This window comes from Sphingomonas aurantiaca (assembly GCF_003050705.1).
Lineage (GTDB): Bacteria > Pseudomonadota > Alphaproteobacteria > Sphingomonadales > Sphingomonadaceae > Sphingomonas > Sphingomonas aurantiaca.
In genome coordinates this window covers 1-57671 of record NZ_QAOG01000006.1, presented here as the reverse complement: position 1 = coordinate 57671, position 57671 = coordinate 1, and the positions used below count along the sequence as shown (strand labels likewise).

General features: G+C 65.4%; 41 protein-coding genes, 1 tRNA gene and 2 pseudogenes (1 of these 44 running past the window's edge). 27 read left to right on the top strand and 17 right to left on the bottom strand.

The features are described from left to right. The 4 genes in view from C8J26_RS15915 to C8J26_RS15900 are tightly spaced (at most 52 nt apart) and all read left to right on the top strand, a layout consistent with a single transcriptional unit that may run on beyond the window. Window positions 1-124, top strand: partial view of a CsbD family protein gene (locus tag C8J26_RS15915; RefSeq protein ID WP_056414630.1) — the 3' end only. The gene continues 242 nt to the left of window position 1, outside the view; the window shows 124 of its 366 coding nt (coding positions 243-366); its start codon lies beyond the left edge, outside the window; its stop codon occupies window positions 122-124. A 52-nt stretch (window positions 125-176) separates the two neighbouring features. Then, the gene (locus C8J26_RS15910) at window positions 177-1649 is read left to right on the top strand and encodes a PAS domain S-box protein (RefSeq protein WP_107959231.1); all 1473 of its coding nucleotides are present in this window, start codon (window positions 177-179) and stop codon (window positions 1647-1649) included. Next, entirely contained in the window at window positions 1646-1870 is a 225-nt protein-coding gene (locus C8J26_RS20685) for a hypothetical protein (RefSeq protein ID WP_208631426.1), read from the top strand. Before C8J26_RS15910 ends, C8J26_RS20685 begins: the two co-directional genes overlap by 4 nt. Before the next feature lie 37 nt (window positions 1871-1907). Beyond that, window positions 1908-2786: a hypothetical protein gene (locus C8J26_RS15900; RefSeq protein WP_107959230.1), complete on the top strand. Its 879-nt coding sequence runs from the start codon at window positions 1908-1910 to the stop codon at window positions 2784-2786. 138 nt (window positions 2787-2924) lie between these two features. Here C8J26_RS15900 and mqo read toward each other — a convergent pair whose 3' ends face one another. The 4 genes from mqo to C8J26_RS15880 form a co-directional block, all read right to left on the bottom strand. Beyond that, complete coding sequence (gene mqo / locus C8J26_RS15895) at window positions 2925-4652, bottom strand: malate dehydrogenase (quinone) (RefSeq protein WP_208631425.1); 1728 nt, start codon at window positions 4650-4652, stop codon at window positions 2925-2927. Between the two features lie 376 nt (window positions 4653-5028). Further along, the gene (locus C8J26_RS15890) at window positions 5029-6681 is read right to left on the bottom strand and encodes a DUF5597 domain-containing protein (RefSeq protein ID WP_208631436.1); all 1653 of its coding nucleotides are present in this window, start codon (window positions 6679-6681) and stop codon (window positions 5029-5031) included. Between the two features lie 86 nt (window positions 6682-6767). Then, the gene (galA, locus tag C8J26_RS15885; RefSeq protein WP_244185353.1) at window positions 6768-9695 is read right to left on the bottom strand and encodes a beta-galactosidase GalA; all 2928 of its coding nucleotides are present in this window, start codon (window positions 9693-9695) and stop codon (window positions 6768-6770) included. Between the two features lie 123 nt (window positions 9696-9818). Further along, window positions 9819-12572 carry a TonB-dependent receptor gene (locus C8J26_RS15880; RefSeq protein ID WP_208631435.1) on the bottom strand — a complete coding sequence of 918 codons (2754 nt, stop codon included), beginning with the start codon at window positions 12570-12572 and terminating at the stop codon, window positions 9819-9821. Window positions 12573-13033: 461 nt separating this feature from the next. On the opposite strand from C8J26_RS15880, the gene C8J26_RS15875 reads away from it, so the two are divergent. From C8J26_RS15875 to C8J26_RS15855, 5 genes are all read left to right on the top strand, one after another. Further along, window positions 13034-14590 (top strand): alpha-L-fucosidase, encoded by a 1557-nt coding sequence (locus C8J26_RS15875; protein WP_244185352.1) that lies wholly within the window; start codon window positions 13034-13036, stop codon window positions 14588-14590. Between the two features lie 25 nt (window positions 14591-14615). Beyond that, window positions 14616-16691, top strand: coding sequence for a beta-galactosidase (locus C8J26_RS15870; protein WP_244185351.1), 2076 nt, complete (start codon window positions 14616-14618; stop codon window positions 16689-16691). Window positions 16692-16904: 213 nt separating this feature from the next. Next, window positions 16905-19304 carry a glycoside hydrolase family 31 protein gene (locus tag C8J26_RS15865; protein ID WP_107959226.1) on the top strand — a complete coding sequence of 800 codons (2400 nt, stop codon included), beginning with the start codon at window positions 16905-16907 and terminating at the stop codon, window positions 19302-19304. 8 nt (window positions 19305-19312) lie between these two features. After that, window positions 19313-20101: an SGNH/GDSL hydrolase family protein gene (locus C8J26_RS15860; protein WP_107959394.1), complete on the top strand. Its 789-nt coding sequence runs from the start codon at window positions 19313-19315 to the stop codon at window positions 20099-20101. 80 nt (window positions 20102-20181) lie between these two features. Next, complete coding sequence (locus C8J26_RS15855; protein ID WP_107959393.1) at window positions 20182-21735, top strand: alpha-L-fucosidase; 1554 nt, start codon at window positions 20182-20184, stop codon at window positions 21733-21735. Between the two features lie 9 nt (window positions 21736-21744). Here C8J26_RS15855 and C8J26_RS15850 read toward each other — a convergent pair whose 3' ends face one another. After that, on the bottom strand, window positions 21745-22503 hold the full coding sequence (locus C8J26_RS15850) for a FadR/GntR family transcriptional regulator (protein WP_208631424.1): 759 nt from the start codon (window positions 22501-22503) through the stop codon (window positions 21745-21747). A gap of 171 nt (window positions 22504-22674) precedes the next feature. Here C8J26_RS15850 and C8J26_RS15845 point away from each other — a divergent pair, with 171 nt between their 5' ends. The 3 genes from C8J26_RS15845 (at window position 22675) to C8J26_RS15835 (ending at window position 24132) form a co-directional block, all read left to right on the top strand. Then, window positions 22675-23238, top strand: a complete 564-nt coding sequence (locus tag C8J26_RS15845) for a GNAT family N-acetyltransferase (protein WP_244185350.1) — start codon at window positions 22675-22677, stop codon at window positions 23236-23238. 91 nt (window positions 23239-23329) lie between these two features. Next, entirely contained in the window at window positions 23330-23812 is a 483-nt protein-coding gene (locus tag C8J26_RS15840; RefSeq protein WP_208631423.1) for a peptide-methionine (S)-S-oxide reductase, read from the top strand. Window positions 23813-23910: 98 nt separating this feature from the next. Next, window positions 23911-24132, top strand: a complete 222-nt coding sequence (locus C8J26_RS15835) for a hypothetical protein (RefSeq protein ID WP_130325346.1) — start codon at window positions 23911-23913, stop codon at window positions 24130-24132. A gap of 25 nt (window positions 24133-24157) precedes the next feature. Here the strand turns inward: C8J26_RS15835 and C8J26_RS15830 are convergent, their stop codons facing one another. Further along, the gene (locus C8J26_RS15830) at window positions 24158-24958 is read right to left on the bottom strand and encodes a transglutaminase family protein (RefSeq protein WP_107959224.1); all 801 of its coding nucleotides are present in this window, start codon (window positions 24956-24958) and stop codon (window positions 24158-24160) included. 173 nt (window positions 24959-25131) lie between these two features. Between C8J26_RS15830 and C8J26_RS15825 the strand changes: the two genes are divergently transcribed. The 3 genes from C8J26_RS15825 to C8J26_RS15815 all read left to right on the top strand — a co-directional run bounded on the left by C8J26_RS15825 (window position 25132) and on the right by C8J26_RS15815 (window position 31338). Continuing rightward, window positions 25132-26685, top strand: coding sequence for an aldehyde dehydrogenase (NADP(+)) (locus tag C8J26_RS15825; protein WP_107959223.1), 1554 nt, complete (start codon window positions 25132-25134; stop codon window positions 26683-26685). Window positions 26686-26795: 110 nt separating this feature from the next. Continuing rightward, window positions 26796-29915, top strand: coding sequence for a PAS domain-containing protein (locus C8J26_RS15820; protein WP_107959222.1), 3120 nt, complete (start codon window positions 26796-26798; stop codon window positions 29913-29915). A gap of 82 nt (window positions 29916-29997) precedes the next feature. Then, window positions 29998-31338 carry an ABC1 kinase family protein gene (locus C8J26_RS15815; protein ID WP_107959390.1) on the top strand — a complete coding sequence of 447 codons (1341 nt, stop codon included), beginning with the start codon at window positions 29998-30000 and terminating at the stop codon, window positions 31336-31338. Here the strand turns inward: C8J26_RS15815 and C8J26_RS15810 are convergent. Further along, window positions 31335-33476, bottom strand: a complete 2142-nt coding sequence (locus C8J26_RS15810; RefSeq protein WP_244185349.1) for a hybrid sensor histidine kinase/response regulator — start codon at window positions 33474-33476, stop codon at window positions 31335-31337. The two genes, C8J26_RS15815 and C8J26_RS15810, sit on opposite strands and share 4 nt — an antisense overlap. A gap of 369 nt (window positions 33477-33845) precedes the next feature. Here C8J26_RS15810 and C8J26_RS15805 point away from each other — a divergent pair, with 369 nt between their 5' ends. The 3 genes from C8J26_RS15805 (at window position 33846) to C8J26_RS15795 (ending at window position 39377) form a co-directional block, all read left to right on the top strand. After that, on the top strand, window positions 33846-34754 hold the full coding sequence (locus C8J26_RS15805) for an ABC transporter ATP-binding protein (RefSeq protein ID WP_107959221.1): 909 nt from the start codon (window positions 33846-33848) through the stop codon (window positions 34752-34754). Next, window positions 34754-38344, top strand: coding sequence for an ABC transporter permease/M1 family aminopeptidase (locus C8J26_RS15800; RefSeq protein ID WP_107959220.1), 3591 nt, complete (start codon window positions 34754-34756; stop codon window positions 38342-38344). Before C8J26_RS15805 ends, C8J26_RS15800 begins: the two co-directional genes overlap by 1 nt. A 94-nt stretch (window positions 38345-38438) precedes the next feature. Next, complete coding sequence (locus C8J26_RS15795) at window positions 38439-39377, top strand: D-2-hydroxyacid dehydrogenase (RefSeq protein WP_107959219.1); 939 nt, start codon at window positions 38439-38441, stop codon at window positions 39375-39377. Here the strand turns inward: C8J26_RS15795 and C8J26_RS15790 are convergent. After that, window positions 39371-39556 (bottom strand): hypothetical protein, encoded by a 186-nt coding sequence (locus C8J26_RS15790; protein ID WP_107959218.1) that lies wholly within the window; start codon window positions 39554-39556, stop codon window positions 39371-39373. The two genes, C8J26_RS15795 and C8J26_RS15790, sit on opposite strands and share 7 nt — an antisense overlap. 214 nt (window positions 39557-39770) lie before the next feature. Between C8J26_RS15790 and C8J26_RS15785 the strand changes: the two genes are divergently transcribed. Continuing rightward, window positions 39771-41144 carry a class II 3-deoxy-7-phosphoheptulonate synthase gene (locus tag C8J26_RS15785; protein ID WP_056414574.1) on the top strand — a complete coding sequence of 458 codons (1374 nt, stop codon included), beginning with the start codon at window positions 39771-39773 and terminating at the stop codon, window positions 41142-41144. Between the two features lie 83 nt (window positions 41145-41227). Then, window positions 41228-41302: transfer RNA gene (locus C8J26_RS15780), tRNA-Glu, on the top strand. A gap of 196 nt (window positions 41303-41498) precedes the next feature. Here the strand turns inward: C8J26_RS15780 and C8J26_RS15770 are convergent. Further along, the gene (locus tag C8J26_RS15770) at window positions 41499-41750 is read right to left on the bottom strand and encodes a hypothetical protein (protein ID WP_107959216.1); all 252 of its coding nucleotides are present in this window, start codon (window positions 41748-41750) and stop codon (window positions 41499-41501) included. An 855-nt stretch (window positions 41751-42605) separates the two neighbouring features. On the opposite strand from C8J26_RS15770, the gene C8J26_RS15765 reads away from it, so the two are divergent. The 4 genes from C8J26_RS15765 to C8J26_RS15750 all read left to right on the top strand — a co-directional run bounded on the left by C8J26_RS15765 (window position 42606) and on the right by C8J26_RS15750 (window position 47362). Continuing rightward, window positions 42606-44162, top strand: coding sequence for a L,D-transpeptidase family protein (locus tag C8J26_RS15765; RefSeq protein ID WP_244185348.1), 1557 nt, complete (start codon window positions 42606-42608; stop codon window positions 44160-44162). Between the two features lie 104 nt (window positions 44163-44266). Continuing rightward, window positions 44267-44419 (top strand): hypothetical protein, encoded by a 153-nt coding sequence (locus C8J26_RS15760; protein WP_333999517.1) that lies wholly within the window; start codon window positions 44267-44269, stop codon window positions 44417-44419. Between the two features lie 81 nt (window positions 44420-44500). Continuing rightward, window positions 44501-45061 (top strand): DUF1993 domain-containing protein, encoded by a 561-nt coding sequence (locus C8J26_RS15755; RefSeq protein ID WP_107959215.1) that lies wholly within the window; start codon window positions 44501-44503, stop codon window positions 45059-45061. Window positions 45062-45271: 210 nt separating this feature from the next. Then, the gene (locus tag C8J26_RS15750) at window positions 45272-47362 is read left to right on the top strand and encodes an alpha/beta fold hydrolase (RefSeq protein WP_107959214.1); all 2091 of its coding nucleotides are present in this window, start codon (window positions 45272-45274) and stop codon (window positions 47360-47362) included. Window positions 47363-47466: 104 nt separating this feature from the next. On the opposite strand, the pseudogene C8J26_RS15745 reads toward C8J26_RS15750, so the two are convergent. The 4 genes and pseudogenes from C8J26_RS15745 to C8J26_RS15730 form a co-directional block, all read right to left on the bottom strand. Beyond that, window positions 47467-48189, bottom strand: a pseudogene (locus C8J26_RS15745) (SDR family NAD(P)-dependent oxidoreductase). Between the two features lie 98 nt (window positions 48190-48287). Continuing rightward, the gene (budC, locus tag C8J26_RS15740; protein ID WP_107959213.1) at window positions 48288-49049 is read right to left on the bottom strand and encodes a meso-2,3-butanediol dehydrogenase; all 762 of its coding nucleotides are present in this window, start codon (window positions 49047-49049) and stop codon (window positions 48288-48290) included. Next, on the bottom strand, window positions 49049-49618 hold the full coding sequence (locus tag C8J26_RS15735) for a type 1 glutamine amidotransferase domain-containing protein (protein WP_107959212.1): 570 nt from the start codon (window positions 49616-49618) through the stop codon (window positions 49049-49051). Before C8J26_RS15735 ends, budC begins: the two co-directional genes overlap by 1 nt. 89 nt (window positions 49619-49707) lie before the next feature. After that, a complete protein-coding gene (locus tag C8J26_RS15730; protein ID WP_208631422.1) occupies window positions 49708-50739 on the bottom strand; it encodes a catalase family protein in 1032 nt (343 codons plus the stop codon). A 548-nt stretch (window positions 50740-51287) separates the two neighbouring features. Between C8J26_RS15730 and C8J26_RS15725 the strand changes: the two genes are divergently transcribed. Further along, window positions 51288-52847 carry a serine hydrolase domain-containing protein gene (locus C8J26_RS15725; protein WP_167398870.1) on the top strand — a complete coding sequence of 520 codons (1560 nt, stop codon included), beginning with the start codon at window positions 51288-51290 and terminating at the stop codon, window positions 52845-52847. Between the two features lie 164 nt (window positions 52848-53011). On the opposite strand, the gene C8J26_RS21095 is transcribed toward C8J26_RS15725, so the two are convergent. Next, on the bottom strand, window positions 53012-53359 hold the full coding sequence (locus C8J26_RS21095) for a helix-turn-helix transcriptional regulator (protein WP_267904503.1): 348 nt from the start codon (window positions 53357-53359) through the stop codon (window positions 53012-53014). Continuing rightward, a pseudogene (locus C8J26_RS15715) lies at window positions 53344-54228 on the bottom strand (metallophosphoesterase family protein). Before C8J26_RS15715 ends, C8J26_RS21095 begins: the two are co-directional and overlap by 16 nt. Window positions 54229-54724: 496 nt before the next feature. On the opposite strand from C8J26_RS15715, the gene C8J26_RS15710 reads away from it, so the two are divergent. Next, the gene (locus tag C8J26_RS15710) at window positions 54725-55552 is read left to right on the top strand and encodes an alpha/beta fold hydrolase (protein WP_107959210.1); all 828 of its coding nucleotides are present in this window, start codon (window positions 54725-54727) and stop codon (window positions 55550-55552) included. A 52-nt stretch (window positions 55553-55604) separates the two neighbouring features. On the opposite strand, the gene C8J26_RS21200 is transcribed toward C8J26_RS15710, so the two are convergent. Beyond that, window positions 55605-56015, bottom strand: a complete 411-nt coding sequence (locus C8J26_RS21200) for a hypothetical protein (protein WP_244185347.1) — start codon at window positions 56013-56015, stop codon at window positions 55605-55607. A 618-nt stretch (window positions 56016-56633) separates the two neighbouring features. Between C8J26_RS21200 and C8J26_RS15700 the strand changes: the two genes are divergently transcribed. Then, a complete protein-coding gene (locus tag C8J26_RS15700; protein WP_056414547.1) occupies window positions 56634-57110 on the top strand; it encodes a YcxB family protein in 477 nt (158 codons plus the stop codon). A gap of 58 nt (window positions 57111-57168) precedes the next feature. Here C8J26_RS15700 and C8J26_RS15695 read toward each other — a convergent pair whose 3' ends face one another. Next, window positions 57169-57408 (bottom strand): hypothetical protein, encoded by a 240-nt coding sequence (locus C8J26_RS15695; RefSeq protein WP_107959209.1) that lies wholly within the window; start codon window positions 57406-57408, stop codon window positions 57169-57171. Between the last annotated feature and the right edge of the window lie 263 nt (window positions 57409-57671).

The window sequence follows — 57671 nt, the reverse complement described above, 5'->3', positions numbered from 1 at the left end:
CGCAGCACGCCGCGGCGCGAAGACCGCGCAGGACTCCGCCAAGGATGCCCCTCTGCTCTGGGCACTCGGTGCCGCCGCGATCGGCTACGGCCTGGCCTGGCTCGTCCACGGGTCGCGCGACTAATCCCTTGGCGACGCGGACCGCCCTGAAATCGCTACGGGACTCGGCTGATCTGATGCACCTGCGTCAGATCATCGCCGGGCTCGATGAAGGCGTCATCCTGATCGACCCCGATCAGAGCATCCTGTGGGCGAACAAGGCCGCCCTGGGGATGCACGGCGTCGTCTCGATCGAGGATCTCGGCGAGACGGTCGACGAGTATCGCGACCGGTTCCAGTTGCGCTACCGCAACAACCACCGGCTCGACTCCGCCGATTATCCGATCGAGCGAGTCATGACCGGCGAGGCCTTCTCCGAGGTTGTTGTCGAGGTCGCGGTCAAGGGCGAGGACCAGCCGCGCTGGGTCCACCAGGTCCGCAGCCTCGTCCTCACCGACGACAAGGACGAACCCGAATGCCTGGTGATGATCATCCAGGACGTCTCCGCGCAGTTCGAGGCCGAGGACCGGTTCGAACAATCGTTCAACGCCAACCCCGCGCCCGCCGTCATCTGCCGCCTGTGCGACTTGCGCTTCGTGAAGGTCAACCAGGGCTTCGTCGACATGACCGGCCACGATCGCGACGCGGTCCTTGCACGAACGCTGTACGATATCGACGTGCTCGACCACGCGGAACAGCGCAAGCTCGCCAAGGATCGCCTCGCAGAGGGTAAGACGATCCCGCAGATGGAGGCCGAGCTCGCGCTGCCCGACGGCACGACCAAGCTCGTCATCCTTGCTGGCCAGCCGATCGACATGGGCGAGCAGCCGTGCATGTTGTTCACCTTTGCCGACCTCGAACCGCGTCGCAAGGCCGAGACCGCGCTGCGACATAGCGAGGAACGCTTCATGCGCACCTTCTCGCTGGCGCCCGTCGCACTCGCGATCGGCACGCTAGACGGCCATCGCCTGTGCGACGTCAACGAGGCGTTCACCGATCTCACCGGCTATGCCGCGGCGGAGATCACCGACCGGCCACTGGGCGACATCGACCTGTGGGAGACTGCCGCCCTGCGTCACGATCTCGAGGGCGAGATCGAGGCCGGCCACCCGATCCGCGACCGCGAGGTCAGGATCAGGCTGAAGGACGGGGGCGTGCTCGACTGCATCGTGTCGACCGAACCGATCACGCTCGGCAACGATGCCTGCGTCCTTTGGGCGATGCGCGACATTACGACGCGCAAGACGTCCGAGCGCGAGCTCGTCAACGCGATCGAGGCGGTGATGCAGGACACGAGCTGGCTCAGCCGGTCGATCATGGAAAAGCTCGCGCGGATCCGCACGCCACAGTCCGAACCGACCGGCGTCGGGCTCGGCGAACTCACCCAACGCGAACGCGAAGTGCTCGCGCTGATCTGCCGCGGTCTCGACGACAAGTCGATCGCGCGCACGCTAGACGTATCCGCCAACACGGTGCGCAACCATGTCGCGCGGATCTATTCGAAGATCGGCGTCAATCGTCGCAACGCCGCCGCGGCATGGGCGCGCGCGCGCGGCTTCGATGGCGACTCGGTCGTCATCGGCACGCCGAACAGGGAGATCGCCGCATGACCCGCAAGACCGACGGCCGCGTCCGCGAAGCGAAGGGCTCCGTGCAGGAAGCGATCGGCAAGCTGATCGGCGACGTGCTCGTCGAGCAGCGTGGCGCGAGCGAGAGCAAGGCCGGCGCGCGCGACTCCGCCGCCGCCGCCAACACGAATTCCGACCCCGCACGCGCCCCGGAACCGGGTCCGGCCGCGGACGATGTCGGGCGCAAGGACGGCGCAGACTGACGCCGTTCGACTACCTACCGTACCAACAGGAGGAACTATGACCACCAACGTAACCCCCGGCTACGTGCCGGCTGACGACGCGCGCTTTGCAAAGACCGTCACCCGCGTCTCGTGGGGCGCGATCTTTGCCGGCGTCGTGATCGCGATCGCCGTCCAGCTCGTGCTTGGCATCCTGGGCACCGGCATCGGCCTCAGCCTCGTCGACCCGGTCGAGGGCACCACGCCCGGCGCAACCGGCTTCGGTATCGGCGCAGGCATCTACTGGCTGATCACCACGGTCATCGCACTCGGCGCCGGCGGCTATGCGGCTGCGCGCGTGGCGGGCGTGCATGACCGCTTCGACGGCCTTGTCCACGGGCTCGTCGTCTGGGGCGTGACGCTGATCCTGACGCTCTATCTTCTGACCTCGGCGGTCGGCGGCATCATCGGCGGCGCCTTCCGTACCGTTGGTTCGGTCGCATCCGCCGCAGGGACCGGCATCGGTGCCGCAGCTCCCAAGGTTGCCGACGTCGCCGGTGTCGACGTGACCAACGTGCGCGACGAGGCTGCCCAGTATCTGGCGACCGCACCGTCCAATCCGGCGCAGATGACGCCCGAGCAGGCGCAGAAGGAAATCGCGCAGGAACTGCCCGCGCTCGCCAAGGGCGGCCAGGACGGCGCACAGGCTGAGAGCCGCATCGTCGACATCGTCGCCGCACAGCGCCAGATCAGCCGTCCGGAAGCACAGGCCCAGGTAACGCGCGCCAAGGCTCGCTTCGTCCAGACGAAGAACAACGCCGTGGCCACCGCGAAGACCGCCACCGACAAGGCCGCTGGTGCCGCTGCCGGTACGTCGTTCACGCTCGTGATCGCGCTGATCATCGGCGCCGCCGCTGCGGCCTTCGGGGCAAGCGCAGCAACGCGCCGCCGCGTCTAAGACTACGCGTCGCGGCTGTCCGACAGCCGCGACCGTCACGAAAAAGGGCGCTGCCGGTTCGACCGGCAGCGCCCTTTTTTTACACCTGTCTCAAACGCTTGCGCCGCGCAGTGACCAGGCGGTGGAAGCTTGCGCGGCCTACAGCGCCAAGTCGGGGCTGCGATCCACCTTCACCCGCGTCGCCGCCGGCTTCGGCTGCGTCGACACCTGCACCGCAGGCGACGGCACCGTCAGTTGCAACGTCTCGGCGGTCGATGCCCAGGTCTGCGCGATCGCCTCGGGATTGTCGTTGAGCAACGTGCCGTAGCTCGGCACGATCTCGCGGATCTTCGCCTGCCACGCCGGCGTCGCGAGATGGTTCGCGAACACCTTCTTCAGCAGGTCGAGCATGATCGACGGCGCGGTCGATGCGCCCGGCGACGCGCCGAGCAGCGCGGCGATCGAGCCGTCCTTCGACGCGACGATCTCCGTCCCCAGCTTCAGCACGCCACCCTTCTTCGGATCGCGCTTGATGATCTGCACGCGCTGGCCAGCCTGCCACAACCGCCAGTCGCCATCCTTGGCGCCGGGGAAATACTCGCGCAGCGCCGTCATCCGGTCCGCGTCCGACATGATCAGCTGCCCGGCCAGATATTCGACGAGATCGAAATCGTCCCAGCCGACCGCGATCATCGGCCGGAAATTGTCGAGCGTCACCGACGCCGGCAGATCGAAATACGAGCCTTCCTTCAGGAACTTGGTCGAGAAGGTCGCGAACGGCCCAAACAGCAGCGCCTGCTTGCCGTCCAGATAGCGCGTGTCGAGATGCGGCACCGACATCGGCGGCGATCCGACCGCCGCCTTGCCGTAAACCTTGGCGAGATGCGCCATGGCGACCGAGGGCTTGTCGGTGACCAGGAACGAACCGCCGACCGGGAAGCCGGCATAATCATCGGCTTCGGGGATTCCCGACTTCTGCAGGATCGGCAACGCGCCGCCGCCTGCGCCGGCGAACACGAAGCGCGCGTTGATGATCTGCTTCTCGTCGCTCTTCATGTCACGCGCGGTCACCCGCCAGCGCTTGTCGGGGCTGCGCTCCAGCGACCGCACCTCATGCCCCGTCGTCAGTTTGAAACCGGGCTGCTTGGCCATCGTCGCGATATACTGGCGGGTGACTTCACCCCAGTTGCAGTCGGTGCCCAGCGGCGAGCGCGTCGCGGCAAGCTTCATCTTGGGGTCGCGACCCTGCATCATCAGTGGAACCCACTGCGTGATCTGCGCCGGGTCGGTCGAGAATTCCATGCCCGAGAACAGAGGGCTCGCCTGCAGCGCGGCATGACGCTTGCGCAGGAACGCGACGTTTTCGTCCCCCCAGACCAGGTTCATATGCGGCGTCGAATTGATGAACGACCGCGGGTTGGCGAGCATCCCCGCCTTGACCTGATGGCTCAGGAACTGGCGCGTGACCTGGAACTGCTCGTTGATCTCGATCGCCTTCTTGATCTCGACGAGCCCGTCGGCGCTGTTCACCGGCGTATAGTTGAGTTCGCACAGCGCCGAATGACCGGTGCCCGCGTTGTTCCAGCCGTTCGAGCTTTCCTCGGCGACCTTGTCGAGCCGCTCGACCAGTTCGATCGTCCAGCTCGGCTCGAGCTGGTGCAGCAGCACGGCCAGCGTCGCGCTCATGATCCCGCCGCCGACCAGCAGCACGTCGACGTTGCGCTCGGTCGTCGCGGCATCGGCCTGCGCCATCGGCAGCATCGATGCGCCACCCACCACGCCTGCGCCGATCGCGGAGCCGAGCAGGTTCCGCCGGGTCACGCCACCGGCCTTTGCCGCGGTCGTGGAGGTCATGCCCGTCTCGGCACCAATCTTACTGTCGTTCATGTCGCGCGCCACCGTCCTACCTTCTCGTTGCGGTCTGGCCTCGCAAACAGTCCGCCGGCGAGCGGCGGAAAGGCGATGATCCATCACCGGATTATCGTCAGGAGCGCAGGCGAACGGACCCGACACCAGGATGCTGTCGGCCGAGCACGATTGCTGCTCCGAGTCCTCGCCTAATCCGTCGTTCGGGATTTTTGGGTGTCGCCATGTCTTGGATAAGCGGCGACTATCCGTGCCGGATATGGCATCCCTGACCGCGTCGCGCAAGTTTGCGCCCCGCGACGGCGATCGTCGCAGGTCATCCGGGGGCGGTTGGCGACCGTCCCGCCCGAGTATAGGTCGCCCCCCGATCGCCCGGCTGCGCTGCTATTTAACGCCGTTATTTATACGTGCCCATCATCACCTTCAGGACGGTCGGTGCGACGAGCGTGATCCCGTAATCGGTCTGGTCGCCATTCCAGACGCGGCTCATCACCCAGCGTCCGTCGGCCATCCGCCCCTCCTCGACGCGGAAGACCGAGCCGTTCTTCGGGCCATCCTTCGCCGTCCCGAAGGTCAGCCGGACATGATCGCCGACCAGCAGGAATTCGTTCGGCGATAGATGCGCGACCGCGACGCCGCCGACCGGCTCCTTCGCCCAGACGGGCGGCTCGGACTTGATCCACGTCCAGTCCTTCTGCCCGAACTGCCATTCGCCATAGCTCGTGGCGATCGTCCAGTTGCCCATCGTGGTCGACTGGGCGGGCGTCGACTGGGCGGGCGCCCCCTGCCCCGCGACGTCGTCCGGCTTGACCGCGCCCCAGGTCGGATGCTCGTACGCGATCTTCGCCCAGTCGCGCGCCATCGTCGACAGCGCCGCATATTTCAGCCCGATCGAATCGAGCGTCTCGTCGTCCAGCGCCTTCGCCCCGAGCGGGTAGTTGAAATACCCCGTGTCATCCATGCCGAACGGCGCATAGCCGATCGCGCCGCGCCCGATCGCTGCGTAGAAGAACCGCGCAAACTCCTTCGCGTTGCCGATCTCGGGCACCATCAGCGCGTTGTCGGGCCGCGCATACGCGTCAAGGTACAGCGCGACATGGCCCGCATCGCGGTCGTAGATGTCGGGCGCCTGGAAATCGAGCGCGGGCGCGGCCGCCTTCCAGATGTCGAGCACGTCCTGCTGCGGCCCGCCGCTTGCGACCCCGGTCGGATCGGGCACGTTCGACGGCCCCGCGAGCGATGCGTTGACGTACATCGGCAGTGGCTTGATCGCCTTGCCCGCCGCGGCGATCTCGTCGACGAAGCGCGCAGTGTGCCACGTATTGAACGCACGATCGGCCTGTTTCCCGAACATCTGCGTCCAGCTTCCGCCCGGCTTCTTCAGCGCGCGGGCGAGCTCGGCGGGCACGGGCTTGGCGAACACCGCCTCGGCCTGCGCGCCATAGTCGCGCGGCGAGCGATAGCTGCCGACCTCGTTCTCGGGCTGCACCATGATCACCGTGTTCTGCGGATCATGCGCCTTGAGGTATTTCATGACCTCGACGAACGCGCGCTTGTCCGCCTCCAGCGTCGCGCGGAACATCGGCGAATGGACGTAATGGTCGGTGCCGTCCTTCAGCTTCATCCGCGGGAAGCGGCGATTGTCGGCCTTGAACCAGTCGGGGGTATAGCTCGGCGCGGTGTTCTTCCACGTCCCGAACCACAGCAGCACGACCCGCTTGTCATGCACCCGCGCCTGCTCGAGCAGCGTCTGTAGGAACGTCATGTCGAACCGCCGCTCGACCGGCTCGACCTGCTGCCACGCGATCGGAATCTCGACCGTATTCGCATGAATCCGGTCCAGCACCGGCCAAACCTGCGCCAATGCGGACGGATAGTTGCTGCTGTTGTTCACCTGCGCCCCAAGCATCAAAAACGGCGAACCATCGACCATCAGCGCATGCCGGCCGCCCTTGGAGACGATCCGCGGAACCTCGGTCGTCGTCTGTGCCGATGCAATCCCGGCGATCAGCGACACGGACAGGGCCAGGCCCGCGACCATTTTCTTCATACGAACCATCACTGAATCCTTTTCTGTCGACGCGGCGCCGACCGGAAATCCCCTGTCGATCGACCTCGAAATGCTTGCGCGACGCGTCATTCCTCTACGAATACGATGCCCCCCAGCCCCGACGCTTGCGTGCCGTTGCCTTCGAGCAGAACCGATACGACGCGCTCACCTTCGCCCGCAGGCATCGGCACGACGACGGTCCCCGGTGCGAACCCGGCCTTCGTCCCCACGCGCTTGCCGTCGATCCAGACCTCGCCCCGACCGACGACACCTTGAAGGACGAGTTTTCCGCCACGTTCACGCACCGGCCGACGCGGCGTGACCTTGGCGCGCAACACGCTCCACGGTCCGGCACCCTGCGCCGGCTGGATCTCGCCCGCCCGGACGAACAGCCAGCTGTTCATGTCATTGTCCGCGAGCACGATGTCGGGCGACGGCTTGGCCGCGAACGCCGGCGATTGCCGCCAATCCTGCAGCATGAGCGTCGCCGCGGTGCTCGGCACGCTCGGCCGGGGCGGCGTTGCGAGCAGGCGAACCGTTGTCGTCGCGCTGCGCAGACCGGCCGACGTTACCGTCAGCGACAGTGGGCGCGCGTCGCGCCCGGCACGAACGATGACCTGCGCCAGGCCGTTGAACAGATCACGCCTGTCGCCCTGCTCGGCTTCGTGGCTGGTCGGATCGCCGTTGCCGAGCCCGATGATCGTGCCCCCGGTCGCGGCGAACGCGACCGGGAGGTTGGCGGTGGGGACATGGCGTCCTTGCGCGTCGATCGCGTCGATCGTGAACGGCTGGACGTCCTCGCCATCGGCGGCCATCGCGCGGCGATCGGGCGTGATCCGCAGCGCGACCGCCGGGCCGGTCGTCTCGACCGCGCTGCGCGCCACTTCGCGGCCACCGCGATAGCCGATCGCCTCGAGCCGCCCGGGCGCATAGGGAATCTGCCAGTGCGGCATCGTGTAGCGATCGACCGCCTGTTCGCCGATCACCGTACCGTTCAGCAGCAGCCGCACCGTGTCGACATTGGTCAGTGCGATGACCTTGACGGGTTGCCCCTCGCGCCCCGGCCAGTTCCAGTGCGGCATCAGGTCGAGCAGCGGGGTGTCGTCGATCCACTGTGCGCGGTGCAGATAATAGGCCATCTTCGGGAAGCCGCACAGATCCATGATCCCGAAATAGCTGCTCACCGACGGCCATTCGAACGGCGACGGCTCGCCGTGATAGTCGAACCCGGTCCACACGAAGCTGCCGCCGACAAAGGGCCGCTCGGCGATCGACTTCCAGCTGGCGCGGTGCGTGCTGCCCCAGTCGGCGGGCTCCTCGTCATAGGACGCCATGACGTGTGCGGCGCGGTCGGTCTGCCACGCACCGCGGGTCATGAAGCTCGACGTATCCTCCGAACTGATCATCGGCAGCGTCGGATTAGCCCCGTGGAAGCGGTCATATTGGTCGCGCTGATAGTTGAAGCCGACCAGATCGACCGCCTGGCTGACGTTGACGGGCGCGAACATCCCGCTGTTCATCGCCGCCGTCACCGGCCGACTCTCGTCGAGCGCCTTGACCACCCGCGACATGCGCCGGACCATCTCATAGCCCGCCGGCGTTCCCTGCATCGGCTCTTCGTTGAAGACCGACCACAGGATCACGCTCGGCCGGTTGCGGTCGCGCCGTACCAGCCATTGCAGTTGCGCTATATAGTCGGGGCTGGTGTTGAAGTTGCGGTTCTCGCTCATCACCAGAAAGCCCATGCGATCGCATGCGTCGAGCACCTCGGTCGCGATCGCGTTGTGCGAGAACCGGATCGCGTTGCACCCCAGATCCTTCAGCCGCCGGAGCCGCCATTCCCACAACGCATCGGGTACCGCGACGCCCACCCCGGCATGGTCCTGGTGGTTGCACGTCCCCTTGATCTTGAGCGGCTGGTCATTGAGATGGAATCCGGTGGCTGCATCGAACCGCACCGTCCGGAAACCGATCCTGAGCGTCCGCTCGTCGACCGTCCGGCCTGCGCGGATCAGCCTCGTCCGCAGCGTGTAGAGCGTCGGTCTGTCGACCGACCATAGTCCGGGGGTCGCGACCGGGAGCGTGAGCGCCACGTCCATCGGCTCCAGCGACGGCACCGTCCCGGCGGCGGTGTGCGTCGCGACCATCCGGCCATCGGGATCGATCAACGTCGCCTCGATCGTGACGGCGGCGGACCGCGTGCCGATATTGCCGAGCGTCGCGGTCACCGGGACCGTCCACGCGCCGCCTGGGCCGCGGCGCGGATCGGCATGGATCCCGTCGGTCGCGATATAGGTGGCATCGCGCTTTACCAGCCAGACATGGCGGTACAGGCCTGCGCCCTCGTACCACCAGCCTTCCATCGACTGCGCGTCGACGCGCACGACGATCGTGTTCAGATCGTCGCCGTACCGCGCGAGATCGGTGATATCGACATAGACCGAGGTGTAGCCGCTCCAGTTATGCGCGACGACCGAGCCGTTGAACCAGATCGTCGCGTTCGTGGCGATTCCGCCGAACTGGATTTCGAGATACCGCCCGCGGTCCTGGGGATCGAGCCGCAATGCGCGCCGGTACCACCCGAAACCGCGGCGGCGATAGCCCTGCGAGACGTTCGCGGTCTCTTCGATCGGCATCGCCATGGCCCAGTCGTGCGGCAATTCGACCTCTGGCCAATCCGAATCGTCGTACTGCATCGCCGCCGCGCCCTGCGCCTGCCCGGCCTTCGCGCTGTTGTACGACCAGCCATGCCCGCGGATCTCGGGCATCGGTATGTCGCCGAGATGGAAGCGCCAACCGCTGTCCATCAACGACCGGCCGGGATCCTCGATCGAAGGACGTGGCGGCAAGGCATCGCGCATCGCGGGCATCGGCAGCATTCCCGCGGCAGCTCCCTCGGGGCCCGATACCGCTGCCCGCGCGACCTGTGCCGGCCCGAGCGCTGCGCCGAGCGCGGCGCCATTTGCGAGAAACCGCCTGCGGCTGATCCGAGTCCTGCGCTGGTCCTGCGTCATCGTCCCCCCTCCCGAAGCGCGCTTTGCGCGTCCTATTCTGTCCTCGACTATGACAAACCAGCGCCGCTGTCGTCCCGCGGCGGGAAAGATCCGAAGATCCGGCCCGCAGCGGCATTTGTCGGATCAGAAGGTGATGCGGGCAACCCCACTGATCTGACGATCGCTCATGATCAGATCGCGTGGGCGGCTGGTGATGCCGTAATAGGTCGACCGCACCGTGTTGGTGAGGTTGGTCCCGTTCAGCGTCAGCGAGAGATGCGGCGTGATGTTCGCGGTGATCGACGCATCGAGCTGCCCCGACGCCTTCTGGAACTGCGGCAGGTTGCCTGTGCCGTTTGCCGAGGTCGTCACCAGGAACTCGCTGCGCCAGTTATACGCCACGCGGGCCGAGATCAGGCCGCGCTCGTAGATGCCGATCAAATTGTAGTTGTACTTGGAAAGCCCCTCCAGCGACAACTGCGTCACCGGACCGTCGCTCGCCGGGCTTGGCGCCTGCGAGTCGACATAAGTGAAGTTTGCCTGGACACCCAGCCCACTCAGCGCGCCGGGGAGGAAATCGAAGAACTGCTGATACGCGACTTCCGCGCCCTTCACCTTCGCCTTGCTGGCGTTGTTGTAGGTGGTGACGTCGTAGGTCGCGGTCACGCCGTCGGTGAAGGTCACGTTACGCGGCGTGATGACCGTCTGGATATAGTTGGAGATATCCTTGTAGAATCCGGCGACCGTCAGCGATCCGCTCTTGGCGAAATACCATTCGAGCGAGGCGTCGAAATTCGTCGACTTCATCGGCTTCAGATACGGATTGCCGGTCGACGTGACATGCTGCTGATCGATCTGCGCGGTGCCCGGCTCGGTGATCGTCAGGCTCGGGTTGAGCTGATTGAAGTCCGGCCGCGAGATGTTCTTCGACGCGGCGAACCGCAGCTGGAGCCGGTCGGTCAGGCGGCCGCGCACGTTGAGGCTCGGCAGCACCGACGTGTAGGTGTTCGCCTCGTTCACCTCGGTAAAGGTGGGCGCCGCGGTCGACTGCGTCCCGTCGGGCGCGGTGATCAGGTCTACCTGCTGATAGAAGCCCGATACCGCGACCTTGCTCTGGACCACGCGCACGCCGAGGTTGCCGTCGATCGGCACCGGCAGGTCGTCCGCCTTGAAGAAGGCCGCGGCATAGCCGGTATAGGTCTTCTGCGCCTGCGTGTTGGTGCCGCTCGGCACATAGCCGGGCGTCGAGGTGATGCCGAGCGACTGGCGCGTGTCGTCGTAGCTGAGGACCGTCGGCAGCGAGAACGCCTGGATGTCGCCGAACAGATCCGCCTGCCCGCGGAAAAAGCCGCTGAGATCGACATAGCGCAGGTTGGTCGCCGCCCCCGTCAGCCCGGTATAGCGATAGCCGGTATCGCTGGTCCGGTTGCGGCGATCCGCAAACCGGAACCCGGCCTTGATCGAGCTGAGGATCCCCCCGTCGAACCGATATTCGCCGTCGAGGCGGCCGACCTTGTCGGTGCCCTTCGAGTTGTTGAGGTTATCGAGGTAGAAGCCCTTGCTGTACGTCGCCGGGTTCGCCAGGCCGTTGGCGGACGTGATCTGGAACGCGGGGACTTCACCCGAGATATCCTGGGTCAGCGTGGTGGCGACGCCGCTCAAGCCGACGATGGAATTCAGGTTGTCGGTCTTGGAATCGACATATTGGAGATCGCCGGTGATCGTCAGGTTCGCGGTCGGCTTCCATTTGCCGTTGAGCGAGTAATCGGTCGTGACCGAATGGCGCGATCCGATCGAGGTGTTGTTGCCGATCGGAACGTCGGTGAACGTCCCGCTCTGGAAATCGCCGTTCGGCGCATAGGTGAACACCGCCCCCGGCTGCGGCGTGATCGACGCGCCGCTGGTGTACGCGAAATAGCTGTAGCCATAGGATCGCAGCTTGTAATCGTTGCGGAACACCTCGCCGGTGAATTCCAGCGTGTCGGTTGGCCGCCACTGGAGCGACACGTCGATGCCGAGACGACGACGATCGCCGAACACTTCGCCGATGCCGGTGCCGTGCGGCAGCGTGGTGGTCTGGCCATTACGCCCAAGCGCGGCCAGCGTCGCGGCGTCGTTGGCGTTGCTCGGGTCGAGCGTATAGAACGGCTCGGTCGAGATCGTGTCCTGACGGAAACTGGTCTTCTGATACGAAGCGCTTGCGAGGATGCCGATCTCGCCGATGCCGGTGTCCCAGCGATCGCTGATCAGCAAGGACGCCGATGGCTTGCTCTTCTTGACGAGGTCGTAATAGGTGTTCGTCGCCGCACCCGAAATCTTGAAGCCGTCAAAGTCGAACGGCTTGCGCGTGCGGAAGTTGATCGTGCCGCTGAGCTGCCCCTCGATCAGGTCGGCCGACGGGTTCTTGTAGACGTCAATGCCGGCGAGCAGCTCGGATGGTACGTCCTCCAGGCTCAACGCATTGCTCGAATTGTTCGCGGTGAAGATGTCGCGCCCGTTCAACTCGGTCCGGACCTGCGTAAGCCCGCGGATCGCGACCGAACTGCCCTCGCCGAAATTGCGCTGGATCTGGATGCCCGAGATCCGCTGCAGAGCCTCGGCGATGTTGCGGTCGGGCAGCTTGCCGATGTCCTCGGCGACGATCGAGTCGACGATCTGCACCGAATTGCGCTTGATGTTCTGCGCGGACTGAAGGCTCGCGCGGACGCCGGTGACGACGATATCGCCGGGTGCGGCTGCATCGGCAGCGGGTGCGGCATCGGCGACCTGGCCAGGATCGGCGCTCGGTGCGACGGTGCCACTGGCCTGCTGCGCGTTTGAGGTCGCGGGGGCGGTGGTGGCGGGGGCTTCCTCCTGCGGCGCCGCGGTCTGCGCCTGGGCTACCGAGCCCACCATCATCAGCGCCAGCAGCGACACGGTCGTGCTGAGGCCCTGGATGCTGCCAATGCGAATCTTTGAACGCTTCATCACACTCTCCTCCAGCGGGTCTGATCCTTGCGGACCGCCTGCAGTTCACTTTTGGATACCGTGCGCGGCGGGCCGCTGCCGGATCGTCCGCCGCCCCTAGCGAAGGAATTAGATCATTTATATGCTAATTCGAATTACGCCGACAAATGTCATGGATGATGGCAAAAATAGCACACTGCCGCAGCGCCAAACGGGTATGTCGGCGCTGGCGTTTCCGATAGTTGTCAGTCTCGAGCCGCTCGCAGGCAGCATTCGCCCGATCCTGCCGCGCGGCGCCAAGTCAGACATGAAAAGTCTAATTGTAAGACTTAATTGACAATCCGTCCGACATCGGGTCGTTTGCACCCAACGCTCCTACCGAGCGGTCCAACGCATCTGGGGAGAGGATCTTGGTGACGTTCAGCAAACGCGAGGTGTTAGGCGCACCGCTCGCGGCCGCAGTCGGCCTGGGTGGCGTCTCGCGTGCCGTCGCGTCGCCTCCGGGACGCGCGTCGGCGCGCCCGACCCCGGCGATCATGCCAGGTCGGTTCGAGTCCACCGCGCAGTCGCTTGCCGGCTACCGCGCGCCGGACTGGTTTCGCGACGCCAAGTTCGGGGTCTGGGCGCATTGGGGACCGCAGGCGGTTCCGGGCCAGGGCGACTGGTATGCGCGCTTCATGTACGTGCCCGGCCACCCGCATTACGATCATCACGTCAAGACCTACGGCCACCCGTCGACATCGGGGTACAAGGACATCATCCCGCTATGGCGCGCAGAAAACTTCGATCCTGATGCGCTCGCCGCGCGCTATGCCGCCGCGGGCGCGCGCTACCTCGTGTCGATGGGCGTACATCACGATAATTTCGACCTTTGGCGGTCGAAGCATCAGCGCTGGAACGCCGTCGCGATGGGGCCGAAGCGCGATATAGTCGGCGCGTGGAAGGCGGCGGCGGTCCGCCGCGGGCTTCGCTTCGGCGTGTCCGAACATCTCGGCGCGAGCTATTCCTGGTGGTATCCCAACCATCTCTACGATCAGTTCTGGCCCAAGCTGGGAGTCGCATATGACGGCGCCGATCCGCGCTATGCCGATCTCTACCACAGCAACCGCGACGAGCCGTTCCTCAACACGCCGGCCAGCTGGTACACGACCAACCCGGACTATCACGCGCTGTGGTTCGACCGGATCCGCGACCTGATCGACAGTTACCAGCCCGACCTGCTCTATTCGGACGGTGGCCTGCCGTTCGGCGCGGTCGGCCGCTCGCTCCTCGCGCATTTCTACAACAGCAGTATGGCGCGCAACGGCAAGCTGGAGGCAGTCTACAACTGCAAGGATACGGGCTCGGGCGCGTTCAGCACGGATTGGGCGGTGCAGGACGTCGAGCGCGGGGTGCTCAAGGGGATCAATCCGCATCCCTGGCAGACCGACACTTCGAACGGAGACTGGTTCTTCGACCGGAACGGCACGTACAAGACCACCGACGAGGTGGTCGCGATGCTGGCCGATGTCGTCAGCAAGAACGGCAACCTGCTGCTGAACGTCGTGATGCACGCCGATGGCAGCCTGCCGGCGGAGTCTGACCGGTTGCTGAGCGATCTGGCGCCATGGATGGCCGCCAACGGCGAGGCGATCCACGCTACCCGCCCCTGGACCATCTATGGCGAGGGGCCCACCACCGCCGCCGCGGGCGCGTTTGCGGAAAAGACCAGCTACACGCCGCGCGACATCCGGTTCACAACCAAGGGTGACACGCTGTATGCGATCACGCTCGGCATGCCGCAGGGGCAGACGGTGATCACGTCGCTGGCCCAGCCCAATCCGCACGAACGCAGCCGCGTCCGTTCGGTCCGCCTGCTCGGCCGCCCCGGCGGGATCGCGTTTCGTCAGACCGGACAGGCGCTGGTCATCGATCTGCCGGCGGTCCTGCCGACGCGTCACGCAAGCGCGTTCGCGATCGCGTTCGCCTGACATAATATAGGCTTGGAGAGGCTTTTTGACACATCGAATTATACGCGGCCTGCGGTTTGCCCTTCTCGCCGCGGCGACCCTGTCGGTACCGCTGGCCGGCATCGGTCCGGCGATCGCACAAAGTGCCGCCGGGCATCCCGACTGGCCGGGCGGGGGCGATCTGTTCGTCGGCGCCTGTTACCAGCCCATCGACCGGTCGCCCGAACAGATCCGCCAGGATATCGCGATCATGAAGGCGGCCGGGTTCACCATGGTCCGGATGGGCGATCTGTCCTGGGATTCGTTCGAGCCGCAGGACGGGCATTTCACGTTCGAATGGTTCGACACAATCCTCGACCAGATGCACGCCGCGGGGATCAAGGTGCTGCTCGACATTCCTGGCCAGCCAGCCCCGACTTGGCTGCACAAACGCTATCCTGGCGTCGATCTCGTCACGCAGGACGGTGTCCGGCGCAACGCGGCGACGCGCTATTGGGACAATATCAGCGATCCCGATTATCGCCGGCTCGTCAAACGGCTCGCCGAACAGATGCTCAAGCGGTACGCGCATCATCCCGCGGTGATCGCGATCGGCTACACCAACGAGATCGGCAACGGCCAGATGTCGTATTCGCCGGCGGACCGGCAACGCTTCGTCGGCTGGCTGCAGAAGAAATACGGGACGATCGCGGCGCTCAATACCGCCTGGGCGACGCAGCGCTGGTCGCGCCGGATCAACAGCTGGGACGAGGTCGACCTGCCCTATGGCAACGGACCCGGACCGAACGAGCGCAATCTCGACCTTCGCCGCTTCTGGTCGGACGATACGATCGGCGCGCTCACCGAGCTTGAGGCTGTCCGCAAGGAGCATGCCCCCAACCTGCCCGTCGCATCCAATTTCTGGCCCGACGCATGGACCAAGGGGTTCGACTATCTGCGGTCGTGGGACAAGGTCTCGACCTATGGCGGACAGGGCTTCTATCCGGGCGAGCCGCTCGGCGCGGCGCTGGACGTCTCGCGAAACCGCGCCGGGCACGACACGCCGATGTGGCTGAACGAGTTCACCGCCGGCGGTGGCGGCTATTACGGGACGCCGGGCCGGTCGCGGATGTGGGCCTATTTCGGGCTGATCTATTACGCGCAGACCTTCCTCGCCTGGACGTTCAACTCGCATAGCGGCGGCGAGGAACAGGGGCTGTTCGGCCTGGTTGACCATGACGGCCGCGCGTCCTGGAAGGTCGGCGAGTTCGGCCAGATCGCCAGCGAGTTCGCCAAGCTGAAGACGATGGGCTTTCCGCGTTACCGCAAGCCCGAGGTCGCGATCGCCTATTCGTTCCAGACCAACTGGCTGACCTCGCCCCCGCCGGGGCCCAATACGATGCAGGAATATTTCAAGACCAGCTATCCCGACCAGGCGAAGGCCGCGCTCGAACCGCTGTTCGTCGACAACATCGACACCGCCGTGATCGACATCGGCCACGACCCGATCGATCGCTACAAGCTCGTGATCCTGCCCAGCGCGTACATGATCGACAAGGAGACCGCGGACGCGGTGCGGCGCTATGTCTCGAACGGCGGGACGGTCATCATGACCGGCTATTCTGCCAAGGTGGACGAGACGGGCAAGTGGTTCGAGACGCCCCTGCCCGGTCGGCTGACCGACGTGTTCGGGGTGCGGACGAACGAGTTCTACCGTGCCGAACAGCCGCTGAAGGTGACGTTCGAGGGCAAGGAGCAAACCGGCAGCGATCCCTATTACGAGGTGCTCGAACCCAGCACGGCCAAACCGTTGGCGATGTTCACCAACACCCCCCGGCCCAGCCCTGCGATCACCGTAAACCGCTTCGGCAAGGGTCGGGCGATCTATCTCGCCACTGCCGCGCAGCCCGCCTTTCTCGATCCGCTGGTCCGGTCGCTTTATGCCGAACTCGGGATCGAGCGCGGCCCCGTCACGCCGCCGGGCGTGGTCGCCCGGGTCGTCGAGGGGCGCACATTGTACGTCAACACCCGCGACGCGCCCGTGCGCGTCGCGCTCGCCGGCCAGAAGCAGGATACGCTGACGGGCAAGACGCACACCGGCTCGCTTGATCTTGCGCCCTACGGGGTGGCGCTCCTGCGGTAAGGCCGGTCGACCGCCCCTGCCCGGCACACGCAGCCCCGTCGTCCGAGATCTTCGATGGCTGGCCGGGCAGAGTCGGAACTCCTGATCGCAAGCATCCGGCCATCGGCGAGAAATCTGGTTGATCTGCATCCCGTTTCTGCAATTATCCGACAAAATTTCATTCGCGCTATGATAGCGCTACCCTAAGGGCACAGGCCCATGGAGAGGATTTCGATGTACATTTCCCCAGCGCGTGCGCTCACGCCATCGTCCGAGCCATCTCTCCACACGACGCGCGTGGGATGGTCGTCGCGACTGGTGGCACACCTAGCGATCGGGGCCTCGCTCGCGACGCTGGGGACGGCCGCGAACGCCGCGCCGATCGCGACGGTCGATCGCAACGGCAGCCTGGTCTCGGTCGAGGCCTATGCGCCCAACATCGTCCGCGTGACGATCGCGACCGATCGCGGTCAGGTCGACGCGCCCCCCGGCGATGGTCCCAACGCCAAACCCAACGCTGCTGGCTGGACGCATCAGACCACAAATAGCGCCGACGTGTTCGCCTCCGCCGCGCTGTCGCTGTCGGTCGATGCGAAGCCGTGGCCCAAGGCGCCGTCGCAGATGGAGCGCTATTTCGCGCCGTCGCTGCCGCCGGTCTCGGTGACGATCCGCAAGCCCGACGGCACGATGCTGACGCAGATGACCGGCTGGGAAATGGCCCCGCACACCGTCAACGGCGAGAAGACGTTCCGGGTCGGCGCAAGCTTCGCCTCGCCCGCCGACGAGCATTATTACGGGCTGGGCCAGAACCAGGAGGGCAAGCTCGACCTGCGCGGCCGCACGATCGACTGCCGCCACAATTACGATGCGCCCGCGGGCGAGACGGTCTGCGTACCGTTCATGGTCACCAACAAGGGCTATGGCATCGTCTGGGACAATCCGTCCTCGACGATCGTCTCCCCCGGTCTGCACAGTTCGACGCACTGGCAGTCGGAAGTCGGCGAGCGCGTTTCGTTCTTCGTCATCACGGGCGCCACCACCGACGAGATCTATGCCGGCTATGCCACGCTGACCGGGACGACGCCGCTGCCGCCAAAGGCCGCGTTCGGGCTTATCCAGAGCAAGGCGCGGTACGAGACGCAGAAGGAACTGCTCGGCATCGCCGACGGCTATCGCAGCCGCGGCCTGCCGCTCGACATCATGGTGCTCGACTGGTTCTACTGGTCGCGCATGGGGCAGCTCGACATCGACCGTACCTATTTCCCTGATCCCAAGGGCATGAACGACACGCTCAAGTCGATGGGGATGCATTCGATCATCAGCGTCTGGCCGCGCTTCGAGAAGGAATCGCGCTATTTCGACATGCTGTCGACCAAGGGCTGGTTCCTGAAGGACAAGGACGGCAACGTCGTCGACGGACTGCCGATCCGCTCCGATCGTGCCGGCGCGTTGATCGACAGCACCAATCCCGATGCACGCCACTGGTTCTGGGAGCGGATCCGCGACAACATCGCCAGCCAGGGCTTCGACTGGTTCTGGCTCGATGAGACCGAGCCCGACCTGGTGCCCGACGGCAGTTTCTATTCGATCGGCTCGGGCGACCGCTATCACAACGTCTTCCCGCTGCTCCACACGACGGGCGTGGCGGAGGGGTCGGCGAAGGACCGCCCCACGATGCGCAACCTGATCCTGTCGCGCGCCGCCTATCTTGGCGCACAGCGCAATGGCGGACTGTTCTGGTCGTCGGACATCAAGTCGACCTGGGAGGCGCTGCATCGCCAGGTGCCCGCCGGGCTTGGCTTCACCGCGAGCGGCATGGCCTATTGGGGCAGCGACATCGGCGGCTGGCAATGGCCGAGCGGGCCGAAGGCGACCCGTCCCGTGCTGGTCGATCCGGCAGGCGCAAAGGCGATGGCACCCGACTATGCGGATTACCCCGAGCTGTTCACGCGCTGGTTCGCCTATAGCGTGTTCACGCCGACGTTGCGGATCCACGGCCAGCGCCCTGCCACCGCAATCTGGGAATATGGCGCGGCCGCCGAGCCGATCCTCTCGACCTTCCTGAAGCTCCGCTACACGCTGATGCCCTACATCTATTCGCTCGGACGCCAGACCTACGAGAGCAATGCGCCGATGATGCGCGCGCTGTTCATGGATTTCCCGAACGATCCCGCGGTCGCCGACATGGGCGACGAATATATGTTCGGCCCCGCCTTCCTGGTCGCGCCCGTCACCGAACAGGGCAGGACCAGCCGCCAGGTCTATCTGCCCGCGGGTGCCGACTGGTATGACTACTGGACCAACCAGCGGTTCACCGGCGGCCAGACCGTCACCGCGAACGCGCCGATCGACAAGATCCCGCTGTTCGTGCGCGCCGGGTCGATCATCCCGATGGGTGTCCAGGTGCCGAGCACCGCGACGGCGCAGGCGCTGGAGAGCATCCGCGTCTATCCCGGCGCCGATGCCAGCTTCGCGCTGTACGACGATGACGGCGTGACCAACGCGTACCAGACCAAGGGCGGTCGCAAGGCCATGCTGCGCTGGGACGACAAGACCGCACGGCTCACCGCGTCGGGCAAGCTGCCGACCGGCCAGAATGCCGCATCGCTGGTCCAGATCGTGGGTGCCAAGTGAAGCGCGGGATGTTCGTCGTCGCACTCTCGCTGGCTGCGGTGCCCGCGATCGCGCAGACCGTGTCGCCCGGCGATCCCTATGCCGGCGATCCGGTCGGGATCGTCGCGGCCCCCTGCCCCGCGCACCCCGCGCCGACCGACGGCGCAGGGTGGGAGGCGTGGAAGCGGCACATGATGATGCGCGACTATGGTCAGTTGTGCCGGTACCGCGCGCAAAACGACCAGCTAAAGGCGTCGCACACGCCCGCCCGGGTGGTCTTCATGGGCGATTCGATCACCGACAACTGGATCGGCGCAGATGCCGCGCTGTTCACCGACGGCATCGTCGATCGCGGGATCAGCGGCCAGACCACGCCGCAGATGCTGGTGCGGTTCCGCGAGGACGTGATCGCGCTCAAGCCGCGCGCGGTGCAGATCATGGCGGGCACCAACGACATTGCGGGCAACACCGGCGCCTCGACGATGGAGATCGTCCAGGGCAACATCGCCAGCATGGCCGACCTCGCGCGCGCAAACGGTATCAAGGTGATCATCGCCTCGATCCCGCCAGCCGCCGCCTTCCCGTGGAGCAAGGACAAGCAGCCGGTGCCGCAGATCCGCGCGCTGAACGGCTGGTTGAAAAGCTATGCGGCGAAGAATGGCTTCACCTATGTCGACTATTACACCGCGCTCGCCACGCCAGACGGCGCGATGAAGCCGGGGCTGGCGAGTGACGGCGTCCACCCGACGCCCGCCGGCTATGCGGCGATGCGGCCGCTCGCGCTCGCCGCGATCCGCCGGGTATCCGGGGCCAAGTGAGCGTCGATCTCAGCCGCCGGTCGGTGCTAGCAGGGATCGCAGCACTCGGTCCCGCGACGCACGCGCTGGCGCAGAGCCCGATGGGGTTGGCGCGTGGTCCGGTGCAACCGACCTGGCAGTCGCTGGTCGATCACTATCGCTACCCCGACTGGTTTCGCGATGCGAAGCTCGGGCTGTGGTCGCATTGGGGGCCGCAATCGGTGCCCGAGCAGGGCGACTGGTACGGCCGCCTGATGTATCTGCAGGGGCACCCCGCGTACGACCACCACCTCAAGACCTATGGCCATCCGACCCGGTCGGGGATGATGGAGGTGATGAACCGCTGGGCCGCAGACCGCTGGGATCCCGATGCGCTGATCGCGCGCTATGCCAAGGCGGGCGCGAAATATTTCGTCTCGCTCGCCAACCATCACGACAATCTGGACTGCTACGACAGTCGCTATCACGCGTGGAACTCGCTGCGCGTCGGGCCGAAACGCGACGTGGTTGGGACCTGGGCGAAGGCGGCGCGGCAGGCCGGGCTGAAGTTCGGCGTGTCGAACCATGCCGCGCATAGTTGGCACTGGTACCAGACCGCTTACGGCTATGACCCGACCGGGCCGCTGAAGGGGCAACGCTATGACGCCTTCACGCTGCGCGCCGCCGACGGCCGCGGAAAATGGTGGGACGGGCTCGACCCCCAACAGCTCTATACCGGCGCGCACGCGGTTCTGCCGAACGGGATCGACACGATCGCGGCGATGGCCGCCTGGCATGAGGCGAACGACGGCCAGTGGATCGAAACACCGCCGCCGAACGATCCGGGCTATGCCGCCAAATGGCTGCTCCGCCAGACCGACCTGATCGACACATACAAGCCCGACTTCTGCTATTTCGACGATTACGAACTGCCGTTCGGCCCGATCGGGCTGCAGGCGGCGGCGGACTATTACAACCGATCGATCGCGTGGCACGGCACGATCGACGTCGTGCTGACCGCCAAGCAACTAAAGCCCTATGCGCGCTTCGGGCTGGTGCAGGACGTCGAGCGCGGCTTCACCGACCATCTGTGGGACGAGCCGTGGCAGACCGACACGTGCATCGGCGACTGGTTCTACAATGTCGCGCGCCTGACCGACAAAAGCTACAAGACTGCCGAACAGGTGATCCAGCGGCTCGCCGACGTCGTGTCGAAGAACGGCAATTTGCTCCTGTCGATCCCGCAACCGGGCGACGGCTCGATCGACGGCGAGGAGGAGAAGATCCTCGACGGCATGAGCCGCTGGATCGCGGTCAACGACGCGGCGATCTTCGGCTCGCGGCCGTGGCGGATCTATGGCGAGGGCCCGACCAAGCTACAGGCGGGCATGCAGAACGAGCAATCGTCGGGGGTGTTCACGCCGCGCGACGTGAGGTTCACCACCAACAAGGGGGCGCTCTACGCGCTGTTTCTTGGCTGGCCGCGGGGCGAGGTCACGATCGAGGCGCTGGGGCGCCACCGCTTTGCCGAGGGCGCCGTCGAGCGCGTGACATTGCTCGGCGGTGCGACGATCGCGCACCGCCGGGATGCGCGCGGGTTGCACCTGACGATGCCCGCGAACCCCGGCGGCGGGTTCGTCCCCGTCCTTAAAATCGAAGGGCGCGGGCTGGTATAAGCGTTCGCGTCAGCCGAGCACGGCTGCGCCGCGATCGACCACCGCGCCTTCGCTCTCGGCCTGGCGGATGAGGATCATGACGTCCTCGATGATCGACCGGATCGTCGCGCTGGCGGAGCTTGCGTCACGCGCGGCGATCGCCTCGAGCACGGCCTTGTGCGCGGGCAGGCTGGCGCTGCGGCCCTTGAAGCGGTTGGTGAAGCGGATCGAGGTGCGCAAAGCAGTCGACACGAGATCCTCGAACTGCGCGAAGAAAGGATTGTCGCACGCGCGCAGGATCGCGACGTGGAACGCAATATCGGCATCGAGCGCATCGTCATCGCCGCGCTCGGCCGCCTCCATCCGCGCATAGCCTGCCGCGATCATCGCGACGCCCGCCGACGTCGCGTGCATCGCTGCAAGCTGCGCCGCCATCGGCTCGACCGCGAGGCGAAGCTCGTTGAAGCTGCGCAAGAGCGGCAGCGTGAACTGGCGTTCGAGCAGCCAGCGCAGCACGTCGGTGTCGAACAGGTTCCACGCGGTGTTCGGCTGGATGATCGTGCCCTGCCGTGGACGCGCGGACAGCAGGCCCTTCGCGGTCAGCATCTTGACGGCCTCGCGCGTGACCGACCGGCTGACGCCGTGCTCGGTCGCCAGTTCAGCCTCTGTCGGAAAGCGTTTTCCGTCATAATGGCCGGTGACGATCGCACGGCCCACCGTATCGAGCATTCCGTAGGTGAGGTTGCGGCCCAAAGCCGTGCGGACCTTGGTAGGCTTGGGTTCGATCATGCGGCTTGGTCGCCCAAAATCGGGGTGGCGACAAGTGGTCCTTTCCATATCGTCGGGGCGAAGCAGGCGCGGGGGACGCTACGTGTTTCCCGACGCTGCGGCGGCGGTCGCCTTGCGGCTAGGTACGGCGTGCGTCGCCGATCGCGGTGGCCAATCGCAAAGGACATCACGATGGTCGAACTCGTCAGCGAGCGCGCAGACGCCGGAGCAACACTCCCGGTCGTGTCGTGGAGCGCGGATATCGCGACGCGGACGGGCTATGTCTTCCATGTTCGCCCCGCCTGCCCCGCCGACGAGCCTGCGCTCGGCACGTTCTTCGAGCATGTCGACGTCGAGGATCTGCGGTTTCGCTTCCTCAGCGCGATCCACGAGGTCGGCCATGAACAGCTCCGCGCGCTCGTCACGGTCGATCACCAGCGCACCGAGAATTTCCTCGCCTTCGATCCAGCGACCAACGCGATCGTCGCGACCGCGATGCTGGCGGCGGATAAAAGCCTCGCGCGCGCCGAAGTCGCGCTGGCGATCCGCAGCGATTTCAAGCGTCGCGGCATCAGCTGGAGCATGCTCGACCATGTCGCCGCGTTTGCGCGTGCCAGGGGGATCACGACGCTCGAATCGATCGAGAGCCGCGACAACCACCAGGCGATCGAACTGGAACGCGAACGCGGCTGGAACGCCGCGCCATGCCCCGGCGATCCGTCGTCGATGATCCTGCGGATGACGCTGTCGACGTAACGGCCCCGCTGACCGCTGCTTCATCGACGGTTGCGCCCTGCGGTGGCGTCACTACGACCCGACGCGACGGGACCGGCGCGGAGAGGTGACAGTGGAGAAGATCGGCTTTGGCGGCGGCTGCCACTGGTGCACCGAAGGGGTCTTCCAGGCGTTGCGCGGCGTCGTTCAGGTCGATCAGGGGTTCCTCCAGTCCGAGCCGCCCTGGGACGCGTGGGCGGAAGGTGTGATCGTGACCTTCGATCCCGCGATCATACAGCCGGGCATTTTGGCGGAGGTCCACCTCCGGACGCATTCGGCGAGCGGTACCTACTCGCCGGAAGGGCGGTATCGCAGCGCGGTGTACGTCTTCGACGATGAGCAGCACGACGAAGCCGCGCGCACGATCGCGCAGTTCGCCAGCGACACGGGCGAGCCAGCCCGGACCGCGGTGCTCGCGTTCGTCGGGTTCCGCGGGTCCGAGGAACGCTACCGCAATTACTACCAGACCGATCCCAGCCGGCCGTTCTGCCGCCGCTATATCGACCCCAAGCTGGCATATATCCGGCAGCACTTCGCCGACCTCGCGCTGCCCTGACTCTCATATCCTCCGAGGGGCTGACGCGAGGCCGTAGACGCCGATCGACGATGTACGGCATAGCCGCCACGACACACCGGCAACGCAAGAGACGAACAATGACCGCAACGATCATCACCCCCAGCGGGCCGGGCGCAATGGAAGCCGGCCTCGTCCTCGACGAGGAGGGCGGCCGCTTCGTCGTGCTGACCTTCAAGGAACCCAACGGCGAACCGACGCTCGTCACCTTCACGGTGCCGGTCTTCCAGAATTATGTCGAGCATCTGGTGCGCACCGCCAAGGCCGCCGGCGAGGAGGCGAACTGGGGTATTCCCGGCTGAAGGTCAGGCCGGGGCCGTCCCCGGCTTACGCGTGCAACGACGCCAATATGCCGGAGACCTTCGCGCGAAGCTCGGGCTCGCGCGTAATCTCCAGCATCGCGCTGAGGCTCCCGCGCGCGGCGCCGATGTCGCCGCTGGTCAGTTCGAGACGAGCGCGTTCCCACCAAGCATGGCCCGAGTCGGGTGCGACGAGCGTCATGCGGTGATAGAGAATGAGCGCGCGTCGGCCGTCCCCGGCCGCTTCGGCACGTGTCGCCGCATTCATCAGCAGGCGCAGAAGGATCGCGCGGTTCGGCATCGTCGCGACATGGTTTGCCGCCGCGACCCGACCAGGATCCACCGCGTGGAGCAGCGCGACGAGCTGGTCGCGATCGACCGGCTCACCGCCGCGAAACGGGTCGATCATCACCGGAACCGCCTCTTCACCGACCAGCACGAGCACATGCCCCGGCACGTCGAGGATGTTTGCCGTCCAGCCCAGCCGCCGCGCCGCCGCGACATACAGGATCGACAGGCTGACGGGCAGGCCGCGGCGACGCTCGATGACGCGGATCATGTCGGTGTTGGCGGGATCGTCATAGGTCGCGGAGTCGCCGACGAAGCCGAACTCGTCGCCGATGACGATCGCGAGCAATTCGGCCTGCGACCGCGCGTCGAGACCCTCGCTGCCGGCCGCTTCCAGCCGGTCGGCGATCGCCTGGAAGACGCCCTGAAACGCCTCGCGACTGGCGCGAGGGTGATCGGGCAGCGCCAAAGCGAGTGCCGCCTCGTCGAGAACGACGTCGGCGTCGTCGATGAGGCCAAGGTGGATGAGATCATCGTGCATTCCGCCAAGATGGGAGCGCCGCGATCTTCCGCAACGCCTTCGGGGAGGCCGCCGCAAGCGAAACATCCCGACCTTGCGCTTGCGTGTTACCGCTCCCACCAATAGTGCATGCGCAACGCTGGCCGACGCAGTCGCGACGATACGGCCTGCACCGTTTGACCTGGAGAACTGACATGGACGGCACCTTCCCGATCGGCGCACGCGCCGTAAGCAGCGACGTCACCTTCCTGGCGATCGACCCTTCGACCGACGCGAAGATCGAGCCCGCCTTCGCGGTATCGAGCCAGGACGACATCGCCGACGCATGCTCGCTCGCCGACGCCGCGTTCGACACCTTCCGCGAGACCGACCCGGAGGCGCGCGCGGTGTTCCTCGAGACGATCGCCGACGAGATCGAGGCGATCCATGCGCCGCTCGTCGCGCGGGCGATGCAGGAGAGCGGCCTGCCGCAGCCACGGCTTGAGGGTGAGCGCGGTCGTACCACCGGCCAGCTCCGCCTGTTCGCCAAGCATCTGCGCCAGGGGACATGGGCGTCGGTCGTGATCGATCACGCGCAGCCCGATCGCAAGCCTGCGCCGCGGTCCGACCTGCGCCAGCGTCGCATCGCGGTCGGTCCGGTCGCGGTGTTCGGTGCGTCGAACTTCCCGCTCGCCTTCTCGGTCGCAGGCGGCGACACCGCCTCCGCTCTGGCTGCCGGCTGCCCGGTCGTGGTCAAGGGCCACCCCGCCCATCCCGGCACGTCGGTGATGGTCGGCAAGGCGATCCAGGCCGCCGTCGCCAAGTGCGGCCTGCCCGAAGGCGTCTTCTCGCTGGTCCAGGGCCCCGCCAACGAACTCGGTGCCGCGCTCGTCAACGATCCGCGGATCAAGGCTGTCGGCTTCACCGGATCGCGCAGCGGTGGCCTCGCGCTGGTCGCGCTCGCCGCGGCGCGGCCCGAGCCGATCCCGGTCTATGCCGAGATGAGCAGCATCAACCCGGTCATCCTGTTCCCCGCGGCGCTGGCTGCGCGCGGTGAGGCGCTCGGCAAGGCGTATGTCGGATCGCTGACGATGGGATCGGGGCAGTTCTGCACCAACCCCGGCATCGTCGTTGCGGTCGACGGCCCCGACCTCGACACCTTCGTCGAAGCGGCGGCCGCTGCGCTGGGCGAGGCCGCACCGCAGGTTATGCTAACCCCCGGCATCCATGCCAGCTACGAGCAGGGCGTCGCCGCGCTCGCCGGCCATGACTCGGTCGAGACGCTCGCGCGTGGCATCGACGCCGAGGGCGCGAACCGCGGCCGTGCGGCGCTGTTCTCGACCACCGGCAAGGCGTTCGTCGCCGACCCGGCGCTGTCGCACGAAGTCTTCGGCGCGGCGTCGATCATCATCCGCTGCGCCGACCTCGCCGAGGTTCGCCGCGTGCTCGAGACGATCGAGGGCCAGCTGACGATCACGCTGCAGATCGACGAGGGCGACCATGCCGACGCGGCGGCGCTGCTGCCGGTACTCGAGCGCAAGGCGGGCCGCATTCTCGCGAACGGCTGGCCGACGGGCGTCGAGGTCGCACCGGCGATGGTGCATGGCGGCCCCTTCCCCGCCACCTCGGATCCGCGCACGACCTCGGTCGGAACCGCGGCGATCGAGCGGTTCCTGCGCCCGGTCTGCTATCAGGATCTGCCCGACGCGCTGCTGCCCAAGGCGGTCAAGCACGGCAACCCGCTCGGCCTGCCGCGCACCGAGGGGTGATCGCGCGGCGCGCGGTGGCGGGAGCGGTCGAGTGACCGCCTCCCGCCACCGTTCGTATTCCACCGTTCGTATTCATTGACACGCGTGCGCGGCAAACCCACTAGTCGAACATGACAACACCCGCCTCGTCGCGCACCATTTCCCTGCCAGCCGATCTTGGCCGCCAGATCGACGATCTCGCCGCGCAAGGCCATGGCGATGTGACCGCGATCATCCGCACCGCGCTCGACCAGATGCGTGCGCCGCGCACGCCCGTCGAGGCGCTGATCGGCGGCGGCGAATGCGGCATGCTGGTCCGCCAGCGCGACTGGAGCGCGACCTCGCTCGGCCCGATCGAGACATGGCCCGCCGAGCTCCGCGTCACGCTCGCCAACATCATCAATTCGCCGGTGGCCAAGGTCGTGATGTGGGGCCCCGATCACGTCATGCTGTACAATGACAGCTATCGCGCGGTGGCCGGCGACCGTCACCCGGCCGCGCTGGGCAGCCCGGTCGCGATCGCGTTCCCCGAAGTGTGGGACTGGAACCGCGCCGTCCTCGACGCGAGCCAGCGCGGCGAGACCGTGGCCTATCGCGACCAGCCGATCCTGTTCCAGCGGCCCGACGGCCCCGAGACGCTGACGCTCGACCTGTTCTACACCCCCATCTACTGCGCGGGCGGAAGCGTCGGCGGGGTGCTGTGCACGATGGTCGACAATAGCGGCCGGGTCGAGGCCGAGCACCGCCTTGCCGCCACCTCGGCTGAGCTGCGCCGGGTCACCGACGCGGTGCCGATGCTGATCTCGTACATCGATTCCGACCATGTCTATCGGCTCGCCAATGCGCAGTATGAGAACTGGCTGGGCGTCGCCGCCGACGCGATGATCGGCAAGCCCGTCCGCGACGTGCTTGGCGATGCCGTCTACGAGGATCGCCGCGCATCGTTCGATCGGGCTTTGGCGGGCGAGAGCTTCATCGCGCAGACCGTGTTCCCGCACCGCGACGGTCGCCCGCGCCGCGCCGAGTTCCGCTATGTGCCGCATGTCGCCGCGGATGGAACGATCCCGGGCCTCTACGTGCTCGGCATCGATGTCGAAGACCGGGCCCAGCGCGAGGCCGAGCTCGGCATCAGCAACGGCCGGTTCCGCACCGCGATGGACGCGGTCCACGGCGTGCTCTGGACCAACAGCCCCGACGGCCGGATGATCGGCGAGCAGCCGGGCTGGGCGGCGCTCACCGGGCAGTCGATCGACGCGTATCAGAATTTCGGCTGGGCCGACGCGATCCACCCCGACGACGTCGCGGCAACGATCAAGGCGTGGACCAGCGCGGTACTCGCCAAGTCGATGTTCGTGTTCGAACACCGCGTCCGCCGCCATTGCGGCACGTGGCGCACGTTCGCGGTGCGCGGGCTGCCGATGCTCGACGCTGCGGGCGAGGTGATCGAGTGGGTCGGCGTCCACACCGACATCACGCACCAGCGCGCCGCCGAAGCCGCGCTGCGCGACCAGGCCGAGACGCTCGCGCGCCAGGTCCGCCACCGCGAACGCGCCGAGGACCAGCTGCGCCAGCTCAACGAGACGCTCGAGGCGCGAGTCATCCGTGAGATCGACGAGCGTCGCCAGGCCGAGGCCAAGCTCGCCCAGGCACAGAAGATGGAGACGGTCGGCAAGCTGACCGGCGGCGTCGCGCATGATTTCAACAACCTGCTCCAGGTCGTGTCGGGCAATCTCCAGCTGCTCGGCAAGAACCTCGCGGGCAACGAGCGCGCCGAACGCTGGGTCGCCAACGCGATGGCAGGCGTCACCCGCGGATCGAAGCTCGCCGCCCAGCTGCTCGCCTTCGGGCGTCGCCAGGCGCTCGAGCCCAAGGTCGTCAACGTCACGCGGTTCGTCCGCGGGATGGACGACATGCTGCGTCGCGCGATCGGCGAAGGCGTCGAGATCGAGACGATGGTCGGCGGCGGGCTCTGGAACACCTTCATCGACCCCGCGCAGATCGAGAACGCGCTGCTCAACCTGGCGATCAACGCGCGCGACGCAATGGACGGCCAGGGCAAGCTGACGATCGAGCTCGGCAACGCCCATCTCGACGACACCTATGCGCGCACGCATGACGAGGTCGAGCCCGGGCAATATGTGATGCTGGCGGTGTCCGACACCGGCACCGGCATGAGCCCCGAGATCATCGAGAAGGTCTTCGAACCGTTCTTCTCGACCAAGAGCGAGGGCAAGGGATCGGGGCTCGGCCTGTCGATGGTCTATGGCTTCGTCAAACAGTCCGGCGGGCATGTGAAGATCTATTCCGAGGTCGGCGAAGGCACCACGATCAAGCTGTACCTGCCGCGCGCGATGGAGACCGAGGACGTCGAGGTCGTCGCGGATGCCAGCCCGATTTCGGGCGGTACCGAGACCGTGCTGGTGGTCGAGGATGATGACGAGGTGCGCAGCACCGTCGTCGAACTGCTCACCGATCTCGGCTATAGCGTGCTCAAGGCGGTCGACGCCGCGAGCGCGCTCAACGTCATCGAAAGCGGCGTACCGATCGACCTGCTGTTTACCGACGTCGTGATGCCCGGCACGCTAAAAAGCCCCGAACTCGCGCGCAAGGCCAAGGAACGCCTGCCCGACCTCGCGGTGCTGTTCACCTCCGGCTATACCGAGAACTCTATCGTGCATGGCGGCAAGCTCGATGCCGGGCTCGACCTGTTGTCGAAGCCGTACACGCGCGAAGCATTGGCGCGGAAGTTCCGCCAGGTGCTCGCCAACCGCCAGCGTTCGGGCAATCCCGCCGCCAAGGCCGCACGCGACGCCCGGATCGACGCCGACCGCCGGCTCGACACGCCTGCCCGCCGCACGGTGTTGCTGGTCGAGGACGACGCGATGATCCGTGCCAACACCGCCGAGATGCTCCAGGGCAGCGGGTTCGTCGTGGTCGACGCGGCGAGTGCCGAGGACGCGATGACCGCGCTGCAGACGGTCCCCATCGACGCGCTGGTGACCGACGTGAACCTGCCGGGCGTGTCCGGTCCGGACTTTGCACGGACGGCGCGCGCGCTTCGCCCGGGGGTCGGCATCGTCTTCGCCACGGGCGATACGGCTTCGGTCGCGGACGAGACCGATGCGATCATGCTCGAAAAGCCTTATGGCCTCGACGCGCTGGCGGCAGCGGTGCTGGCGTCGCTGGGCGAGACCACGCTCGCGGATCCGCTCGTTGCGGACACCGCAAACCGGGTCACCCAAGTAGATTGACGATTGGCGCTGATTGATCGCCTGAGACAGCGCCCCATATCCCGCATCAGGGTTGCGCTTCGCGGCCGATGAAGGATGCGACGTGACCGAAGACCGCGGTGCCAAGGCCAGTGCAGGGCGTGCCATCCCCAGTGGGCGCCTCGCGCGACTGGGCGTCTTCGGGCGGCTTGCGGGCGGGGTTGCGGGCGGCGTCGTCGCCGAGGGCGCGCGGCGGCTGGCCAGCGGCGAACGGCCGAGCATGGGCGACCTGCTGCTGACCCCCGCCAACGCCACCCGCGTCGCCGACCAGCTCTCGCACCTGCGCGGCGCGGCGATGAAGCTTGGCCAGATGATCTCGATGGACGCGGGCGACATGCTCCCGCCCGAGCTCGCGACGATCCTCGCCAAGCTGCGCAACAACGCGCACCACATGCCGCCGCAGCAGCTCGATCGCGTGCTCGCCGCCGAATGGGGCAAGGACTGGCGCCGCCGGTTCGCGCATTTCCAGGCGCATCCGGTTGCCGCCGCCTCGATCGGACAGGTCCACCGCGCACGCCTTCCCGACGGTGCCGAGCTGGCGATCAAGGTCCAGTATCCCGGCGTGAAGGACAGCATCGACGCCGATGTCGACAATGTCGCGACGTTGCTGCGCGTGTCCGGGTTGATGCCCAAGTCGCTCGATATCGCGCCGTTGCTGGGCGAGGCAAAGCGCCAGCTGCACGAGGAGGCGGACTATCTGCGCGAAGCGACGATGCTTGAACGCTATGGCGCATTGCTGGAGGGCGAGAGTGCGTTCGTCGTGCCTTCGCTGGTGTCCGAGCTGACGACACCGCGCGTCCTCGCGATGAGCTTCGTTACCGGCGTTCCCGTCGAATCGCTCGAAACCGCGCCGCAAGAGGCGCGCGACCGCGTCATGCACGATCTCGTGTCGCTGGTTTTGCGCGAGTTGTTTGAATGGCGACTGATGCAGACCGACCCGAACTTCGCCAATTACCGCTGGCAGCCCGACACGCAACGCCTCGTCCTGCTCGATTTCGGCGCGGCCCGCCCCCTCCCCGCCGAAACCGGCGAACGCTATCGCCGCCTGCTTGCCGCGGCGCTCGCGGGGGACCGCGATGCGGTGCGCGAGGCTGCGGTCGCCGCCGGCTTCCTCGGCGAGGCGGCGGTCGAGCGGCATCGGGCGCTGGTCGACCGGATGATCGATGTGATCCTGGGGGAACTCGCCAAGCCTGGCCCGTTCGATTTCGGCGATCGTGCGTTCGTCGGCGTGCTGCGCGAACAGGGCACCGAGATCGCGCGCGACCGCGAGACGTGGCACCTTCCGCCGATCGACACGCTGTTCGTCCAGCGCAAGATCAGCGGCACCGCGCTGCTGGCCGCGCGGCTGAAGGCCCGTGTCGACATCCGGTCGATGGTCGCCGCCTATTGCGCGGAGCCGGCCTAGCTGGAAGTCGCGGTTGCGGTGCGGAGCGCGGCGGCGAGTTCGCCCATCGAATAGGGTTTCCGCAACAGGTCGAACCCGTGCGCTCCTTCGCGCGAGATGACCTCGCTATAGCCGCTGGTCAGCAGGATCGCGGTCCCGGGATAGCGCCGGCGGATTTCGCGCCCGAGCTCGATCCCGGTCATGCCCGGCATCATCACGTCCGAAAAGACCACGTCGAAGCCCACCGCGTGCGCCTCGAGCAGATCGAGCGCCTCCTCGGCATCGCGCGCGAACACGATCGCGTGCCCCAGATCGGCGAGCGCGGAGATCGCGAACGCGCCAACATCGGGATTGTCCTCGACCACCAGGATATGCAGCGGCCCCTGGTCGGGACAGGCGGCCAGCACCGGATCGAGCGTCATCGCGCCGGCATCGCGTTCGCGCGGCAGATACAGCGCGAACACCGCGCCCTCGCCGGGGACGCTGTCGACGATCACCTCGCCACCCGATTGCTTGACGAAGCCGAACACCTGCGACAGCCCCAGCCCGGTACCGTGGCCGACCGCCTTCGACGTGAAGAACGGTTCAAAGATATGCTCGATATGTGCAGGATCGATCCCGGTGCCGGTATCGCGGATCGCGATCCTGACGAAATCGCCGGTCCGCGCCGCGTGACCGCGTACCGCCGGGATCCGCTGCGCGGTGTCGACGTCGATCGTCAGGCTTCCCCGCTGGCGCATCGCATCGCGCGCATTGACCGCCAGGTTGACGATCGCGGTCTCGAGCTGGCTGGCATCGGCGTTCACCAGGCACGCCTCGTCGGGCAGCCGCATCGACACATCGATAAACGCCCCCGACAGCGTCACGATCATGTCGGTCATCCCGCGCACGATCGTCCGCGCATCGAGCACGGTCGGCGTCAGCGACGACCGCCGGGCAAACGCCAGCAACTGGTTCGTCAGCTTCGTCGCGCGGTCTGCGGTATCCGCGATCGCGGTGATGTAGCGCGTTCGCCGATCCTCGCTCAGCCCCGATCGCTTGAGCAGATCCGTCGAGCCGCGGATCACCGTCAGCAGGTTGTTGAAGTCATGCGCGATGCCGCCGGTGAGCTGGCCCAGCGTCTCCATCTTCTGCGCCTGGCGCAGCGCGTCATGCGCCTCGGTCAGCTCGAGCGTGCGCTCGGCGACGCGCTGTTCGAGCGTGTCGTTGACGTCCTGAACCGCCTTGAACAGCCGCGCATTGTCGATCGCGATCGCCGCCTGCGCCGCGATTCCGACCAGCAACCGCTCATGCCGTTCGGTGAACCGCGCGACATCCGAGTGGCCGAACAGCAACCCGCCCAGCACCGTGCCCGACCGCGACGTCACCGGTACCGACAGATAGCTGCGCACCGGGAGATGGCCCTTCGGCATGCCGTAATGCGGCGCGCTGCGCCCGTAGCGAGGGTCGGCGAGGATGTCGTCGGAACGGATCACGCCCTCGTTGCGGAAGGTCGGGCCGAACACCGCGGTAGCGCGCGGCCGGCCGAGTCTCTCGAACGCCGCCCGCTCCGCACCCGTCAGCGTGAACAGATGGAGCTTCTCGCCTGTCTCATCCATCAAATTGTGGAAATATGCGCCGAACTGTGCGCCGGTCAGCTTTACGCCCGCATCGGTCACCATCTGGATCAGCGGTTCGAGCTCAAGCTCCGCGGCCAGTGCCGCGCCCGTGAGGTTGAGCGTCTCGAGCGTGTGCGTTTCGCCTCTCAGGCCGCGCTCGGCGAGGACCGCGTCGGTCGTCTCGACGATGACCGCCAGCACGCCGCCCGCGACGCCGTGCTCGTCGAGCACCGGCGAATAGTTCAGGTCGAGAAAGACTGGCTCGTCCCGTTTCGGGAAATACTCCGTCATGTCCTGCCGCGCAAACGACAGCGTCTCGCCTGCAAGACAGACCCGCAGGACATGCTCGTTGAACGCGCGGGCCTCGGGCCACGCATCCGCGACCTTCGCGCCGAGCGAGCCGGGATGCCGCGCGCCGATCACCGCCGCGAACGCGTCGTTGTAGAGCATCACGCCATCGGTGCCCCAAAGCAGCGCCATCGGCACCGGCGCGCGCAGGATGATCGCGGTCGCGGTCTTGAGCGGGTGCGGCCACGCCTCGACCGGACCAAGTGCGGTCAAGGACCAGTCGGTTGCGCCGATCAGTGCCGCAAGGCCGCCGCCGCTCCCCAAGAATGCAAACGCCCCCGCCACCGTCCTACCTTTTCCCATATCGTCGCGATAACCAGAAGACCCGACCTCGCCCAAGGCCGAGGCGCGCGACTGGCTGCATCCTAGTCGCGAACGAACGCCGCACCAACGCGATACGATCGGCACATTACAAGCCCGTGGCATTTCAACAAGATACGTAGTCGACCCCCAGCTGCTGACGTTTCGGCCATTCTGCGCCTCGCGGGCGGCAGACTGGGATCCAGCGGGCACTGAACTGCGTGCTTTACATCGACAATACACTCGGTACGTTGCAGCTTCGAAACGAACGGGGGTTCCTGCATGCTCGATCTGGTGAATGTCACGCACGTCTATGCCAATGGCACGCGCGCGCTGGACGACGTGACGCTCAGCATCCCCACCGGCATGTTCGGGCTGCTCGGGCCCAATGGCGCGGGCAAGTCGACGCTGATGCGGACGGTGGCGACGCTGCAGATCCCGACCTCGGGCACGATCCGGTTCGGCGACATCGACGTGATCGCCAACCCGGAGGCTTTGCGCGAGACGCTCGGCTATCTCCCACAGGATTTCGGCGTGTATCCGCGCGTCTCCGCCTACGACATGCTCGATCACATGGCCGTGCTGAAGGGCATCGCCTCCGCGCGCGAGCGCAAGGAGACGGTCGAGACCTTGCTCAACCAGACCAACCTGTGGACCGTCCGCAAAAAGGCGATCGCCGGCTTTTCGGGCGGCATGCGCCAGCGGTTCGGGATCGCGCAGGCGCTGATCGGCAACCCCGGGCTGATCATCGTCGACGAACCGACGGCCGGGCTGGATCCCGAGGAGCGCAACCGCTTCCTCAACCTGCTGGCCGAGATCGGCGAAAACGTCGTGGTGATCCTGTCGACGCATATCGTCGAGGACGTCGCCGATCTGTGCCCGCGGATGGCGGTGCTGGCGGCGGGACGGATCCAGCTCGAGGGCGCGCCGCTCGACCTGATCCAGCGGACCCGCGGCCATGTGTGGGCCAAGACGATCGGCCGCGACGAACTCGACGCGGCAAAGCTCCATTATGAGGTGATCTCGACGCGGCTGTTCGCGGGCCGGACGATCATCCACATCCTGTCGCCCAAGGACCCCGGCGACGGCTTCACCGCCGCGCATGGCGGGCTGGAGGATGTGTATTTCTCGACGCTGTCGCGGTCGCGACGCGTACCGGCAGCGACCGCCAGCCAGTTCGCAGCCGCCTGATGTTCGGTCAGATCGCTCGCTTCGAGCTGCGCTATCAGTTGCGCAACCCGGTCTTCTGGACCGTCGCGATCCTGTTCTTCCTGCTCAGCTTCGGATCGATGACGATCGAGCAGATCCAGATCGGCAGCGGCGCGAACATCCACAAGAACGCGCCGGTCGCGATCGCGCAGGTCCATCTGATCATGTCGCTGTTCTTCATGTTCGTGACGACCGCGTTCGTCGCCAACGTGATCGTCCGCGACGACGATAGCGGGTTCGGGCCGATGGTGCGCTCGACCCGGGTCAGCAAGTTCGATTACCTGACCGCGCGGTTCCTCGGCGCGTTCGGGGCGGCCGCGCTCGCCTTCGCCGCCATCCCGCTGGCGATCTGGCTGGGATCGCTGATGCCGTGGGTCGATGCCGAGAAGCTCGGGCCGAACCGGCTTGGCGACTATGCCTATGCCTATTTCCTGCTGGCGATGCCGAGCGTGTTCATGACCTCGGCGATCTTCTTCGCGGTGGCTACGATGACGCGGTCGATGATGTACAGCTATCTCGGCGTCATCGTCTTCCTCGTGCTTTACCTAGCGATGAACGTGGCGCTGCGGGCGAAGCCCGAATGGCGCGCGGTCGGCAGCTATTTCGAGCCGTTCGGGCTCGGCGCGTTCGGCACCACGACTCGTTACTTCACCGCGAGCGAGGCCAATGCCGGACTGCCGCGCTTCGCAGGCGTCCTCGTCTGGAACCGGCTGTTCGCGATCGCGATCGGTTTCGTCGCGATCGGCATCGCCTATGCGCGCTTCTCGTTCGCGGAGCGCCGGGTCTCGAAACGCGCGCTGCGCAAGCAACGGCGCACCACCGAGAAGCTCGCGGTCACCGCGCCGGTGCTGGTCGACCGCCTGCCCGCCGCCCGCCCCGCCGCGGCCGCCTGGACACGGCTTCGCGAACGTTGCCGGTTCGAGATGACGCTGGTGTTCCGTAGCCCGGCGTTCCTCGTGCTGATGCTGATCGGCGTCTTCAACACGCTCGCCGGTCTGCTCGCCACCAACGAGATGTACGGCACCGCGCTCCGCCCGCTGACCTTCGCGCTGATCGGCACGCTGGAGGGCGCGTTCGGCATCATTCCGGTGATCATCGCGATCTATTATGCGGGCGAACTCGTCTGGCGCGACCGCGAGCGCGGGATGCACGAGATCGTCGATGCGACCCCGCTGCCCAACTGGGCGTATCTCGCGCCGAAGGTCCTCGCGATCACCGGGGTGCTGTTCGCGACCTCGGTGGTGGCGGTGGCAACGGCCTGCGCGGTGCAGCTCGCGCGCGGCCAGACCGATCTTGCGCTCGGCCATTATGCGCTGTGGTGGGTGCTGCCAATGACCGTCGATGCGGTGATCCTCGCGGTGCTGGCGGTCTTCGTCCAGGCGCTGAGCCCGAACAAATATGTCGGTTGGGCGATCATGGTCGTCTACCTCGTCAGCACGATCACGCTGACCTCTATCGGCTTCGAACACCCGCTCTACCAATATGGCAGCGCCGGGACGGTGACGCTGTCTGACATGAACGGCGCGCAGATCGGTGGCGCGCGGGGCTGGTGGCTGCGGCTCTATTGGGGGGCGATCGCGCTCGGGCTGTGCGTGCTGGCGCATCTGCTCTGGCGGCGCGGCACCGAGACGCGGCTGCGCGTACGCGTTGCGCAGGTGCCCGGCCGCCTTCTCGGTGCGCCCGGCCTGGTGTTCGCGGCAGCGCTGCTGGTGGCCGTCGCGACCGGCGGTTTCCTGTATCACCAGATGGACATCCTCAACGTCTATCGCACCAAGCAGGACGGTGAGGCCCGCCTGGCCGCCTATGAGAAGAAGTATCTGCGGTATGTCGGCGTGAAGCAGCCTTCGGTCACCGACATCCGGCTCGCCGTCGCGCTCTATCCCGATCAGCGTCGGCTCGAGGCGGACGGCGTGTATGCGTTCGTCAACGATACCGGCGCGCCGGTGCGCGATCTCCACGTGCGCCTGCCCGACGACAAGACCCGGCTGGGCGCGGTCGACATTCCCGGTGCGACGCTGGTGATGGACGACGCCGACCTGCAATACCGCATCTACCGGTTCGCGACCCCGCTGGCGCCTGGCGCACGCGGTACGCTGACGTTCCACGCCACCCGCTGGCAGCGCGGCCTCGTCGCCAATGGCGACGACACGCGCGTCGTCGGCAACGGCACCTTTCTGGAGAACCGCGAATTCTCGCCGCAGATCGGGATGAGCAAGGACGGCCTGCTGCAGGACCGTTCCAAGCGGCGTAAATACGGCCTGGTGCCTGAACTCCGCCCCGCCAAGCTCGAAGACCGCACCGCGCAGGACCGCAACCTGCTGTTCAATACGCCATGGGTCCGCTCGGACATCACGGTCTCCACGGTTGCGGGCCAGGTCCCGGTCGCACCCGGCCGGCTGGTGTCGGACAGCGTCGCGGGTGGTCGCCGTACCGCCCGGTACGTCTCGACCGCACCGATCCTCGCCTTCTTCTCGGTGCAGTCCGCGGCCTATGCGCAGAAAGGCCGGCGCGTCGACGGCACCGCGCTACGCGTGTTCTACGACCCGCAGCACGCGTTCAACGTCGATCGGATGCTCGACGCCATGCAGCGGTCGCTGCGCTATTACCGCGCCAATTTCGGGCCCTATCAGTTCGATTATGCCCGGATCCTCGAATATCCCGGCTATGCGAGCTACGCGCAGGCGTTCGCGGGCACGATCCCCTATTCCGAACGGATCGGGTTCATCGCCGACAACCGCGACACCGCCAAGATCGACTATGTCAGCTACGTCACCGCGCACGAGCTTGGCCATCAATATTGGGGGCATCAGCTTGTCTCCGCCGACATGCAGGGCGGATCGATGCTGGTCGAGACGATGGCGCAATATTCGGCGCTGATGGTGATGAAGCACCAATATGGCGACGACAAGATCCGCCGTTTCCTGAAGTACGAGCTCGACAGCTATTTGCGATCGCGCGGCGGCGAGGTCGTCGAGGAAGTCCCGCTCGATCGTGTCGAGAGCCAGGGCTATATCCATTATCGCAAGGGGTCGCTGGTGATGTACCTGCTCCAGGATCGGCTGGGCGAGGCGCGCGTCAACGCGATGCTGCGCGGGCTGCTCGCGCGCTATCGGTTCAAGGGCAAACCCTATCCGCGCTCGCTCGATCTGGTCGACGGCTTCCTGTCGCTGGCACGCACGCCAGCGGAACGGCAGCTGGTCGTCGACCTGCTCGACCGGATCACCGTCTACGACCTCAAGACCACCGCCGCCGTCACGCACAAGCGCCCGGATGGCAGCTACGAGACCGTGCTGACGATCCAGGCCGCGAAGGCCTATGCTAACGGCGCGGGGGCCGAGACGAAGGCCGCGCTCGCCGATACGATCGACGTCGGCCTGTTCGACCAGCGGCCAGGGCTCGGCAGCTTTGCCGCGAAGGACGTCATTTCGAAGGATCGGCGGGCGATCCGGTCGGGCGAACAGACGATCCGGATCGTCTCTCGCCGCAAGCCGGCGTTTGCCGGCGTCGATCCGTATAACCTGTATGTCGACAGGAACGGTGACGACAATGTCGTTGCGGTCAGCGGCCAATGACGCCGGCGATCGGCGGCGGTGTGTGGCGGGTTGTGGGCGTACGGGGCGAAGGCGTTGCGCTTGACAGTCCACGCGCGCTCGCGATGCTGGGCGGATGAAAGCCGTCCTTCCACTTGCCGCCCGCCCGCTTCTCGAACCGCATCTGCCCGATACGCTCGAGGCGGCGTGGTTCGCGACGCCCGCCGACGCGAAGGCGATGATCGCCGATGCGGACATCGCCTGGGTCGACATGCAGCCGACCGAGCTCGTCGCCGAGGCACTCCGCGCGGCGGGCCCGCGACTGGCCTGGGTCTCGACGATCTACGCAGGGCTCGACGCATTTCCGCTCGACCTGCTGAGCGCCAAGGGGGTCACGCTAACCAATGGCGCGGGGATCAACGCGGTCACGGTGGCGGAATATGCGGTGATGGGCGTGCTGGTTGCCGCCAAGCGGTTCGATACGGTGCTGCGCGCCTATGACCGGCAGGCGTGGCTGAAGGATGCCCCCGGCAAGATCGAACTCGACGGGACGAAGGCGCTGGTCATCGGCTATGGCACGATCGGCCGGATGATCGGGGATCGGCTCGCGGCGTTCGGCGTCGACGTCACGGGAGTCACGCGGACCGGTCGCGACGGCACGATCACCGCGGACGCGTGGCGCGACCGGCTCGGCACGTTCGACTGGGTGATCCTTGCCGCGCCGTCGACCGGCGCGACGGCGGCGATGATCGGATCCGACGAACTCGCGGGGATGAAGCCATCGGCCTGGCTGATCAATATCGCGCGCGGGGACATGATCGACGACGACGCGTTATGCGCGGCGCTGGCGGACCGATCGATCGCCGGCGCGTTCCTCGACCCGACGCATCCCGAACCCCTGCCCGCCAGTCACCCGCTGTGGACCGCGCCCAATGCGATCGTGACGATGCACATGTCCGGCCGAAGCCAGACGACGATGTTCAAACGCGGCGCTGCGCTGTTCCTCGAGAACCTCGACGCGTTCCTCGCGGATGCGCCGATGAAGAACGTGGCCGATCTGCGCGAAGGCTATTGACGGTTCGACGGCGCGGCAGCCGGTGCGGCGCCGGCCGTGCGGTTGTAGCTCTTGACGCCGCGGCGCCGCAACCGGTCGGCCCGGCGGCGCCGCGTGAACACGACCAGAACGGGTATGGCGATTACGACACCGGCAGCGATAATTGAAAATGCAATGATCAGACGCAAGGGAATATCCATCGTCGGCTCATGGCAAAGAGGCAGTCTGTATGCCATAACAATCGTTACCGGACGGGACAGAAATCGGCGGTCGGTTCGGTTTCTTCGGTTAGATGCGCTGGCCGAGCACCCCCCACGCCATCAATGACTTGCACCCTGCAAGCTTTACTTCATTGCGCGAAAACGCATTTCCGAGCATGTATAGCCGCACAATTCACCAATCGGACGACATGATATGGCCGCGAACTGGGCCCCTGACAGCTGGACACGACACGAAGCACGACAGCTCCCCACCTATACCGACGCCGCCTCGCTGACCGCAGCGACCGACCAGCTTGCCAGCTTTCCACCGCTCGTCTTTGCCGGCGAAGCGCGCAACCTGACCGCGAGCCTCGCCGAGGTCGCGGCCGGCAAGGCATTCCTGCTGCAGGGCGGCGACTGCGCCGAGAGCTTTGCCGAGCATAGCGCAAACAACATCCGCGACACGTTCCGCGTCATCCTGCAGATGGCGGTCGTGCTCACCTATGCGTCGAAGCTGCCGGTCGTGAAGCTCGGTCGCATGGCGGGCCAGTTCGCCAAGCCGCGCTCGACCGATACCGAGACGATCGGTGGCGTCGAGCTGCCGTCCTACCGCGGCGACAATGTCAACGACATCGCGTTCACCGCCGCCTCGCGTGCGCCAGATCCGCAGCGCATGATCCGCGCCTACTCGCAGTCGGCCGCCACGCTCAACCTGCTGCGCGCGTTCGCGCAGGGTGGCTATGCGAACCTGCACCAGGTTCATCGCTGGACTCACGACTTCATGGGCCGCAGCCCCTGGTCGAAGAAATATGCCGAGACCGCGGACCGGATCGGCGAGGCACTCGAGTTCATGGCCGCGTGCGGGATCGATCCCGAGACCGTGCCGCAGCTCGCGCAGACGCATTTCTACACCAGCCACGAGGCGTTGCTGCTCCAGTATGAGCAGGCGCTGACCCGGCAGGATTCGCTGACCGGCGACTGGTACGACACCAGCGCGCATTTCCTGTGGATCGGCGATCGCACGCGCTTCGAAGGCTCGGCGCATGTCGAGTATTTACGCGGCATCGGCAACCCGATCGGCATCAAGTGCGGCCCGAGCCTCGAGCCCGACGCGTTGCTGCGGATGCTCGACACGCTCAACCCTGCGCGCATCCCCGGCCGCATGACGCTGATCACGCGCTATGGCTATGACAAGATCGAGGCGAATTTGCCCCGCCTGGTCCGCGCCGTGACGCGCGAGGGCCATCCGGTGGTCTGGAGCTGCGATCCGATGCACGGCAACGTCGTCAAGGCCGCCAACGGCTACAAGACGCGGCCCTTCGACCGGATCCTCGCCGAAGTCCGCGGCTTCTTCGCGGTCCACCGCGCTGAAGGCACGCACGCCGGCGGCATCCATGCCGAGATGACCGGGCAGAACGTGACGGAGTGCACCGGCGGCGCGGTCGACGTGACCGAGCAGAGCCTCGCCGATCGCTACCACACGCACTGCGACCCGCGCCTCAACGCCAGCCAGAGCCTCGAGCTCGCCTTCCTGCTGGCCGAGATGCTCAACGAGGAAATGGCCGAGCGCAAGAAGGTCGCCGCCTGAGAAAAATGACGGGCGTCGAAGGAATATGCGGCAACCGGGTTGACGACCGCCGCCACGTTCCGTAGACGCCCGCATCTGCTAACGGCCCCTTCGTCTAGCGGTTAGGACGACGCCCTCTCACGGCGTAAGCACGAGTTCGATTCTCGTAGGGGTCACCATTTCCGACTAACCCTCGGAAATGCGCGGATTTACGCTTCTTTTGCCCGTCATCGGGACAGATGGATCGAAGCGGACCCGCATGGCGTCCCCTGTCTGCGATCACCGAGCAGGCCAAGTCTACTTGAAACGAGCGCTCCGGGCGGCCCTCGAGGGCAAGGCTGTGGCGAAGGTTTCGTTGCGGACCAGGGACACCGTCTAGGCCAAGATCGGCTTCGCGCGCGAGAATGCCAAATTCGAGATGAACTCGCCGATCGCACGCCACCGGATCGCGGAAAAGACATTGGTCCCGACGCCCAGCGCCTTGGAGCGCCGCTGGTGCGGGGCCCCGGCGGCCGGCACCGGCCTCTCCGCTCCGCAGTGGCTGACCATTTTCTTCATGGAATTCGATGCTGCAGCGGGCTCGCGCACGTCGATCGGCGTGGATGACCCGTTCCCGCCCGCGATCATGGGTCCGCCGTCCAACACCGACCGGCATCGGCTTTGCGGGGACAAGGCGCGTTTCGAGAGGTTGATGGCCGACTCCTACGGGGGGCGACGTCGAGCGGACCGGCACGAACTGGATGAGACTGAGGTAGCATCCCGACGAACCGCTGTGGCGTCCCCGCCTCACCGGTCATGCCGCTAGGCTACGGACATTCGAACTGGGTACAACGCACTCCTCTGACAACGAGGTCGTCAAGGCGCTTCTGGACATCGTGGACGAAACGCGTAGCGCCGACGAGGAGGTGAAGCTTTCCCGATAGCATGGACCAGGCCTTGAAAGCCGGTTTGGGTTTCGCCGGAAACCGCTCGAGCCTATAGTCGCGGCATGACAAAATAATCTCGCGAAGCCAGCAAGTCCAAGAAGCCCCCTCTCAATGGCTGGCTCGGGATAGGCATCCTGCTTGTCACTATGACGATCTCGTTCTTCGTGGCTTACGCCTACCTGCTACCTTAGATTCCGTTGGATCAGCCAGCCGCGAACGTCGGTAATCGGGCGTTGATGGCCCGGTCGGTTGGGCCCAGCGGGACCCATAGTCGGACACTGGGGGTCGGCCTGTAATTTCCAACTTCGCCCGCTTGCTCATGTAAGCAAACCGTTGACGACGGAGCCGCATTGACGGGGAGAATTCGGCCGACCTTCGAAAGCCTGGCGATGTGTACACTCGCTATATTCAGCGCGATTGCACACCGTCAGGTAAACGACGACGCGGCGCGCGACGGCGATCGACTTTAGGCCGGCGACAGCACGCCGAACGGCAGATTTCTGCAACGACCGGCCGTCGTCCTGGTCCACATTGCCGACTGGCTCGTTAGACCGGCATGCGCTTGAAGACATTGTACCAATCCACCGTCCCGCTCCTGATCCTGCTGACCCATGGAGCGGCGCACGCTCAGGTCGTTCCGATCGACGCCGTAGCCCGTCCGGACCCCATCGCGATGGCGATCGACAAGGCCGACGTGACGGATCCCAGGCTTCGGACGTTGTACGCCAGGTCGAAATGGCGGGCTTTGTGGTCCAAGCAGAGCATCGCCGCATTCGAGTCCGCGCTCGCCGACCGCGGCCGGCACGGTCTCGACCATCTGGCCTTCGCCGGCGCAGACGCAACGGATGCAAGCCCCGCCGTCGCCGACGTAGCGCGGTCGCGCGCCGCCGTCTCCTATGCCGAAGCTTTGGCAGGAGGACGCATCGATCCTGCCTCGTTGCACGAAGTCTATACCCTGCCCCGCCCGAAAACCGACGTTACAGACGGTCTCGGCGTTGCCCTTGCGACCGGTAAACTCACCGAGTGGCTGGAGTCGCTGGCACCGCAGGACGCCGAGTACCGGTCTTTGTCCGACGCTTATCTCCGCTTTAGCCAGGCCGCAGCTGCAGCCGGGCCGACCCAGCCGATCGCCGGTGGCGTGATCCGTGTCGGCACTCGAGACCCGCGGGTGGCGGCCATTGCCGATCGGCTGACGCAAAGCGGCTATCTGGCGCCTTCCGGTTCAGCGGCAGAGCCGTTGCTGCTCGCGCCTTCCCCCACGTCGGCGCTCTACACGCAGGCACTGGCGGACGCGCTGAAGCGATTGCAAACCGATTACGGGATTGCCGCCGACGGCGTCGTCGGCCCCGAGACGCTGAGGGTGCTCAACCTAGGCGCCGGCGATCGCGCCCGGGGGTTGGGCGTTGCGCTCGAACGCCGGCGCTGGCTCGAACGCACGCCACCTGCCACGCGGATCGACGTCAACACCGCAGCGTCACAGTTGCGGTACTACCGCGACGGCACGGTGGTGGACGAGCGAAAGGTCGTCGTTGGAGAACCCGGGCACGAGACCCCGGCGCTCGCATCGCCGATCTTCAGGCTGGTCGCCAACCCGACCTGGACCGTTCCGAAATCGATCCAGAACGGCGAAATGGCGAACGTCGACGACGCGTATCTGCAGGCGCACAACATGGTGCTGCGTGACGGCTGGATCGTCCAGCAACTGGGGCCCGACAATGCGCTCGGCCTCGTCAAGTTCGACATGGCCAACAACCAAGCGATCTACCTGCACGACACCTCGGCGCCGGCGCTGTTCGAGCGCAGCCAGCGCCATCTTAGCCATGGCTGCGTCCGCGTCGAGGACGCGCTCGGTTTCGCGCAGATGCTCGCCGAGGACGAGGGCGTCGCGGACGCGTGGCAGGCTGCGCAGGCGACGGGCGAGATGACCTTCGTGCCGTTGCCGCGTCGTATTCCGGTCCGGCTGCTCTATCACAATGTCTATGTCGGTGCCGACGGGGCGATAGCCTTCCGCACCGACCCATACGGCTGGAACGATCCGATCGCCGAGCAACTCGGTTTTGCCAAGTCGTCGGCGCGCAGGGCGGAAGCGCAGGCGATCGACATCGGCCCTTAGTCACAACCTTTCCCTTTGCCCGCGAACGCACCCATCGTGGGACAGTCGACCGACGGGCCACGCTGAACCGATGGCGATCAATAACTTCGCGCAACGCGACGCCGATGGAGGCGGCGCTGGTGTGTTTGCTGCGGCGGTCGCCTGACATCCTGCCGATCCCCGGCACGCCGTCCGTGGCGCACCTTCGCGAAAATCTCGCCGTGGCGGCGCTGGCGCTTCCCGACCGGGAGACGGCCGCGCGCAACGGCATTAGCTGACGAACGCTTGGCTCCGCGCGGCCGGCCTGTGTAGACCGGGAGCGGGATCGACCTGCCGACCCGCTAGAATAGCGAAGCCCCATGACGCTCTCAGATTTTGTCGTCCCCACCTACGTCCAGATGCTGGGAGCGTTGTCGCAGTGGCTCTCCAAGGCCGAGACGCAGCGGCCAGACGGGAGCGTGGACACGCTGCTGGCGGCGCGGCTCGCGCCGGACATGTTCCCCTTGGCGACACAAGTCCGGTTTGCGTGCCGACAAGCGCAGGAAGGCGTGTTCCGGTTGCTCGATCAGGCGTTTCCGCCAGCGCTGGAGACCCTGCTCGACGAGGGTCGAAACGCTGGCGAGCGGCCCGGTACGCTCGCGGATGCCCAAGCCCGGATCGTCGAGACGATCGCAGTGGTCGAGGCCGCCGCAGCCGCGGGGATCACGATCGACCCTGCCGCACCGATCGCCCACGCGCTGCCAAACGGAATGATCCTCGACCTAACGGCGGAGCAATATGCGCGCGACTGGGCGCTGCCGCAGTTCTATTTCCACGTGGTGACCGCATACTCGATCATCCGAGCACAGGGGATCGAGCTGGGAAAGGCAGACTATGCGTCGCACATGTTTGCCTACCTTCGGCAGGACGCACTGTCCTGACGCGCGCATCAGGGGGCCACAATCGCCCCGGCGCGCGATGGGTCGGGCATCAGGAAGATCCACTTCCGGACGTTCGAACCGCCGTACGCGCGTCCCAAAAGCCGCCGTCTGTTCATCTCGCTCCGAAGCCCCTTTCGGCGACCTTCGCGCGTTCGACGTTATGAGTTCAATCGGGGAAGTAAGATTTACCCCCTTCGGCAGGATGTACATATGGCAGAACCCTTCCTCATCGCGATACCCGAAGACCGACTTGCCGTCATCCATGCCAAGGTTGAGGCGTTCGACTGGAGCATTATGCCGGACGCGGAGGACTGGCGGTCAGGCGTCGGCCTCGCCGATCTCAAGCGGCTCGTCGACTATTGGCTGACGCGCTACGACTGGCGCGCGCAAGAGCGTCGGTTGAACCTACTGCCGCAATTCGCGGCCGAAGTGCAGGGGCAGCGCCTCCATTTCATCCATGTGCGCGGCGATGGATCACGCCCCCCGCTGCTGCTGCTGCACGGCTGGCCGGGGTCGTTCCTCGAGTTCGAGGCGCTGATCGCGCCGCTCGTCGCCGACGGTCACGACGTCGTCGTTCCGTCGTTGCCCGGCTACGCGTTTTCGGGCCGCCCCGTGTCCCCGATCGGACCGAAGCAGACCGCAGAGCTCATGCACGGCCTGATGGTCGAGCTGTTCGGCACGCGACGCTATCTTGTGCAGGGCGGTGACTGGGGTGCAGCGATCGGCGGCTGGATGGCGCACGCGCATCCCGATGCGATCGCCGGACTCCATCTGAACATGGTGCTGCTCCAGGCCAAAGATGTGGCGCCGAAAAAGCCCGACGAGGTCGCCTGGGCTGCGAAGCGCGCCGAGCTCGCCAAGGAAGAAACCGGCTATTCGCAGGAACAGGGCACGCGCCCGCAGACGCTCGGCGTCGCGATGTCGGACAGCCCGGTCGGCGTCGCGGCGTGGATTCTGGAGAAGTTCGGCGCATGGGCCGACGTGCCTCGCGATGCGCACTGCCGCCCCGACCTGTGGCAAGCGTTCGACGAGGATCTGCTCCTGACCAACATCATGCTGTATCTGGTCGAGGGTTCGTTCGTGACGTCGACCTGGATGTACCGTGGCCGCGTGCTGGAGGGATCGGGCAACTTTCCCGCGGGAACGCGTATCGCCGTACCGACCGGGATCGCGGCATTCCCCGACCCGGTCTTCCCGCCGCCGCCGCGCTCGCAGGCGGAGAAGACCTATGACATCGTCCAGTGGACCGAGATGCCCGCAGGCGGGCATTTTGCCGCGCTGGAGCAGCCCGATCTGCTGCTCGCCGACATGCGCCGCTTTTTCGCGTCCAGATCGGTTTCCGATGACGCCCCGAAACGCTCTATCGTACTTCGCTCGGCCGGGATCATCGCTGCGACGCTGGCAGCAGCTGCGGTCTACACCCGCGCGACGACCAGGCGGATCAAGCAGGACGTGCCAGCGGACGGCCGTTTCATCGACGTCGCGGGCGCGCGGATCCACTATGTCGATCGCGGTGCCGGGCCGCCCATCGTCCTGATCCACGGGCTGGGCGCGCAACTGCGCAACTTCTCCTACGGCGTCGCCGATGCGCTGGCCGACACGTATCGCGTCATCCTGGTCGACCGGCCCGGCTCGGGCTATTCGGTACCTACCGGCGAACAGTCCGGTATCCTTGGCCAGTCGGCGATTATTGCAAGGCTTATCGACAAGCTCGCGCTCGATCGTCCGCCGCTGCTCGTCGGTCATTCATTGGGCGGTGCGGTCGCCCTCGGCGTGGCGACGCACCACCCCGGTGCAGTCGCCGGCCTGGCGCTGCTGGCGCCGATGACGCAGCCGCCTGGATCGATACCTGCCTCGGTGGCAAACGCGATCGAAAGCAACCCCGGCGCACGCGCGATCTTCGCCAATCTGCTGGGCACACCGATCAGCCGTGCGGCGTATGGCATGCGCTGGGGCAAGATCTTCGCGCCCGATGCAGTCCCGGCCGATTTCGCTACGCGCGGCGGCGGTGGGCTCGGCGGTCGTCCGGTTTCGGTCAACGCCGCACTGGTCGAACTGGCCAGCGCCGAGATCGACCTGAACGCAATCGTCAGACGCTATGCCGAGCTGTCGATTCCGGTCGCACTGCTATACGGCCGCGACGACCGAGTGTTAGCTCCTGCGATCGACGGCGAGCGGGCAGTCGCCGCAATTCCAGGCGCGACGCTGGAGATGACCGACGGAGGCCATATGCTCCCGGTCGGGCATCCGCAGGCGAGCGCCGCGTTCGTCCGCAACTGCGCCGAACGTATCTTGCAGTAGCACCAAGGGCGGTCAGGGACGGCGGCAACGGTCAGCGCTTCGGCACCGAGCGCATGCCGTCCCAAGCCCATCGGAGAGGAAAAGCGGGTGCGTACCTCACCCCTTCAGTGTCCGGCCACCTGCCCACCGTCGACATGAAGTATCTCGCCGGTCACGAACGTGGCGTCCTCGAGATACAGCACCCCGCCGACGACATCCGCGACCGTGCCCATCCGTCCGAGCGGGTGAAACCGTCCGAGGCCGGCGCGCGTCTCGGGGGGATGCATCGGCGTTTCGGTGATACCCGGCGACACCGCATTGGCGCGCACGCCGCGGGCGGCATATTCGATTGCCAGGCTGCGTGTCGCCGCGGCGAGCCCACCCTTCGTCATCGAAGCCAGCACCGAGGGGAATTCGGCATTGGCATGCTCGGCGAGCGTGGTGACGATCTGTACGATATGACCACTGCCCTGTGCGACCATCAGCGGCAGTGCTGCCTGCGTCATGTGAAAGAAGCCATCGAGATTGGTCTGCGTGATCTGGCGGTACTGCTAGACCGTGTAATCGGTGAAGTGCTCGCCAATGAATATGCCGGCATTGTTCACGAGCGTATCGACACGCCCGAACCGGTCGCGAGCGGCCATGACCGCGCGCTTCGCGGTTTCGGGATCGGCGACGTCGCCAGCGACGGTGATCCAGTCGTCCGATTGCGACGCTGCAATCGATCGCGACACGCCGACGATGCGCCAACCGCAAGCGCGATACGCGTCGGCAATCCCCTCACCCAGGCCTTGCGACGCACCGGTGATGATAGCGACCTTGGGCGCGACGTTCGAAGCGTCAGACATCGACAGCGCCGATCTGCTGGCAGAGGGTAATAGGATTGGTCATTGCCGAAAGGACTTCAAAAAATAGACCGGGAGCGCATTCACGCGCTCCCGTTATGTCAGGACAGCGGTGGCTGGCCGTTGGACGCGGTCAGCCCGCCATCGACGGGCAGGTTGACGCCCGTCACGAAGCGCGCGTCGTCGCTGGCCAGGAACGCGATCGCGCCGGCGATGTCGGCGGACTCGGCGCCACGCCCGATCGGAATACGCTCCTCGAACTTGGCTATCAGGTCGGGCTGTTCCTTCATCCCCGCGGTCAACGCCGTATAGGTCAGCGACGGATTGACGGCGTTGACGCGCACGCCGTTCTTGGCCTCGTCCATCGCAAGCGCCCGGGTGAAGTTGCTCACCGCGCCCTTGGCTGCGCAGTAGAAGCTGTGGTTCCAGTCGCCGCCCAGCCCCGACACCGACGACACGTTGATGATGCAGCCCTTAGACACGCGGAGATGCGCGATCGCCGCGCGGCTCATATGGACGACGCCGTACAGGTCCGTCTCGATCACCTTGGTGAATTCGGAGAAGTCGCCCTCGTCCACCTTGCCGAGATGGTCGACACCGGCGTCGTTGACGAGCACGTCGATCCGACCGAACCGGTCGATCGCCGCCTCGACCAGCACCTCGCAGGCCGCACGGTCGGTGACATCGGTTTCCCGCGTCTCGACGATGCCGCCCAGTTCGCCCGCCAACTTGTCGAGCGCGCCGGTGTCGATGTCGCCCAACACCAGCGTCGCGCCTTCCTCGGCGAAGCGGCGCGCAGCGCCTTCACCGATACCCGAGGCGGCACCGGTGATCACGACGACCTTGTCGGAGAACCGCGCCATCATGCGTTCTCCGCCTGCGCGACATGTTTGCCCTCTCCGAACTCCTCGACGAGCTTCGCGCAGAACGCCGGCAGGTCATCGGGGGTACGGCTGGTGACAAGGCCCTGGTCGACGACCACCTCCTGATCGACCCACGTCCCGCCCGCGTTGCGAATGTCGGTGGCCAGCGTCGGGAACGAAGTGAGCGTACGGCCGCGCACCTGATCGGCCTCAATCAACGTCCACGGCGCATGGCAGATCGCGGCGACGGGCTTGCCGGCGGCGAAGAAGTCGCGGACGAACGCCACGACCTTGTCCGACGACCGCAGCGTGTCGGCACCGACGCACCCGCCCGGAATGATCAAGCCATCGAACTCGGCGGCCGACACGTCGCCGATCGCCTTGTCGACCGCAAACGTCTTGCCGGGATCGAGATCGTTGTTGAACGTCTCCGCGCCGCCCGTTTCGAGGCTGATGACCGTCACTCCCCCGCCGGCCTGCTCGACCGCCGCCTTTGGCTGCGCGAACTCGGGTTCCTCGGTGCCGCGGGGTGCGATCAGAATCGCAATTTTTTTGCCTTGAAGCGTCATGTCAGTCCTTTCGACAATCGGAATTGGTGTGGCGGCGCCAGGCCGGGATATCGGTGATGGCAGCGGTGTTGGCGGCGGCGATGCCGTTCTCACGGTGTCGGAAATCGCTGAGTGCACGGTAAACCTGCATGCGCGCGCATCACGCCGCCCAGCGGACGATGCGCCTCCAGCGCGTGCGCCGGCCGGAACGTCATGACCTCGTCGAAATAACGCACGCGGTCCGAACCATAGGCCGCCTGCCGCGGCAGACGGATTGTCGCGATCGTGCGGTATTCGCTGACCCGCGTCGGCCAGTCGACCGACGTATCCTCGATCGGCAGCGTCTCGGCATCGGCCCATAGCTCCGTGCGCAGTTCGAACACCGCGTCATTGCCATCGAAATACTCGATCGCCGCATGACGAAAGCCATCCTCATCCTGGTGCGGATCGAGCTGCCACTCGCTGAGCGCGCGCTGCTTGGCGGCCACCGGGAACGCTCCGAGTTTCGCGACATGATCGCCGTATCGGATCGGGCATTGGCTGAAATAGGTCTCGACGAGCGGGTGGCTGAACGGATGGCCGTAAAAGTCTAGCGTCGGGCTCGGTTCGACACCGACAGCGTTGAGCGCCTTGTTGATATCGCGCGCGATCGACGCGGCCACGCTCTTCACGCCTTCGGGCATCGGTACGGTCATGCCGATCTTCTTCGCCTGCGCGACAAATCCCGCGGCGGTACCGTCCGGGAACGTCGTGCCGCTCGCGAACACGAAGTCCTGCGTCGGCGCATCGTGACCGGCCAGCTTGGCGCCATCGACCCCGAAGACCTTGATCGCCATGCCACGGTGCGTCGAGACCCGATCGCCAAGCTTCTCGCCTGGCCCCTGCGCAAAGCGGACCGCGACGTCGAACGTCCCCGGATTGACAAACAGTCCCTGCGCCAGTTCCGGCGGCAGATCGGCAGCGACGACCATCTTGCCGATGACGCAGGCCGTGCTCTTGGCGTGGCTGGCGCGCACCGCATGGCCGTCGCGCGTCTCGACCGTCTGGCTCTCCTGCGTCATCCCCTTGATGATGCCGTCGATACTCTCCTGTTCGCCAGCCTCGGTCGTTTCGATGTCGTCGCCATAAGGAAGATAGGCCACGGGAAGCTCCTGTTAGATCAGGAGGTTAACACCCAACTGCCTCGCGATGTTTCGGTACGGTTCCGTGCAGACCCGATCCTTCGAGCTCGGGAAGCGACCGCGGCTCGTGCATCGGGCACTTGTTCAGCCGGCTGCGGAGGCCTTGGATCCTCCCCCGGTTCCGACAGCCATCCATCGATGTGCGTTCGATTAGCAACCCTTCTGAATTGGCGAAAGTTGAGGCGGAACTCTCGTTCGCAGCCTGGACCGCGGAGATCACCTTTCAGCGGCAGTGAACGCTCGGGCATTTCCAGCATCCTGCTCCTGAACTGGCAAGTTCGGCGTATGGTAGCAGCAGATTATTCAGTCCTGACCATTGAATACCAGATACGTATCGCTAGTCTGTCGCGGAACATGATAGGGACCTGATCATGAACCGGTGGGTGTTGATGTGCGCTGCACTCGGCATTGCTACGTCGTCAACAGCCCAGACATCGCAGCCTGTCGTTACTACCGCCTCCGCGAGTCTTGTACCCCCGGACGGATGGACGCAGACCCCAGCTCCCCAGATGCTGACGTTAAAAGCACCCGAGGGGGACACCTTCGTTGTGATCGTCGATGGCGGTGCTTCCGGCGACCCGAAAGAGGTTGTCGCGGCCGCGTGGAAGCGCTTCGATCCTGGCTTTGCATGCAGGATCCGGCTCGTCACCAAGGCAGCGGCAACCGAGGGTTGGGACGAGGCCTGGGCGGTCGACTATGAAACCTCGCCCGACGAGAAGCTCGTCCTTTTTGCGCGCGCGATGCGCCACGGTGAAGGTTGGACGGTAGTACTCGCCAGGGGTTCCGAAGCGACCTTTGAAAAGCGCGCCGGTGCGATCCGCAAGATAGGCGAGTCGCTCCGTCCTGCAGGACTGAAACCCGAAGACTTTGTCGGAAACACGGCCCTCCCCTTCGATGCCGCACGGCGCGACCAGCTCAAGGCGTTCTGGCGCGACGCGATGGCCGCTTATGGCGTTCCCGGCATCGAATACGCCTTCATCGATCGGGGCGGCGTCGTCGAGGAAGGCGGCATCGGCGTGAAAACCATCGGCAAGGCCGATCCAGTCGACGCACACACGCGATTCATGATTGCGTCGAACACCAAGGGTATGACGACGCTCCTGCTCGCCAAGCTGGTCGATCGCGGTAAGCTCGGTTGGGACGAACCAGTCGTCGAGGCCGATCCGGCGTTCCGGCTTGGCGATGCCTCCGTCCAGCGCGAGATCGAGATTCGCCATTTGATCTGCGCCTGCACCGGCATGCCGCGCCAGGACATGGAATGGATCATGACCGGCGGCCTCGATACACCCGCCAACAAGGTTCTCTCGCTGCTCGCGGGGATGAAACCGACCACCAAGTTTGGCGAGATGTTCCAGTATAGCAACCTGCTTGCCTCGGCAGCGGGGTATATCGCGGGTCATGTGGACTATCCCCGCATGGACGTCGGCCACGTGTATGATCGCGCGATGCAGATTGAAATTTTAGATCCTCTCGGCATGAAGGACACGACCTTCTCGAAGGCAGTTGCAGTCGCGGGTAACCATGCCGATCCGCGCGACATCGGCATGGACGGCACGGTTGCGCTAGGCACGATCGACAAGAGCGACAGCATCTATTTCGCCCGGCCCGCCGGCGGCGCATGCTCGAGCGCCCATGATCTGGCGCGCTACGCGCTCAATGAGCTTCGCGAGGGCGTGTTGCCGTCGGGCGGGCGGCTGGTCAGCCGGGAAGCGCTGCTCGCGCGGCGCAACCTAGGCATGGAGATTGGAGAAGCAGCAACCTACGGCATGGGCCTGCAGACCTCTCGCCGGTGGGGCGTCGCCATGGTGCACCATGGCGGGGCCATGCCGGGTTACAAGACCGACTGGATCGTTCTGCCCGACGCCGGTATCGGCATTGTCCTGCTGACCAACGCCGAACTCGGCACGTCGCTGCTCGACCAGACGCGCCGCCGTCTCGTCGAAATCCTGTACGGCGCAAGGCTCGAAGCTTCGGCGGCAATGAAGACCCGCGCCGCCGCGCTCCGGGCGGAATATGCCGCGCTGATCGTTTTTTTGGAATTGGTGTCCTCAAACACCACGTCTCGCTAACTGACCGTCGTCCGGGCTCGCAGATAGCCAAGCTGCATGTGCGAACAATAGGCCGGCACATAAACCCAATCTCGGCCATTCGCTGACCGCTTTCGACTTCCCAATTTGAGGCACTTCTGCATCGAGACTTCACAGCGAATCTCGGGCAACCACCTAGCAGCTGATCATCGAGAATTGGTAGGCACCGGTATGCCGGGTGCTCGATTGCCTTGCCTGGACAGCTGCTGGTCTTCCGATCGAAAATTTGCTTTCGGAGAAGTCCCAAAGGCGCGCCGGAACGCGTGCCCGAACGCGCTCTGTGAGGTATAGCCGACCCTGTTCGCTATGCTGGCCACGGCCGCATCGCCGCGCATCAGCGCTGCGCGGGCAAGAGTAAGACGCCACTTGCGGACATAGGCGAGCGGCGGTCTCGTCCAAACGACAGGAACGGCGACCAACCATGGCACGGTGGCGTGCCCAGAAGCGGATATTCGCAGGGTGATTCCTTGCCGCACGTTCAGTTTTTCATCCATGTTGAGGCGGGGCTCATGCCCCAAGAATTCTTCCCTGCGCGACGGCACGTCACATTTCTCAAATCGGTTCGCATTTTTAGAATGGACACTGCTTCCCAAAAAGCGTTTCGCTTCGATAGAGCAATACTCCCATGCTCGACCCGACCAGTCCGCAAAGCTCTGGACCAATCGGTACGGGCATGAGCCTCGGCGTCTCGGACGGCTTGTTCCCAGTCATAAACGACGAACAGAAGCTCTACCGCCCAGCCACCAACTTCGTTGGACAAGACTGCGTAACGTGCATGCGGCGATCCGCTTTCAACTCGGTGGGCGTGGGGTCGATCACCGTCATATGCCGGAAGACCAACGCTTCCAGGGTTTATGATCATGCGCCCGTCGTCAAGCGTCATCACCCGTTGGAGATGCGTATGGCCGCAGAGGATCAAAGCCGCATCGATAGTTCCCGCCCGGTGCTCGACTTCCTCGCGAGTGGCCTCACGAAGCCCCTCCTCCGTCACGGTCTCGAGAAAGTAGGCCAGGTCGTTGTCTGGCGTGCCATGAACGAGCAGCACATCTTTGGACGGCTGCATGGTAGTGGGCAATGCTGCTAGCCAGGCAAGCTGCTCAGCGCTCGGGTGGTCGGAGGCATGGCGATCGGACAACCCCATACGCTCGCGAGGCTGATCCGATATCTGACGTTCGTGATTGCCCCGTATCGTCGGCATTCACAGAGGCATCAGTCGATCAACTGTTTCACGCGGGAATAGCCCTCCTGGGCAGATGTCCCCGAGGTTCACAATCTGGTCCACTTGCCGGGGGGCGACGTCGGCGAGAACTGCATCAAGAGCAGCGACATTCCCGTGAATGTCAGAAATTACCGCAATCTTCATTGCGGACCCGCAACAAGCAGCCTTGCAATCGGAACCCCCGCTCTTTGACACCTACAAACCCGAGGTCAGCCTCCCAACCAGAAACCATCAGCAGAAAAGCGCCGCCCCGGGCGGCACCGATAACCTGCAGGTTTGTCTGCTCCATGAAGTCTGTTCGCGATTGTCCTATCCCGAAACTCCTATTAGAAGTGAAATCTGGAAATCACCCTATCAAACAGATGACTGAGTTCATAGATTCGAATTTACCACCAGTGCGTCGGATCTCGGGCGAACGTTCCTCCGTTACACCTCATCGGATCATTTACGGCAGTTTGCGATATCTGTCTGGCTTGCCGACTTACGCCGTTCGTTAATCCTGATCGGGGACTGTGTTCTGGTCTTAAGTGCCGCCATTCTAACGGCGATATTTGCTATTCTACCTCCTTACCTATCCGCCGCCCCATGTGAATTTTCCTGTAGCGTGCCGCGTACCCAACCGAGCCCGAGGAGACCTCGCATGCCGTTCATCACCACCGCCGACGAGACCGAAATCTTCTACAAGGACTGGGGCAACACCGACGCGCTCGCCGTCATGTTCCACCACGGCTGGCCGCTCAGCTCGGATGACTGGGACGCGCAAATGATGTTCTTCGTCCAGAAAGGCTATCGCGTCATCGCGCATGATCGCCGCGGCCATGGCCGTTCGACGCAATCGGCGGGCGGTCACGACATGGACACCTATGTCGCCGATGTCATCGCGCTGACTGACGCGCTTGATCTGCGCGATGCCGTTCATGTCGGCCACTCGACCGGTGGTGGCGAGGTCGCCCGTTATGTCGCGCGCGCCAAGCCTGGTCGGGTCAAAAAGGCCGTGCTGGTCAGTGCGGTCGCACCCATCATGGTCAAGACCGAGGCCAACCCGGACGGCGTCCCGATGGACGTATTCGACATGGTGCGTGAGCAGACTGCCACGAACCGTTCGCAATTCTACTACGACTTCACGTTGCCCTTCTTCGGCTACAACCGAGACGGCGCAGAGGTAAAGGACGCGGTGCGGCTCAACTGGTGGCGCCAGGGCATGATGGGCTCTGCGCTCGCCCATACGCTCGGCATCAAGGCCTTTTCCGAGACCGATTTTACCGACGACCTCGAGGCGATCGACGTGCCGACGCTGGTCCTGCACGGCGAGGACGACCAAGTGGTTCCGTTCGCCACCACTGGCAAGATGTCAGCCGGGATCGTGAAGGGCGCCAAGCTCATCTCCTACCCCGGCTTTCCTCACGGCATGCCGGTTACCAATGCCGATCGGATCAACGCCGATCTGCTCGCCTTCATCGAAGGCTGATCCATGCAGGGCACGGGGCGCTGGGGCGCTCCGTGCCTTTGCACGACAAGCCTCACAAGAAGTTGCCGCGATGCACGAGCGGGTTCTGATCTTCTAAGGCTTCTATCGTTCCGATCGGCAGAGCATTCGCCTCGGCGAGTGGCTCGTCCGCGCCTTCGCCGAGCGGGGTGCATCGGCCGAGCTCATCGACGCCAAGGCGGTCGACCTTCCCATGGTCAACCGCATCTATAAGAACCATCCGAGCGGCGAGGCGCCGCTGAGACTGGAGGCACCCGCCGAAAAGATCAGGACGGCCGATGCCTTCGTCTTCGTCTTCGTGACCGGCAAATAGAACTGGGGCGTGCAGCCGGGGCTTAAAAACTTTACCGACCATTTCCTGGAGGAATGGTATTGGGGGCCGGCGGCGATCGTCAGCTATTCGGCGGAACGCTTCGCCGGTGCGCGCGCCGGCCTCGTGCGGCACGGTATCCTGTCCGAGATGGGCATTAGCTGCCGACGATCTGATAGCTGATACTCACTCCGGAGACACTCCCCTTCTGTCTGAATACCCTAGACTTTGTGGCGTATCGGATACGTAGGCGTTCCGGCGATAGCCACTTCATTTCAGCCCATGACCCTTCCCAGTCACCCGCCCTAGCGGCGCCGTGATCGTCATCTGCAACGAAGGCGTTGCCCCCTCCCGATGGCTTATCGTTCGCGTCCAATATCGAAATTTGGGTGGAGAAGCCCGTGGTTGCTCCGCAGTCCCGCTGGAATAGCACCGCGACACGCGTGCCATCAGGCGAAGGGCTTCGCGAGACGACGGTGTTCTGGCAGGCGTTCGAACACCCTGAGCAAATCATCATCGCTGCGAATGATGCTGCTCTCATTGTCGCGGATGGTAACCGTAGCTGCTCCGCCGTCAACCGCCGGTTTCGGGAAAGAAAAATTCGGGCCTGAACGGCCGGTTATGGGCGTTATCGGACGTTCGCGCCGGATCGGTCTCGAATGTCTGATCTTGGTAGAAAGCGGACATTCTGCCGTTGGACATTAAACCGCAAATGCGGCCATACTTGATCGTGCAACAGGGGGCATCGCCGGCATGAGCTTTAATAGGATTGGGCCTTACGAACTGACGCGCGGCGATCTGATCGCTGCTTCGGTCGTCATATCGTTTGTCACTGGAAGCAAAGCCACTCGATTGAAAGCTGCGCTGTTCCTGCTGATGGGATTGCTCATAATTATCGGTGGCTCGGTCGTTGACGAGCCACAAACCGCTGGTTTTGGCATGCTGTTCATACTTATCATATTCGTCATCGCGCCAGCGCTCCGTTCCCGTAAAGGGGGCAAAGACATCTATCTAGAGAGTAGTGCGGAAGGGCTTGTCGCAGAGACCGCCAATGTGCGGACCACCTATAAATGGAACACGATCGGTGCAGTCAGGAAGGTCGGTTCACGGCTATTCATCATGATCAGCGATGGTTGCGCACTCGTGATCTCCGACCGACTGACCAGCCACGAGAACATGGGAAATTTGATGCGGACCGTCGCGCGCCATCAGGTTTCTTCGGAGCTTTGAACGTCCGCAATTGGGCGTAATCGGAATGTCCGGAATGGAGAGGAAAGCGGTCGGGCTACTAATCTCTTCGGAAGCAGAGAATGCAGACGGGGATCGGAAATAGCGCGATCAGCGCGAACACGATCGACCCGCCCACGTCACCTCCAAGTCCAAATCCAAAGAACGCAAACGTAAACCATGCCATTGCGACGATGACGAGCGTATAGCAGATCGCCACGATCCGAGCCGAGATGTCTGCTTTACGGGTCATCTTAGCGACGATACCGAATGAATGATCGTCCGCAATAGGAAGCACCATATTTCTCTTCAAACGTCTGCCATTGGGCGACAGCGGAAAGGCGGCCTTTTAGGCTCCGCTTTGCCGATCGCGAACGTCGCTATGTGAGGAAAGGGGGGCGTGACGACGGTACGCCCGACTAGGCGCGTTTGATACATAGAAACGTCATAAGGCTGCCGGGGCATCAGGATTAGGGTCAGAACTCGTTGATCACAGCCAGAAGATGACGGTGGCAGCGAGGGCAACCGCAGAGAAGAAGGCTGTTGGGCAACGGTCGTAGCGGG

What these genes read in the sequence shown, in the direction of transcription:
- C8J26_RS15765 (WP_244185348.1), top strand. Translation starts at nt 42,606, where the DNA reads ATGCGCTTGAAGACATTGTACCAATCCACCGTCCCGCTCCTGATCCTG.
- C8J26_RS15845 (WP_244185350.1), top strand. Translation starts at nt 22,675, where the DNA reads ATGGTCGAACTCGTCAGCGAGCGCGCAGACGCCGGAGCAACACTCCCG.
- C8J26_RS15800 (WP_107959220.1), top strand. Translation starts at nt 34,754, where the DNA reads ATGTTCGGTCAGATCGCTCGCTTCGAGCTGCGCTATCAGTTGCGCAAC.
- C8J26_RS15735 (WP_107959212.1), bottom strand. Translation starts at nt 49,618, where the DNA reads ATGACGCTTCAAGGCAAAAAAATTGCGATTCTGATCGCACCCCGCGGC.
- C8J26_RS15820 (WP_107959222.1), top strand. Translation starts at nt 26,796, where the DNA reads ATGACAACACCCGCCTCGTCGCGCACCATTTCCCTGCCAGCCGATCTT.
- C8J26_RS15750 (WP_107959214.1), top strand. Translation starts at nt 45,272, where the DNA reads ATGGCAGAACCCTTCCTCATCGCGATACCCGAAGACCGACTTGCCGTC.
- C8J26_RS15850 (WP_208631424.1), bottom strand. Translation starts at nt 22,503, where the DNA reads ATGATCGAACCCAAGCCTACCAAGGTCCGCACGGCTTTGGGCCGCAAC.
- C8J26_RS15900 (WP_107959230.1), top strand. Translation starts at nt 1,908, where the DNA reads ATGACCACCAACGTAACCCCCGGCTACGTGCCGGCTGACGACGCGCGC.
- mqo (WP_208631425.1), bottom strand. Translation starts at nt 4,652, where the DNA reads ATGAACGACAGTAAGATTGGTGCCGAGACGGGCATGACCTCCACGACC.
- C8J26_RS15695 (WP_107959209.1), bottom strand. Translation starts at nt 57,408, where the DNA reads ATGGTGCTTCCTATTGCGGACGATCATTCATTCGGTATCGTCGCTAAG.
- C8J26_RS20685 (WP_208631426.1), top strand. Translation starts at nt 1,646, where the DNA reads ATGACCCGCAAGACCGACGGCCGCGTCCGCGAAGCGAAGGGCTCCGTG.
- C8J26_RS15855 (WP_107959393.1), top strand. Translation starts at nt 20,182, where the DNA reads ATGGGGTTGGCGCGTGGTCCGGTGCAACCGACCTGGCAGTCGCTGGTC.
- C8J26_RS15865 (WP_107959226.1), top strand. Translation starts at nt 16,905, where the DNA reads ATGTACATTTCCCCAGCGCGTGCGCTCACGCCATCGTCCGAGCCATCT.
- C8J26_RS15835 (WP_130325346.1), top strand. Translation starts at nt 23,911, where the DNA reads ATGACCGCAACGATCATCACCCCCAGCGGGCCGGGCGCAATGGAAGCC.
- C8J26_RS15710 (WP_107959210.1), top strand. Translation starts at nt 54,725, where the DNA reads ATGCCGTTCATCACCACCGCCGACGAGACCGAAATCTTCTACAAGGAC.
- C8J26_RS15880 (WP_208631435.1), bottom strand. Translation starts at nt 12,572, where the DNA reads ATGATGGTGGGCTCGGTAGCCCAGGCGCAGACCGCGGCGCCGCAGGAG.
- C8J26_RS15755 (WP_107959215.1), top strand. Translation starts at nt 44,501, where the DNA reads ATGACGCTCTCAGATTTTGTCGTCCCCACCTACGTCCAGATGCTGGGA.
- C8J26_RS15890 (WP_208631436.1), bottom strand. Translation starts at nt 6,681, where the DNA reads ATGAAGAAAATGGTCGCGGGCCTGGCCCTGTCCGTGTCGCTGATCGCC.
- C8J26_RS15760 (WP_333999517.1), top strand. Translation starts at nt 44,267, where the DNA reads ATGGAGGCGGCGCTGGTGTGTTTGCTGCGGCGGTCGCCTGACATCCTG.
- C8J26_RS15830 (WP_107959224.1), bottom strand. Translation starts at nt 24,958, where the DNA reads ATGCACGATGATCTCATCCACCTTGGCCTCATCGACGACGCCGACGTC.
- C8J26_RS15785 (WP_056414574.1), top strand. Translation starts at nt 39,771, where the DNA reads ATGGCCGCGAACTGGGCCCCTGACAGCTGGACACGACACGAAGCACGA.
- C8J26_RS15725 (WP_167398870.1), top strand. Translation starts at nt 51,288, where the DNA reads ATGCTGACGTTAAAAGCACCCGAGGGGGACACCTTCGTTGTGATCGTC.
- C8J26_RS21095 (WP_267904503.1), bottom strand. Translation starts at nt 53,359, where the DNA reads ATGGATGAAAAACTGAACGTGCGGCAAGGAATCACCCTGCGAATATCC.
- C8J26_RS15910 (WP_107959231.1), top strand. Translation starts at nt 177, where the DNA reads ATGCACCTGCGTCAGATCATCGCCGGGCTCGATGAAGGCGTCATCCTG.
- C8J26_RS15825 (WP_107959223.1), top strand. Translation starts at nt 25,132, where the DNA reads ATGGACGGCACCTTCCCGATCGGCGCACGCGCCGTAAGCAGCGACGTC.
- galA (WP_244185353.1), bottom strand. Translation starts at nt 9,695, where the DNA reads ATGACGCAGGACCAGCGCAGGACTCGGATCAGCCGCAGGCGGTTTCTC.
- C8J26_RS15700 (WP_056414547.1), top strand. Translation starts at nt 56,634, where the DNA reads ATGAGCTTTAATAGGATTGGGCCTTACGAACTGACGCGCGGCGATCTG.
- C8J26_RS15770 (WP_107959216.1), bottom strand. Translation starts at nt 41,750, where the DNA reads ATGATCGCGGGCGGGAACGGGTCATCCACGCCGATCGACGTGCGCGAG.
- C8J26_RS15805 (WP_107959221.1), top strand. Translation starts at nt 33,846, where the DNA reads ATGCTCGATCTGGTGAATGTCACGCACGTCTATGCCAATGGCACGCGC.
- C8J26_RS15860 (WP_107959394.1), top strand. Translation starts at nt 19,313, where the DNA reads ATGTTCGTCGTCGCACTCTCGCTGGCTGCGGTGCCCGCGATCGCGCAG.
- budC (WP_107959213.1), bottom strand. Translation starts at nt 49,049, where the DNA reads ATGGCGCGGTTCTCCGACAAGGTCGTCGTGATCACCGGTGCCGCCTCG.
- C8J26_RS15790 (WP_107959218.1), bottom strand. Translation starts at nt 39,556, where the DNA reads ATGGATATTCCCTTGCGTCTGATCATTGCATTTTCAATTATCGCTGCC.
- C8J26_RS15795 (WP_107959219.1), top strand. Translation starts at nt 38,439, where the DNA reads ATGAAAGCCGTCCTTCCACTTGCCGCCCGCCCGCTTCTCGAACCGCAT.